Annotated in this window: 49 protein-coding genes and 1 pseudogene (2 of these 50 running past the window's edge); 26 read left to right on the top strand and 24 right to left on the bottom strand. The window is 71.1% G+C overall.

The window, feature by feature from the left end:
- From J2Z30_RS41025 to J2Z30_RS41010, 4 genes are all read right to left on the bottom strand, one after another.
- Positions 1 to 303 carry the 5' end (the start) of a GntP family permease gene (locus J2Z30_RS41025; RefSeq protein WP_044570716.1) on the bottom strand. 1,170 nt of this gene lie to the left of the window's left edge, so the window shows 303 of its 1,473 coding nt (coding positions 1-303); the start codon lies at positions 301 to 303; the stop codon falls past the left edge of the window.
- Positions 304 to 493: 190 nt separating this feature from the next.
- Positions 494 to 907, bottom strand: coding sequence for a RidA family protein (locus J2Z30_RS41020; protein ID WP_044570719.1), 414 nt, complete (start codon positions 905 to 907; stop codon positions 494 to 496).
- Complete coding sequence (locus tag J2Z30_RS41015; RefSeq protein ID WP_044570722.1) at positions 904 to 1,737, bottom strand: IclR family transcriptional regulator; 834 nt, start codon at positions 1,735 to 1,737, stop codon at positions 904 to 906. The genes J2Z30_RS41020 and J2Z30_RS41015 overlap by 4 nt, the downstream gene beginning before the upstream one ends.
- Positions 1,734 to 2,897 (bottom strand): sugar kinase, encoded by a 1,164-nt coding sequence (locus J2Z30_RS41010; protein ID WP_044570724.1) that lies wholly within the window; start codon positions 2,895 to 2,897, stop codon positions 1,734 to 1,736. Before J2Z30_RS41010 ends, J2Z30_RS41015 begins: the two co-directional genes overlap by 4 nt.
- 145 nt (positions 2,898 to 3,042) lie before the next feature.
- Here J2Z30_RS41010 and J2Z30_RS41005 point away from each other — a divergent pair, with 145 nt between their 5' ends.
- The gene (locus J2Z30_RS41005) at positions 3,043 to 4,332 is read left to right on the top strand and encodes an alanine racemase (RefSeq protein WP_044570726.1); all 1,290 of its coding nucleotides are present in this window, start codon (positions 3,043 to 3,045) and stop codon (positions 4,330 to 4,332) included.
- Between the two features lie 556 nt (positions 4,333 to 4,888).
- Positions 4,889 to 6,496: an N-acyl-D-amino-acid deacylase family protein gene (locus J2Z30_RS41000; RefSeq protein WP_044570728.1), complete on the top strand. Its 1,608-nt coding sequence runs from the start codon at positions 4,889 to 4,891 to the stop codon at positions 6,494 to 6,496.
- A gap of 73 nt (positions 6,497 to 6,569) precedes the next feature.
- Here J2Z30_RS41000 and J2Z30_RS40995 read toward each other — a convergent pair whose 3' ends face one another.
- Positions 6,570 to 7,214: a TetR family transcriptional regulator gene (locus J2Z30_RS40995; protein WP_107073303.1), complete on the bottom strand. Its 645-nt coding sequence runs from the start codon at positions 7,212 to 7,214 to the stop codon at positions 6,570 to 6,572.
- A 112-nt stretch (positions 7,215 to 7,326) separates the two neighbouring features.
- Here J2Z30_RS40995 and J2Z30_RS40990 point away from each other — a divergent pair, with 112 nt between their 5' ends.
- A complete protein-coding gene (locus J2Z30_RS40990) occupies positions 7,327 to 8,313 on the top strand; it encodes a quinone oxidoreductase family protein (protein WP_044570730.1) in 987 nt (328 codons plus the stop codon).
- Positions 8,314 to 8,753: 440 nt separating this feature from the next.
- Here J2Z30_RS40990 and J2Z30_RS40985 read toward each other — a convergent pair whose 3' ends face one another.
- Positions 8,754 to 9,644 carry an SDR family NAD(P)-dependent oxidoreductase gene (locus J2Z30_RS40985; RefSeq protein ID WP_044570732.1) on the bottom strand — a complete coding sequence of 297 codons (891 nt, stop codon included), beginning with the start codon at positions 9,642 to 9,644 and terminating at the stop codon, positions 8,754 to 8,756.
- Between the two features lie 69 nt (positions 9,645 to 9,713).
- Here J2Z30_RS40985 and J2Z30_RS40980 point away from each other — a divergent pair, with 69 nt between their 5' ends.
- The gene (locus J2Z30_RS40980; protein ID WP_044570733.1) at positions 9,714 to 10,406 is read left to right on the top strand and encodes a TetR/AcrR family transcriptional regulator; all 693 of its coding nucleotides are present in this window, start codon (positions 9,714 to 9,716) and stop codon (positions 10,404 to 10,406) included.
- Positions 10,407 to 10,435: 29 nt separating this feature from the next.
- On the opposite strand, the gene J2Z30_RS40975 is transcribed toward J2Z30_RS40980, so the two are convergent.
- From J2Z30_RS40975 to J2Z30_RS40945, 6 genes are all read right to left on the bottom strand, one after another.
- Positions 10,436 to 11,074, bottom strand: coding sequence for a TetR/AcrR family transcriptional regulator (locus J2Z30_RS40975; RefSeq protein ID WP_308280235.1), 639 nt, complete (start codon positions 11,072 to 11,074; stop codon positions 10,436 to 10,438).
- Positions 11,071 to 13,083, bottom strand: coding sequence for a CocE/NonD family hydrolase (locus tag J2Z30_RS40970; protein WP_044570736.1), 2,013 nt, complete (start codon positions 13,081 to 13,083; stop codon positions 11,071 to 11,073). The genes J2Z30_RS40975 and J2Z30_RS40970 overlap by 4 nt, the downstream gene beginning before the upstream one ends.
- A gap of 602 nt (positions 13,084 to 13,685) precedes the next feature.
- Positions 13,686 to 15,797 carry a dipeptide ABC transporter ATP-binding protein gene (locus J2Z30_RS50270; protein ID WP_052701396.1) on the bottom strand — a complete coding sequence of 704 codons (2,112 nt, stop codon included), beginning with the start codon at positions 15,795 to 15,797 and terminating at the stop codon, positions 13,686 to 13,688.
- Entirely contained in the window at positions 15,797 to 16,729 is a 933-nt protein-coding gene (locus J2Z30_RS40955) for an ABC transporter permease (RefSeq protein ID WP_044570739.1), read from the bottom strand. Before J2Z30_RS40955 ends, J2Z30_RS50270 begins: the two co-directional genes overlap by 1 nt.
- The gene (locus J2Z30_RS40950) at positions 16,726 to 17,685 is read right to left on the bottom strand and encodes an ABC transporter permease (RefSeq protein ID WP_044570740.1); all 960 of its coding nucleotides are present in this window, start codon (positions 17,683 to 17,685) and stop codon (positions 16,726 to 16,728) included. The genes J2Z30_RS40955 and J2Z30_RS40950 overlap by 4 nt, the downstream gene beginning before the upstream one ends.
- Complete coding sequence (locus tag J2Z30_RS40945) at positions 17,685 to 19,310, bottom strand: ABC transporter substrate-binding protein (RefSeq protein ID WP_044570741.1); 1,626 nt, start codon at positions 19,308 to 19,310, stop codon at positions 17,685 to 17,687. The genes J2Z30_RS40950 and J2Z30_RS40945 overlap by 1 nt, the downstream gene beginning before the upstream one ends.
- Positions 19,311 to 19,563: 253 nt before the next feature.
- Here J2Z30_RS40945 and J2Z30_RS40940 point away from each other — a divergent pair, with 253 nt between their 5' ends.
- Together J2Z30_RS40940 and J2Z30_RS40935 are read left to right on the top strand one after the other, a co-directional pair.
- The gene (locus tag J2Z30_RS40940) at positions 19,564 to 20,775 is read left to right on the top strand and encodes a pyridoxal phosphate-dependent aminotransferase (RefSeq protein ID WP_044570744.1); all 1,212 of its coding nucleotides are present in this window, start codon (positions 19,564 to 19,566) and stop codon (positions 20,773 to 20,775) included.
- Between the two features lie 70 nt (positions 20,776 to 20,845).
- A complete protein-coding gene (locus J2Z30_RS40935; RefSeq protein ID WP_044570746.1) occupies positions 20,846 to 21,256 on the top strand; it encodes an SCO4983 family protein in 411 nt (136 codons plus the stop codon).
- A 156-nt stretch (positions 21,257 to 21,412) separates the two neighbouring features.
- On the opposite strand, the gene J2Z30_RS40930 is transcribed toward J2Z30_RS40935, so the two are convergent.
- Entirely contained in the window at positions 21,413 to 23,248 is a 1,836-nt protein-coding gene (locus J2Z30_RS40930) for a phosphoenolpyruvate carboxykinase (GTP) (protein WP_044581492.1), read from the bottom strand.
- A gap of 254 nt (positions 23,249 to 23,502) precedes the next feature.
- Between J2Z30_RS40930 and trhA the strand changes: the two genes are divergently transcribed.
- The 3 genes from trhA to J2Z30_RS40915 all read left to right on the top strand — a co-directional run bounded on the left by trhA (position 23,503) and on the right by J2Z30_RS40915 (position 26,351).
- Positions 23,503 to 24,204, top strand: a complete 702-nt coding sequence (trhA, locus tag J2Z30_RS40925; RefSeq protein WP_044570749.1) for a PAQR family membrane homeostasis protein TrhA — start codon at positions 23,503 to 23,505, stop codon at positions 24,202 to 24,204.
- A gap of 168 nt (positions 24,205 to 24,372) precedes the next feature.
- Positions 24,373 to 25,716, top strand: coding sequence for an MFS transporter (locus J2Z30_RS40920; protein ID WP_078956693.1), 1,344 nt, complete (start codon positions 24,373 to 24,375; stop codon positions 25,714 to 25,716).
- Complete coding sequence (locus J2Z30_RS40915) at positions 25,713 to 26,351, top strand: TetR/AcrR family transcriptional regulator (protein ID WP_107073305.1); 639 nt, start codon at positions 25,713 to 25,715, stop codon at positions 26,349 to 26,351. The genes J2Z30_RS40920 and J2Z30_RS40915 overlap by 4 nt, the downstream gene beginning before the upstream one ends.
- A 425-nt stretch (positions 26,352 to 26,776) precedes the next feature.
- Here J2Z30_RS40915 and J2Z30_RS40910 read toward each other — a convergent pair whose 3' ends face one another.
- The gene (locus J2Z30_RS40910) at positions 26,777 to 28,810 is read right to left on the bottom strand and encodes a thioredoxin domain-containing protein (protein WP_044570757.1); all 2,034 of its coding nucleotides are present in this window, start codon (positions 28,808 to 28,810) and stop codon (positions 26,777 to 26,779) included.
- 387 nt (positions 28,811 to 29,197) lie between these two features.
- Between J2Z30_RS40910 and J2Z30_RS40905 the strand changes: the two genes are divergently transcribed.
- The 4 genes from J2Z30_RS40905 to J2Z30_RS40890 all read left to right on the top strand — a co-directional run bounded on the left by J2Z30_RS40905 (position 29,198) and on the right by J2Z30_RS40890 (position 35,577).
- The gene (locus J2Z30_RS40905) at positions 29,198 to 30,160 is read left to right on the top strand and encodes a helix-turn-helix domain-containing protein (RefSeq protein ID WP_044570759.1); all 963 of its coding nucleotides are present in this window, start codon (positions 29,198 to 29,200) and stop codon (positions 30,158 to 30,160) included.
- 256 nt (positions 30,161 to 30,416) lie between these two features.
- Positions 30,417 to 30,989: a TIGR03086 family metal-binding protein gene (locus tag J2Z30_RS40900; RefSeq protein WP_044570761.1), complete on the top strand. Its 573-nt coding sequence runs from the start codon at positions 30,417 to 30,419 to the stop codon at positions 30,987 to 30,989.
- 76 nt (positions 30,990 to 31,065) lie between these two features.
- A complete protein-coding gene (locus J2Z30_RS40895) occupies positions 31,066 to 32,139 on the top strand; it encodes a hypothetical protein (protein ID WP_044570762.1) in 1,074 nt (357 codons plus the stop codon).
- A gap of 159 nt (positions 32,140 to 32,298) precedes the next feature.
- Positions 32,299 to 35,577: a tetratricopeptide repeat protein gene (locus J2Z30_RS40890; protein ID WP_209469050.1), complete on the top strand. Its 3,279-nt coding sequence runs from the start codon at positions 32,299 to 32,301 to the stop codon at positions 35,575 to 35,577.
- 118 nt (positions 35,578 to 35,695) lie between these two features.
- Here the strand turns inward: J2Z30_RS40890 and J2Z30_RS40885 are convergent, their stop codons facing one another.
- The gene (locus J2Z30_RS40885) at positions 35,696 to 35,956 is read right to left on the bottom strand and encodes an RAMP4 family protein (RefSeq protein ID WP_037950756.1); all 261 of its coding nucleotides are present in this window, start codon (positions 35,954 to 35,956) and stop codon (positions 35,696 to 35,698) included.
- Positions 35,957 to 35,963: 7 nt separating this feature from the next.
- The gene (mca, locus tag J2Z30_RS40880) at positions 35,964 to 36,836 is read right to left on the bottom strand and encodes a mycothiol conjugate amidase Mca (RefSeq protein ID WP_044570764.1); all 873 of its coding nucleotides are present in this window, start codon (positions 36,834 to 36,836) and stop codon (positions 35,964 to 35,966) included.
- Between the two features lie 97 nt (positions 36,837 to 36,933).
- On the opposite strand from mca, the gene J2Z30_RS40875 reads away from it, so the two are divergent.
- Together J2Z30_RS40875 and greA are read left to right on the top strand one after the other, a co-directional pair.
- Positions 36,934 to 37,338, top strand: coding sequence for a DUF4307 domain-containing protein (locus tag J2Z30_RS40875; protein ID WP_044570767.1), 405 nt, complete (start codon positions 36,934 to 36,936; stop codon positions 37,336 to 37,338).
- 188 nt (positions 37,339 to 37,526) lie between these two features.
- Positions 37,527 to 38,024 carry a transcription elongation factor GreA gene (gene greA, locus J2Z30_RS40870; RefSeq protein ID WP_020868807.1) on the top strand — a complete coding sequence of 166 codons (498 nt, stop codon included), beginning with the start codon at positions 37,527 to 37,529 and terminating at the stop codon, positions 38,022 to 38,024.
- A gap of 69 nt (positions 38,025 to 38,093) precedes the next feature.
- On the opposite strand, the gene J2Z30_RS40865 is transcribed toward greA, so the two are convergent.
- From J2Z30_RS40865 to ilvA, 3 genes are all read right to left on the bottom strand, one after another.
- A complete protein-coding gene (locus J2Z30_RS40865; RefSeq protein WP_044570772.1) occupies positions 38,094 to 38,900 on the bottom strand; it encodes an ABC transporter permease in 807 nt (268 codons plus the stop codon).
- Positions 38,897 to 39,853, bottom strand: a complete 957-nt coding sequence (locus tag J2Z30_RS40860; protein WP_037950765.1) for a daunorubicin resistance protein DrrA family ABC transporter ATP-binding protein — start codon at positions 39,851 to 39,853, stop codon at positions 38,897 to 38,899. Before J2Z30_RS40860 ends, J2Z30_RS40865 begins: the two co-directional genes overlap by 4 nt.
- A 225-nt stretch (positions 39,854 to 40,078) precedes the next feature.
- Positions 40,079 to 41,434, bottom strand: coding sequence for a threonine ammonia-lyase (ilvA, locus tag J2Z30_RS40855; RefSeq protein ID WP_245389010.1), 1,356 nt, complete (start codon positions 41,432 to 41,434; stop codon positions 40,079 to 40,081).
- A gap of 241 nt (positions 41,435 to 41,675) precedes the next feature.
- Between ilvA and J2Z30_RS40850 the strand changes: the two genes are divergently transcribed.
- From J2Z30_RS40850 to J2Z30_RS40840, 3 genes are all read left to right on the top strand, one after another.
- Positions 41,676 to 42,176: a MarR family winged helix-turn-helix transcriptional regulator gene (locus J2Z30_RS40850; RefSeq protein WP_209469049.1), complete on the top strand. Its 501-nt coding sequence runs from the start codon at positions 41,676 to 41,678 to the stop codon at positions 42,174 to 42,176.
- Positions 42,177 to 42,245: 69 nt separating this feature from the next.
- Entirely contained in the window at positions 42,246 to 42,857 is a 612-nt protein-coding gene (locus J2Z30_RS40845; RefSeq protein WP_372453386.1) for a sigma factor-like helix-turn-helix DNA-binding protein, read from the top strand.
- The gene (locus J2Z30_RS40840; RefSeq protein ID WP_044570775.1) at positions 42,854 to 43,108 is read left to right on the top strand and encodes a hypothetical protein; all 255 of its coding nucleotides are present in this window, start codon (positions 42,854 to 42,856) and stop codon (positions 43,106 to 43,108) included. Before J2Z30_RS40845 ends, J2Z30_RS40840 begins: the two co-directional genes overlap by 4 nt.
- A gap of 96 nt (positions 43,109 to 43,204) precedes the next feature.
- On the opposite strand, the gene J2Z30_RS40835 is transcribed toward J2Z30_RS40840, so the two are convergent.
- Positions 43,205 to 44,368 carry a cystathionine gamma-synthase gene (locus J2Z30_RS40835; protein ID WP_044570777.1) on the bottom strand — a complete coding sequence of 388 codons (1,164 nt, stop codon included), beginning with the start codon at positions 44,366 to 44,368 and terminating at the stop codon, positions 43,205 to 43,207.
- Positions 44,369 to 44,488: 120 nt separating this feature from the next.
- Between J2Z30_RS40835 and J2Z30_RS40830 the strand changes: the two genes are divergently transcribed.
- Complete coding sequence (locus tag J2Z30_RS40830) at positions 44,489 to 45,586, top strand: hypothetical protein (protein WP_044570779.1); 1,098 nt, start codon at positions 44,489 to 44,491, stop codon at positions 45,584 to 45,586.
- A 100-nt stretch (positions 45,587 to 45,686) separates the two neighbouring features.
- Positions 45,687 to 46,373 (top strand): peptide-methionine (S)-S-oxide reductase MsrA, encoded by a 687-nt coding sequence (gene msrA, locus J2Z30_RS40825; RefSeq protein WP_107073306.1) that lies wholly within the window; start codon positions 45,687 to 45,689, stop codon positions 46,371 to 46,373.
- Here the strand turns inward: msrA and J2Z30_RS40820 are convergent.
- Positions 46,338 to 46,904 carry a flavoprotein gene (locus J2Z30_RS40820; RefSeq protein ID WP_044570781.1) on the bottom strand — a complete coding sequence of 189 codons (567 nt, stop codon included), beginning with the start codon at positions 46,902 to 46,904 and terminating at the stop codon, positions 46,338 to 46,340. The genes msrA and J2Z30_RS40820 overlap by 36 nt on opposite strands.
- 134 nt (positions 46,905 to 47,038) lie before the next feature.
- Between J2Z30_RS40820 and J2Z30_RS40815 the strand changes: the two genes are divergently transcribed.
- The 3 genes from J2Z30_RS40815 (at position 47,039) to J2Z30_RS40805 (ending at position 51,239) form a co-directional block, all read left to right on the top strand.
- Complete coding sequence (locus J2Z30_RS40815; protein ID WP_044570782.1) at positions 47,039 to 48,223, top strand: helix-turn-helix domain-containing protein; 1,185 nt, start codon at positions 47,039 to 47,041, stop codon at positions 48,221 to 48,223.
- A 1,222-nt stretch (positions 48,224 to 49,445) separates the two neighbouring features.
- Positions 49,446 to 49,736, top strand: a complete 291-nt coding sequence (locus J2Z30_RS40810) for a hypothetical protein (protein ID WP_044570786.1) — start codon at positions 49,446 to 49,448, stop codon at positions 49,734 to 49,736.
- Between the two features lie 654 nt (positions 49,737 to 50,390).
- Positions 50,391 to 51,239: a hypothetical protein gene (locus J2Z30_RS40805; protein WP_209469048.1), complete on the top strand. Its 849-nt coding sequence runs from the start codon at positions 50,391 to 50,393 to the stop codon at positions 51,237 to 51,239.
- A gap of 24 nt (positions 51,240 to 51,263) precedes the next feature.
- On the opposite strand, the pseudogene J2Z30_RS40800 reads toward J2Z30_RS40805, so the two are convergent.
- Positions 51,264 to 51,605: pseudogene (locus tag J2Z30_RS40800) on the bottom strand (UTRA domain-containing protein); the annotation flags it as partial.
- Positions 51,606 to 52,589: 984 nt separating this feature from the next.
- On the opposite strand from J2Z30_RS40800, the gene J2Z30_RS40795 reads away from it, so the two are divergent.
- A complete protein-coding gene (locus tag J2Z30_RS40795; protein WP_044570788.1) occupies positions 52,590 to 52,982 on the top strand; it encodes a hypothetical protein in 393 nt (130 codons plus the stop codon).
- A 63-nt stretch (positions 52,983 to 53,045) separates the two neighbouring features.
- Here the strand turns inward: J2Z30_RS40795 and J2Z30_RS40790 are convergent, their stop codons facing one another.
- Entirely contained in the window at positions 53,046 to 53,453 is a 408-nt protein-coding gene (locus J2Z30_RS40790) for a RidA family protein (protein ID WP_078956695.1), read from the bottom strand.
- Positions 53,454 to 53,562: 109 nt separating this feature from the next.
- Between J2Z30_RS40790 and J2Z30_RS40785 the strand changes: the two genes are divergently transcribed.
- Together J2Z30_RS40785 and J2Z30_RS40780 are read left to right on the top strand one after the other, a co-directional pair.
- On the top strand, positions 53,563 to 54,975 hold the full coding sequence (locus J2Z30_RS40785; protein WP_044570790.1) for a PP2C family protein-serine/threonine phosphatase: 1,413 nt from the start codon (positions 53,563 to 53,565) through the stop codon (positions 54,973 to 54,975).
- On the top strand, positions 54,972 to 56,132 hold the full coding sequence (locus J2Z30_RS40780; protein ID WP_044570793.1) for a cobalamin B12-binding domain-containing protein: 1,161 nt from the start codon (positions 54,972 to 54,974) through the stop codon (positions 56,130 to 56,132). Before J2Z30_RS40785 ends, J2Z30_RS40780 begins: the two co-directional genes overlap by 4 nt.
- A gap of 39 nt (positions 56,133 to 56,171) precedes the next feature.
- Here J2Z30_RS40780 and J2Z30_RS40775 read toward each other — a convergent pair whose 3' ends face one another.
- Positions 56,172 to 56,445 carry the final stretch of a LysR family transcriptional regulator gene (locus J2Z30_RS40775; protein ID WP_044570796.1) on the bottom strand. It continues 647 nt past the right edge of the window, so only the last 274 of its 921 coding nucleotides appear in the window; its start codon lies off the right edge, out of view — the gene reads right to left on this strand; its stop codon occupies positions 56,172 to 56,174.

The following is a 56,445-nucleotide window of genomic DNA, read 5'->3' as shown; positions in this document are numbered from 1 at the left end:
GCCGATGATGATGGCTATGTGGCCGAGGATGCCGCCCATACCGGATTCGATGAGCGAGACGGCGTCGGACTTCTGGACCGTGCCGAAGAGTTCGGTGACCGAGAGACCGGCGGCCAGACCGACCGCGATGGAGACGCCGAGCAGCGCCACGAAGGGCTGCAGCCGGACCTTGATGATCAGGTAGAGCAGAAGGGCGATGCCGAGGGCGGCGACGGTCAGCAGACCGGCGGTGCCGTGGATGAGGGCGAGCAGACCACCGGTGTGCGGTGGGGTCTCGGCAGCGGGAGCGGCCGCGAGCAGCATGGGGAACTCCGGGATGTGGGTAGGGGATATCGCCGCACGGCGGGGGGCCGCGCGCTGGGAAAACCTGGGGAAGAACCTGGGTGCGGGTGATCAGGGCTCGAGCTTCCGGCGACGGGGACGGTGAGGACGAGTCAGGGGTGGAACCCGCGGCGGGCGGGGAAAGCTCCCGCCCGCCGCGGGGGTTCGGGGGTCAGCCCAGAACGGCGAGGGCGTCGATCTCGACGAGCAGACCGGCCGGGAGGCCGACGTAGACCGTCGTACGGGCGGCCGCGGCCTCCTTCAGGTCGGCGAAGAACTCGTTGTAGATCTCGTTGAGTTCGGCGAAGTGGCCGGTGTCCGTGAGGTAGATCCGCACCATCACCACGTCCTCCCAGCTCGCGCCGCCCTCCTCCAGCACGGACTGCACATTGCGCAGGGTCTGGAGGGTCTGCTCGCGCAGGGTCGGCCCGACGGGGGTGGGGGCCTGGCCCGGGACGGCGGGGCCGAAGCCGACCTGACCGGCGACCTGGAGGATGTTCCCCTTCTTCACGCCGTGGGAGAACTTGGCGGGCGGGGTGGTGTGCGTGGCCGGGGTGATCGCGGTCTTCTGGAGCTTCTCGGTCATGAGGAGGTCTCCTCGGCTCTCTTCTCGGGTGTTTCGGCTGTTACTTGGGAGGGGTTCTGCGAGGCGTGGGACACCGATGCGGACACCGGGGCGCCGCCCGAGTATTCCCGGCTGATCTCCTCCGCCGTACGGCGCACCAGCGGCAGCAGGGAGAGGAGTTCTTCGGCGGTGACGACGACGTTCGGCGCCGACACCGAACAGGCGGCGACGACCCGTCCGTCCGCCCCCCGGATCGGCGCTCCGACGCAGTTGATCGACTCCTCGTGGCCGCCGAAGTCGGTGGCCCAGCCCTGTTCGCGCACGGTCGCCAGCTCCTTGAGGAACGCGGCGGCGTTGGGCGTCGAACGGGGCGTGTACGCGGGGTAGGTGAGCCGCTCGGCCAGCGTCCGCCGCTCGGGCTCGGGCAGATCGGCCAGCAGCAGCTTCGCCACGGCGGCCACGGTGATGGCCACGGGCTTGCCGATCCGCGAGTACATCCGCACCGGGTAGCGGCTCTCCACCTTGTCGATGTAGAGCACCTCGTTCTCCTCGTACACCGCGAGGTGGACGGTGTGCCCGCACCGTTCGTTGAGCGCCACCAGATGGGGGTGGGCGATCTCGCGTACGTCGAGGTTCTCGACCGCCTCCTGCGCGAGCGCGAAGAGACGGGCGCCGAGGCGGTAGCGCTGGTCCTGCTGGCGGTAGACCATGCCGTGCTCATGGAGGGTGCGCAGCAGCCGCAGCGCGGTCGACTTGTGCACGCCCAGCCGCGTGGCGACCTGCTCCAGATTGGCCGGCCCCTCCGCCAGCAGCGGCAGGATGCTCAGCGCTCGGTCGACGGTCTGGCTCATGAGTCGGGTACCTCCACCACTGCGGTCTCGGCCCACTTTTCGGCGGGACTCGGCAGATCTGTCCAGCCGGGGCCGAATCGCAGTGTGCCCCACCGCGTGGCATCGAGTGCCACCAGGTGGTCGGCGTGCTCACGGGAGGGCGGGGTGCCGAGGTCGCCGGGGACGGTGAGGGCGGCGGCGGCCATGAGGTGGCCGTGGCGCAGCCGTTCGGCGACGGGCAGTCCGCGCAGGGTGCCGGAGAGGAAACCGGCGGCGAAGGCGTCGCCCGCGCCGACGGGGGCGACGACGTCGACGCGCAGGGCGGGTTCGAAGGTGACGTCGTCGGCGTCCTCCCCCGAGCGACGGGCGTAGGCGGTGGCCCCGGCGCCGCCCTGCTTGACGACCAGCACCTCCGGCTCGGGCAGCGCGGCCCGTATGGCCTCCGGGCCGCGCACTCCCCAGACCGCCGCGGCCTCGTCCTCGCCGACGAAGACGAGGTCGCAGCGGCGTGCGAGGTCGAGCAGTACGGCAGGGCCGGTTTCGCCCTCGGCTCCTTCTTCCTCTTCCTTCTGCCAGAGCGAGACCCGGTAGTTGAGGTCGAAGGAGACGAGGGGACGGCCCGGGGCGCGGGTGGTCAGCTCGCGCATCAGCGCCCGGCAGTCGCCGGAGAGGGCGGGGGTGATCCCGGTCAGATGGAGCACCCGGCCGGACCAGGCCCGCTCCCGGGGGATGAGCGCGGGGGACATGGCCGCGGCGGCGGATCCGGCCCGGTAGTAGAGCACCTCGGCGAGCGGTTCCGAGGCGCCGCCGCCGTCGTCCCCGTCGACCGTCTCGGAGCCGACGGCACGCTCCCCCGCCGTACGGAAGTAGATCCCGGTGGGGCGGCGCGGATCGCGCTGGACGTCTGCCGTGTCCACGCCGGTGGCCGCGATCTCCCGTACGAGGTGCTCGCCGAAGCCGTCCGTGCCCACCCGGCTGATCCAGCGCGCGCTGTGCCCGGCGCGGGCCAGGCCACAGGCGACATTGGACTCGGCGCCGCCGATGCCCCGGGCGAACGAGGGGACATCCGACAGCCGGCCCGGACGGGACGGCACGAAGGTCACCATCGACTCGCCGAGGCATACGACGTCGACGACAACAGCGACGCCGTCGGCGGCCTCGGCGCTGGGGAGAGGGGACACGGTTGGTCTCGCTCCTCGTGGATGGACGGATGGGGGGCAGCCACACACCGTTGACCCGGTGCTGGGCGGGATGTTAGACAGCGCTAAGCGTTATGCGCAATGAACGTTGCAGATATTGCAACCGGAATCGTTATGGAGGCGCTCCATGGCCACCGACCACCGCGACCAGGCCGTCGCCGCCCTCGCGCGGGAGCGCGTCGACCACCGCTTCAAGGGGCTGCCGCCGAATGCCGAGGGCCTTACGGTCGGCGAGCTCGCCGCCGAGCGGCGCTCCCTGTTCACCGGTGGCTTCACCACGCCCGTACTGGCGCTGTCGGCCGAGGCACTTGAGCACAACCTGGTGGCGATGGAGCGCTACTCCGCCGCCCACGGGCTCGCCTTCGCCCCGCACGGCAAGACCTCCCTGGCGCCGCAGCTCTTCGAGCGCCAGCTCGCGCACGGGGCCTGGGGCATCACCGCGGCCGTCCCCACCCAGGTGCGGATCTACCGGGCCTTCGGCATCCAGCGGATCTTCCTCGCCAACGAGGTCGTCGACGCCGCCGCCCTGCACTGGCTCGCGGCCGAACTCGACGCCGACCCCGACTTCCGCTTCATCGCCTACGTCGACTCCGTGCGCGGCGTGGAGCTGATGGACGCGGCCCTGCGGGAAGCGGGCGCGCGGCGGCCGGTCGATGTGGTGGTCGAGCTGGGCGGCGGCGAGGGAGCGCGCACCGGGGTCCGTACGGAGGCGGAGTGCGCGGCGGTCGCCGACGCGGTCGCGGCCGCCGGGACCCTGCGGCTGGTCGGGGTGGCCGGTTACGAGGGCGAGGTGCCGAAGCCGGACGGCGAGCGGGTACGGGCGTGGCTGCGCCGCCTCACGGCACTGGCGGCGGATTTCGACGCGGCGGGCCGCTTCGAGGACGTGGACGAGGTCGTCGTCAGCGCGGGCGGAAGCGCCTGGTTCGACGCGGTGGCGGACGTCTTCGCGGAGCTGCCCGCGCTGTCGCGCCCGGTGCTGAAGCTGCTGCGCTCGGGTGCGTACGTCTCCCACGACGACGGCCACTACCGGCACATCACCCCGTTCAACCGCGTCCCGGAGGAGGGCGAGCTGCACCCGGCCTTCCGCCTGTGGGCCCAGGTCGTCTCGCGCCCCGAACCCGGCCAGGCCTTCCTGAACGCGGGCAAGCGGGACGCGGCCTACGACCTGGACATGCCCGAACCCCAACTCATCCGCTCCGCCCGGGACGCCACCACCCGCCCCGCCACGGGCCTCACCATCACGGCCCTCTCCGACCAGCACGCCTGGGTCTCGGTCGCGGACGACACGCACCTGGAAGTCGGCGACTGGGTGGCCCTGGGCCTCTCCCACCCCTGCACCAGCTTCGACAAGTGGCAACTGATCCCGGTGGCGGAGGCGGACGGCACCGTCACCGACTACATCCGCACCTTCTTCTGACCCACCCACCCGCCCTTTCCCCGGGACTCCGCCCCGGACCCCGATGGGCCTCCTGCCCGGGGGCGGGAGCCCCAGGGCCGGGGGCCGGGAGCCCCAGGGCCGGGCAAGGCCCGAAACCCCGCCGGGCGGGGCCCGCCCTGCCCGGCAACCCGCCCGGGGCCGCGTCCCAGGCCCCGGGACAGCGCCTCGGGCCCGACCCGGGATCCCAGAGCGGCGCCCCGGGGCGAGGCTCCCTCGGGCAGAGGCTCCCTCGGGCAGGGGCCGGGCGCGCGCCACGTGCCGCAGGCACCTGGTGCGCGACGCGCCCCGGGACCCGCGCCCGTTCCGGGCGGCGACGCCCCGCCGCTGCCCCCGCTGGGGCATCTGGGGGCGGGCCGGAGCCCGGAGGGCGCCGGACAGTGGGCGCCGGGCGGGGCGCGGGCAAGGCGGGGCGCGGGTCACCCGGCTTGCCGGGGGTGTGGGGGACCCGGAGGGTCCCCCACCAAGTAAGGGCGGGTGGGTGGGGAAACGGATAGCGCGCCCCAGGCGCGGTCGGTAGGAAGAGAGGGGCAACCCCATGGAGCTGGTCATTCGCGGTGCGGACGTCATCGACGGCACCGGGCAAGCCCGGTATCGGGCGGACGTGGCCGTCGACGGCGGCCGGATCGCCGCCATCGTGCCCGAGGGGAGCGGCGCGCGCCCCACCGCACACCGCATGGTGGAGGCCGACGGCCTCGCCCTCTCCCCCGGCTTCATCGACATGCACGCCCACAGCGACTTGGCCCTGCTCCGCGACCCCGACCACTCCGCGAAGGCCGCCCAGGGCGTGACCCTGGAGGTCATCGGCCAGGACGGGCTCTCGTACGCGCCCGTGGACGACCGCACGCTCGCCCAGATCCGTACCGCCATCACCGGCTGGAACGGCGACGGCTCCGACATCGACTTCACCTGGCGCACCGTCGGCGAGTTCCTGGACCGCCTCGACCACGGCTTCGACGGCCAGGGCATCGCGGTCAACGCCGCGTACCTCATCCCCCAGGGCACCGTCCGCATGCTCGCCCTCGGCTGGGAGGGCCGCGACGCGACGCCCGCCGAGGTCGAGCGGATGAAGGCGCTGGTGGCGGAGGGTCTTGAGCAGGGGGCGGTCGGCCTGTCCTCCGGGCTCACCTACACCCCCGGGATGTACGCCTCCGACGCCGAACTCACCGAGCTGTGCCGGGTCGTGGCCGCGTACGACGGCTACTACTGCCCGCACCACCGCTCGTACGGCGCCGGCGCCCTGCGCGCCTACGAGGAGATGGTGACCCTCAGCCGGGAGGCGAGCTGTGCGCTGCACCTCGCCCACGCCACCATGAACTTCGACCTCAACAAGGGCCGCGCCCCCGAGCTGCTCGCCCTCCTCGACGCCGCGATCGCCGACGGCGCCGACATCACCCTCGACACCTATCCCTATCTCCCGGGCTGCACCACGCTCGCCGCGATGCTGCCGAGCTGGGCGGCCGAGGGCGGCCCCGACGCGGCCCTCGCCCGCCTGCGCGACGACGCCGAGGCCGAGCGCATCCGGCGCGTCGTGGAGGAAGAGGGAGCCGACGGCTGCCACGGGGTGCCGATCAACTGGGACACCATCGAGATCTCCGGTGTGAACGACCCGGCCCTCACCGAATACGTGGGCAAAACGGTCGCCACGAGTGCCCGCGAGCGAGCCGAGGCCCCCTGGGTCACCGCGCGCCGCCTCCTCCTGGACGACCACCTCGGCCCGACGATCCTTCAGCACGTCGGGCACGAGGAGAACGTCCAGGCGATCATGAAACACCCCGCCCACACCGGCGGCAGCGACGGCATCCTGAACGGCGCCAAGCCGCACCCCCGCGCGTACGGCACCTTCCCCCAGTACCTGGGCCGCTACGTCCGTGAGCTGGGCGTCCTCACCCTGGAGGAGTGCGTGGCCCACCTCACCGCCCGCCCCGCGGCCCGCCTCCGCCTCCCCGACCGGGGCCGGATCCGCGAGGGCTACCGCGCGGACCTCGTCCTCTTCGACCCGGAAACGGTCGCGGCGGGCTCGACGTTGGAGGCCCCGCGCACCCTGCCGACCGGCATCCCCCACGTCTTCATCGACGGCCGTTCCGTCATCGAGGACGGACGGCGGACGGACGTCCTCGCGGGGCGCGCGATCCGCCGCGCCTGAGCCTGGGCTGGGGCCTGGGTCTGGGCCTGGGGGTTGGACCTGGGCCGGGGCCGGGCCTGGACAGCTTCCGGCATCACGTCTCGCCGAGTCCCACCGCACACGCTTCGAGCAGACTCGTCAGCCGCGGGGCGAAATCCAGCGCGACATGCCCCCACCGCGGCACCTGCTCGTACAGCGCCGCAAGGGTGGGGGTGGGATGGGAGACCTGCCAGAGACCGGCCGCCAGCATGATCGCCGCCGCCAGCAGGCCCGCGATCCGCTCGACCGACATCGTGCTCGCGTGATCCAGCGTGGCGGCGATCTCATCGTGCGCGGCAAAGGAGTTGGTCTTGTACCGGCGGGCCCGCTCGATGTCGACGTCGCCCTCGAGGTACAGCGTGACGTGCGTCAGGAGGTCGCAGAACACCGGGAGCGCGACCAGGGTCTCGCTGACCACCGCCGCCGTCTGCGCGGGCCCGAGGCCGACGCGGCCCGCCACCGCGCTCTTGATCGCGTCCCGCCACTGGCCCCAGCCCCGCTCGGCCAGCTCCAGCAGCAGTTCCTCCTTGCTCGCGTAGTACCGCCGTACGCCGGTGCGATGCAGTCCGGCCCGTTCGGTGACCGCCGCCAGCGTGACGTACCGGACGCCGCCGAGTTCGCGCGCCAGCGCCTCCGCCGCCTTCAGCAGATCGTCCGCACGGCGTGCCTTGTCCTCGGCCGATCGAGCTCGTTGATGCACCCCAGCACCTTAACGCACACAGGGATGCGTTATCCCGGCCCGGCATGGTAGCGTCGATTTAACGCATCATGGGGTGCGTTAAATGAGTGCGCCGAATTACGGAGGAACCATCATGAAGGCCGTACAGGTCACCCGGTTCGGCGAACCGGGCGTGCTCGCCCTCACCGAACTGCCCGACCCGGCACCCGGCCCCGGCCAGGTCGCGATCGACGTCACCCACGCCGCCGTCGGCCTGATCGACGCGTACATCCGGCAAGGGCTGTACAAGGGCCGCGACGGGCTGCCGCAACCGCCGTACGTCCCCGGCCTCGAGGTGGCCGGGACCGTGCGCGCGCTGGGCGAGGGCGTGACCGGATTCGCCCCCGGGGAGAAGGTGGTGGCGCTCTCCTCCGGCGACGGGCGGGGAGGGTACGCGTCGGTGTTCCTCGCCGATCAGGCCCATGTCGTCTCGACGGAGGGCCACGCCATCGACCCCGCCCTCGCCGTCGCCGTGATCCCCAACGCCCTCATGGCCCATGTCGCGCTCACCAGCGCCATCCACATATCCGCGGGCGAAAGCGTCCTCGTCCACGGGGCGCTGGGCGCGCTGGCGGCCGCGTTCCCCGGTATCGCCCGGCAACTCGGCGCCTCACGCGTGGTCGGCACGGTCCGCACCGAGCGGATGGGAGCGGCGGCCGCCACCAAGCTGCCGTACGACACCGTCGTCGACTCCGCGCGGCTGCCGGAGGCCCTCGACGGCGAGAAGTTCGACGTCATCGTCGACCCCGTCGGCGGTCTCGTGCGCACCCAGAGCCTGGACCTGCTCGCGCCCTCCGGCCGCCTTCTGCTGGTCGGCAACGCCAGCGGCGACTGGAACCACGGCGGCATCGACGGCAACCGCGTCTGGTACGGCAACTTCACCGTCACCGGGTTCAACGCGGGAGGCTACCTCCCGGCCCACCCCAGGACCTTCGCCCCGGCCGCCAGGGCCGCACTCCAGGCGGCCACCGACGGCCTCGCCGACGTCGAGATCGAGACCTTCCCCCTGGCGGACGCCGCCACCGCACACCACCGCCTGGAGCACCACTCGGCCAACGGCCGCGTCGTCCTCACGGTGTGACGACCACAACCCCGCGCGGCCCGCAACCCCGTGCGGTCCACAGCCCCCGAGAGGGCCCCAGCCCCCACAGGGCGTCCGGCGGGCCACGCGGCGGAGCCGCACATCGGTGTTTTCCCCTCCCCGCCCCTTCCCACAACCAGGGGCTCCGCCCCTGGACCCCGAACCCCGGAGCCCAAACCCCGGGGGCCCGGAGCCCGGAGCCCGAGCCCCGAACCCCGGGGCGGAATCCCACCACGCGGCGGAGCCGCACATCGACGCCGCGGGAAGGGGCGGGAGGGGAGCGACCCGCCGCAGACGTCAGGATCCGCCGGGCGCCGCCCATCCTTCCCGCAACCAGGGGCTTCGCCCTGGGCCCCGGGGTCTGGGGCGGAGCCCCGGTTGTGGGGAGGGGCGGGGAGGGGAACAGACCGCCGCAGGCGCCATGATTCGCCGGACGGGGCCTAGTCGGCCGCACCCTCGGCCGGGAGGTCCGCCGGGTACGGCTCACGGAAGTCCGCCGAGCGGCTGACCTTCTCCCAGGCGGTCACCTCGGCAAGCTGGCCCTGGGAGTAGTCCCGCGCCATGGTCGCCGCGTTCACGCCCAGCGGGAGATGGCTCGGGACCTCGCCGCGATGGACGGTCCGCACGATGATCTCGGCGGCGCGCCGAGGGTCCCCGGCCGCCCCGTCCGTGCTCTGCCGCACCCGCCGATTCATCTCCCCGACGGTCGAGTCATAGGCGTCTGGGATCGGGTGGACCGTCATGGAGGAACCGGCCCAGTCGGTGGCGAAACCGCTCGGTTCGACGACCATGACGCGCACGCCGAGCGGCGCGGTCTCCGCGGCGAGGACCCGGCTGAAGCCGTCCACCGCGAACTTGGCCGCCTGGTAGGAGGCGATGCCCGGTGATCCGCCGACCCGCCCGCCGATCGAGGAGATCTGCACGACGGTGCCGGCCCCCTGCTGCCGCAGGACCGGGAGCGCGGCCTTCGTGACGTGGTAGACGCCCCAGAAGTTCGTCTCGAACTGGGCGCGGAAGTCCTCGTCGTCCGAGGTCTCGATGGGCGACACATTGGCGTATCCCGCGTTGTTCACGAGCACGTCGATGCGCCCGAAGCGGGCGCGCGCCGCCTCGACGGCCTCGTGCGCCGCCTCGGGGCGGGTGACGTCCAGCGCGAGGGGGTGGACGCGGTCGCCGTACTCCCGATACGCCTCCGCGAGCGCCTCGGGGCGCCGGGCGGTGGCCACGACGCGGTCACCGGCCTCGAGGGCGGCGGTGACGAGGGCGCGGCCGAGACCGCGCGACGAACCGGTGATGAACCAGACCTGTGAACCCATAACCTTTGAACTCATACCGTTAGTACAACACCGTTCTCTTATTTACGCAACACCGTTCTCTTAAGGGTTCCTATGATGTCCGGCATGACTACGACGCCCGCCTTCCAACGTGCGCGCAGTGCCCAGGCCAAGCAGGCGCGGGAAGAGGCGATCCTGGACGCGGCCCGTGCCCTCGCCCGCGAGCGCGGGGTCCGGGACGTCACCCTCACCGACATCGCCGGGGCCGTGGGGATGCACAAGTCGGCCCTGCTCCGCTACTTCGAGACACGGGAGCAGATCTTCCTCAGGCTCACCGCGGAGGGCTGGCGCCAGTGGTCCGCCGAGCTGCGCGGCGAGCTGGCACGCCGGACGCACGCCACGGCCCCGGAGGTCGCCGAGGTCGTCGCCGCCACGCTGGCGGCCCGGCCGATCTTCTGCGATCTGCTGAGCCAGGCGCCCATGAACCTCGAACGCAATGTGTCGATCGACTCGGTGCGCGACTTCAAACTGGTGACGCTCGAGGAGATCGAGCTGATCGGCGACGAGCTGCGACGGCTGCTCGGACTGACCGAGCTCCAGACCGTCGATCTCATCGCCACGGCCACCAGCCTGGCCGGAGCGCTCTGGCAGATGGCCACCCCCGGCCCGCGCCTACGCGAGCTCTACGAGACCGACCCCCGCCTCGGCCACGCGATCGTCGAGGTGGCACCCCGCCTGTGCCGCGTCCTCACCGCCTTCCTGACCGGCCTCGGCCTCGACGCGGGGTCGTCCAAGACGACGGCCTCAAACGACGTCTAGCGCCACCTGGCCCGGACGGCGCGCACGCCTCAGCCCCGCAGTTCCGCGTCCACGAAGCGCCGCAGGTGGCGGCGGGCGTCGGCCACGGTCAGGGCCGGGACCTGGCGGAGGCGGCGCAGGGCGAGGCCGTCGGCCAGGGCGGAGAAGCGGAGGGCGAAGTCGGCCGGGTCGTCGCAGTGGAACTCGCCCTCGGTCCGGCCCCGTTCCACCAGGGCACGGATCTCGCCGTGCCAGTTCTCGTACCGTTCGGCCTGGCCACGGGCGAAGGCCTGGTCCCGTTCGCCCGCGTTCCAGTAGTCGAACCACATCCGCCAGTGCCGGTCGGTGTCCTCCGTGAAGAGCGCGTCGATGAGCAGCCGCAGCCCCTCCGCGCCGCTGGTGGCCTGCCCGGCGGCGTCGCTCAGCGCGGCGTAGTAGCGCTCTATGTGCAGCACCATCGCCTCGGAGAGGACTTCCTGCACGCTCTCGAAGTGGTACGTGACCGTGCCGACCGACACCCCGGCCGCGGCCGCCACCTCGCGCACCCCCACCGCCTTCGTGCCGCGCTCGGCGATGATCGGCACCGCGGCCTCCACGATCAGCCGGCGGCGCACCTCGGTGGGCTGCCGGGTGCGGGCGGAGGCGGCGACGGCGCGGCGCGGTGGGCGGCGTTCGGATCGGGACGTCACGCGGACGTCCTCGGCGTGGTGCGGTGCCATGCGCGCGTGGCCACTGTCTCTCCGTTCGCCCGTGCCTCGATGCTGCTTTCCATGATGAATTCCTCCGCCGTGGCCCGCAGTTCCATCGCGGTGACGACTTCCGCCTCCCAGTCCCCGCGCCGCAGCCGGATGGTCCACCGAGAGCTTGCCACGGCCGACAGCGGATCGCCGGAGCGGATGCGGTAGGTCTCGCGGGCGCTCTCCTCGTAGCGCAGTCCGTCCGGATAGGTGCGGGAGCCGCCGTAGTTCGGGTCCACCTCCAGCACCCACTCCCCCGTGGCGACGTCATGGGTGACGGTGCGTTCGGGGCGGGGTTCGGCGGGCGGGTCGACGGTCACCGCCAGCGGCGAGGCCTGCTCGGGCTCCTCGAAGGTGATCGGCGCCCGCGCGGCGTCCGCGCCCGGGTCCCGTACTGGCAGCAGCAGCGCGCTCCGGTCGGGCCGTACGGTCAACTGGCCCCGCTCGCCGTGCGGCCAGACCCACGGCCAGTACGCGTCGGAGACGGCGACCCTGATGCGGTGGCCGGGCGGGAAGGCGTAGCCGGTCCCGGTCAGCTCGAACTCGACGTCCTCGTATGTCCCCGGCTCCCACTCCACGGCCTGCTCCCGGCCGTGCCGGGACATCAGGTTGAGCACGCCGCGGGTGACCAGCGTCGACGAGCCGTCGGGGGCCACGTCGCAGACGCGCGCGATGACATGGGCGCGCCGAGTCGCGCTGTCGAGCCGCAGCCGTACGCGGGGGCGGCCCAGGATCTCCACCCGCTCGGTGAGCGGCGCCGAGTCGAAGCAGACCGAACGGCCGTCCTCCGCGCGCTGGTCGGGCGGCAGGTCGGTGGCGTTGCCGAAGGGGAAGTAGCGGCCCGCGTCCAGTCCGGTGTGCAGCGGCGAGCGTACGATCACCGGCTCGTCGGCCGGGCCGCCGAGGGGGCGTTCGTCCCAGCTGACGGACGGCGACGGCCAGGTGCCCTCGCCGACCCAGCGGCCCGGCATCGTCTCGTACGAGGTGGCGGGCGGCACGGGGTCGTTGATCCAGGCGCGGAGCCTTGGCTCGTCCAGCACGCCGGTCGGCTCGTCCTTGAGCCAGTGGTCCCACCAGCGCAGGGTCTCCTGGAGGAAGCCGATCGCCGGGCCCGGCGGCAGCCCCCGGTCGGGGTACTGGTGCGACCAGGGGCCGATGAGTCCGCGTACGGGCGCGTCGAGGTGCTCCAGCAGGCGCAGCACCGTGTCCCGGTACGGATCGGCCCAGCCGCCGACCGCGAGCACGGCGGCCTCGATCGCGCCGTAGTCCTCGCAGACGCTGCCGTGCCGCCAGTAGTCGTCCCGCTCCTGGTGGGCGAGCCAGGTGTGCAGATACGGCTCCAGCGCGTCGAGCCGCTCCCGCCACATGGGCAGCCAGCGGTCCTCGCCGACGGAGGTGGGGTGCGGGGGGCGGGCCGTGAACGCGAGCATGGTTCCGGCCCAGGCGAGCATGTCGATGCCGAGGACGGCGCCGCCGGTGTAGTGGACGTCGTTGTCGTAACGGTCGTCCGTGGAGCAGACGGTGACGATCGCCTTCAGCGGGGCGGGGCGCAGGGCGGCGATCTGGAGCGAGTTGAAGCCGCCCCAGGAGATCCCGAACATCCCCACCTTGCCGGTGCACCAGGGCTGCCGCGCGAGCCAGTTGACGACGTCGACGCCGTCGGCGAGCTCGGTCGCCGTGTACTCGTCGAGCATCACGCCCTCCGAGTCCCCACTGCCGCGCAGATCGACCCGTACGGAGGCGTAGCCGTGCCCGGCGTACCAGGGGTGGCGCTGCGCGTCGCGCGGGGCGGTCCAGTCGCTCTTGCGGTACGGAAGGTATTCGAGCAGGGCGGGTACGGGGGCGGTCTCGGCGTCCGCCGGCCGCCAGATGCGTGCGTGCAGCCGCGTCTGCCCGTCCCGGGTGGGGATCCACGCGTCCTCGACGCGTAGCTCGCGGTCGAACGTCTCGCGGTACCTCACGTATCTCCTCTGCCTGGTGTTGTGGTGCGGGTGGGGGTGCGAGTGCGAGTGCAGGTGCGGGTGCGGGTGCTAGTGCGAGTGGGGGTGCGGGTGCGGTGCGCCTGCGGCGGGCAACTCCCCCACCCCGCCCCTTCCCGAATCCGGAGGCGCCGCCCCCGGCCCCCGCTCCTCAATCGCCGGAGGGGCTTGGTCTGCCCCGCCCCTTCCCGAACCATGGGCTCCGCCCCTGGACCCCGCTCCTCGAACGCCGGAGGGGCTCGAGATGCGCAGCCCGCGGCTTGGCCGGGGCCCGAAGACCCCGTCCGACGAGGCTCTGGGCACGGCGCCTCCGCCGCGTGCAGGGGCTCCGCCCCCGAGCCCCGCTCCTCAAACGCCGGAGGGGCTCGAGATGCGCAGCCTGTCGGGCACAGGACCAGTCGCCCTCGGGCGCAACCGCGGTGGGCCACGTGGCGCCTGGTTGTGGGCAATCGTTCCGTCGAGGGGTGGGCACCACCCGGCCACCGGCGTGCGGGCGGTGGCGATACCTCGGGGGGCGGCTCTTGGGGCGGAGCCCCAGCGGGGGCCGGGGCCGGGCACCGGTTCGGGCAGGGGCGGGGTGGGGGTTAGCCATCTGTCGGCCGCCAGCGTCGCACCCGGTGGCCACCGCCCAAGTCGTCCCAGAGCGCCCCCGGCTCCGCCGCGTCCGCCCACTCCTCAGCCGGGGCCGCCGCCCCCTCCGCCTCCGGATCCGGCTCCAGCGCCGCCGCCAGCAGCGCCTTCGTGTACGGGTGGCCCGGAGCCGCGAAGACCGCGTCCGTCGGGCCCTCCTCCACCACCACCCCGTGCCACAGCACCACCACCCGGTCCGCGATCCCCCGCACCACCGCCAGGTCGTGGCTGATGAACAGACAGGCCAGTTCGCGCTCCCGGCGCAGGTCGTCCAGCAGGCACAACACATCGGCCTGTACGGACACATCCAGCGCCGTCGTGATCTCGTCCGCGATCAGCAGATCGGGCTCACCGGCCAGCGCCCGCGCGATACCGATGCGCTGGCGCTGGCCGCCGGACAGCTGGGCGGGGAGCCGGTCGGCGAAGTCGGGTTCGAGGCGGACGTCGGTGATCAGCTGACGGGCGCGCGACGCCGCCTCGCCCCGGGATCCGGCCGTACCGAAGAAACGCAGCGGTCGCCGTACCGCGTCGCCCACCGAGCGCCGCGGGTTGAGCGAGGTGTCGGCGTTCTGGAAGACGAGCTGGACGGTGCGCCGCAGGGCGAGCGGGCGCCGCCGCGCGGGGGCGCTCAGGTCCCCGTCACCGCCGGACGAGCTGCCGCGCGGGCCTCCGGACGCACCTTCGGACGAGCCGCCGCGCGGGCCGCCGGACGAGCCGCCGGACGAGCCTACGGACGCGCCGCCGCGCGAGCCGCCGGGCGAGCTGCCGCGCGAGCCTCCGGACGCGCCTTCGGGCGAGCCGCCGCGCGGGCTGTCGGACGCGCCGCCGCGCGGGCCTCCGGGCGAGCCGCCGGACGCGCCTCCGGACGCGCCGCCGCGCGAGCCTCCGGACGCGCCTTCGGACAAGCCCCCACGCGAGCCTCCGGACGCGCCTCCGGACGCGCCGCCGGATCGGGCATCTGACGGGCCGCCGGACCCGTCACCTGACGAATCGCCGGACGAATCGCCGGACGAGCCACCCGCCCCGCCCCCGGACGCAGCCCCCATCGTTCCGCCCGACGGTTCCCGCAACCCCGCCAGCGACCACGCGATCGTCGACTTACCGCTCCCCGACTCGCCCACCAGCGCCAGCACCTCACCGCGCCGCACGCTGAAGGAGACCCCGTCCACGGCGCGACTGGCCCCGTAGTCGATCGTCATCTCTCGTACGTCGACCACGTCCACCGCGCCCGCTGAGTCCGCCCTCGGCCGGATCTCCCGCATACCGTCCTCCCCCACCACCGCGAGCCCCGCGTCCGCGATGCGCGGGACGCTGGCCAGCAGTCGGCGGGTGTACGGATCGGCGGGGGCGGCGAAGAGGCGTCGGGTGGGGGCGGCCTCGACGACCCGCCCGGCGCTCAGCACGCACACCTCGTCGGCCATCCGCGCGACCACGCCCAGGTCATGGCTGACCAGGACGGCGGCGAGGCCGAGTTCCTCGCGGAGGGCGCCGACCAGGTCCAGCACCCCACGCTGGGTGATCACATCGAGGCCGGTCGTGGGCTCGTCCAGTACGAGCACCTTGGGCCGGGCCGCGATCGCCATGGCGATGGCGACACGCTGCTGCTGCCCGCCGGAGAGTTCATGCGGATAGCGGCGGGCGAGCTCGCGCGGGCGCTCCAGCCGCACCTGCTCCAAGAGGTCGGTGACGGGCACCTCGCCGCCCGCCTCCGCGATCTGCCGCCCGATCCGCATGGACGGCGTCAGGGCGTGGCCCGCGTTCTGCGCGACCATCGCGACCGTACCGCCGCGCAGCCGCCGCAACTCCCGCGCGGCCAGTGCGAAGACGTCCTTGCCGTCCACCGCGACGCGCCCACCCGTGATCCGGGAGCCATGCCGCAGATGCCCCAGCAGCGTCGCGGCGACCGTCGACTTGCCGCTGCCGGACTCGCCGACCAGGGCCAGCGTCCGGCCGGGGCTCACCTCCAGCGACACCTCCCGGACGACGGGCACCTCGCGCCCGCCCGAGCGGTACGCCACGGACAGCGCGTCCACCGACACGATGGGGGCCTTCGGCGACGTGGTCATCAGACGCCCTCCCTGATCCGGTCCACGCCCCACGCCTTCGACAGGCCGTCGGCCGCGAGGTTGAGCCCGACCACCATCGTGGCCAGGCCGATGATCGGCGCGAGGCTGGCCATCGGCACCACGGTGATCGCGGTGCGGTTCTCCGAGACCATCAGCCCCCAGTCGGGAGTGGGCGGATCCGCGCCGAAGCCGAGGAACGACAGCGAGGAGATCAGCAGCACCACCCACGACGCCCGCATCGCGAACTCGACGCACACCACATCGCTGATGTTGGGCAGCACCTCGCGCCGCAGAATCGCCCAGGTGCTCTCGCCCCGGGCCCGCGCCGCGGTGACGTAGTCCTGGGGCACGACGGTGAGCGCGGCACCCCGCACCACCCGCACCACCTGGGGAACGCAGACGACGGCGATGGCCAGCACGATGACCGAGGACCCGGTGCCCAGCGCGGTGACGATCACCAGCAGGACGAGGATCGCGGGGATGGACAGCACCGCGTCCAGGACGCGCATGACCACGTCGTCCAGCCAGCCGCCGCGCAGCGCGGCCGCACAGCCGAGGACGGCGCCGAGTGCGATGGTGATGAGGGTCGCGGTGACGGAGACGCCGAGCGCGTACCGCCCGCCGTAGAGCACCCGGGTCAGCACATCGCGCCCGTACTGGTCGGTGCCCGCCCAGTGGTCGGCGCTCGGCCCGAGCAGCGCGTGCGAGGCGTCGCCGGTGGTGGGGTGGTACGGCGTGAGCAGCGGGGCGAGCAGCGCGACCACCACATGAACGGCCACGATCGCGAGCCCGATGACGGCCGGGCGGGAGGAGCGCACCGTGCGCCAGGTGCGGGCGGCGAAGCCGGGCCGTACGGGCGCGGGCGGCGGCGCGGGGGTCGACGGCGCGGCGGACGACGGGGTCGCGCCCGCGGGCTCCTTCACAGAGCTCATCGGATCCTCCCTCCTCGGGTGCGGAGCTTGGGATTGAGGGCCATGGACCCGAGGTCGGCGGCGAGGTTGCAGACGACGTAGACGACGGCGCTGATGAGGGCGATGGCCTGGATGACCGGCAGATCGCGGTTCTGCACGGAGGTGAGCATCAGCTTCCCGATGCCGGGATAGTTGAAGACGTTCTCGACCACGGCGACGCCGCCCACCAGCCACGCCACATTGAGCGCGATGACGTGCAGCGTGGGCAGCAGGGCGCTGGGCAGCGCGTGCCGGGTGACCACGCGCCAGGTGGTCAGCCCCTTGAGCCGGGCCGTGGTGACGTATTCGCTCGCCATGACGTCGATCACCGAGGTACGGGCCATCCGCACGATGTACGCGGCCATGACGATCGCCAGCGAGGCGGCGGGCAGCCACACCGCCGGGAGCAGCTGCCCGACCCCGGCCCCCGGCCCGTACAGCACCACGGCGGGAAACACCGGCACGGTGACGGAGAAGGCGAGCACCAGCACCGTGGCCACGACGAATTCGGGGACGCTCATCCCGACCAGGCTGACCGTGGAGATCAGCTGGTCGGGCCAGCGGTCGCGGTAGAGCCCGGCCACGACACCGAGGACGACGGAGCCGGTGACCGCGAAGAGGACGGTGACGACGGCGATCAGGGCGGAGTTGCCGAGGTACTGGGCGACCTCGCCGCCCACCGGCTTGGTGGTGACCAGCGAGGTGCCGAAGTCGCCGTGCAGGGCGCCCTTGATCCAGTCGGCGTACCGCTCCCAGGCGGGCTGGTCGAGACCCATCTGCTTGCGCAGCGCGGCGACCGCGTCGGGGGTGGCGTCCCTGCCGAGCACCTGCGTGGCGACATCGCCGGGCAGCGCCTGGACGGCGAGGAAGACCATGACCGAGGAGAGCAGCAGGGTGCCGAGCGCGGCGACCACACGGCGGAGGAGGAAAGAGAACATCACGCCCCCTTCAGCCCGATGTGGAGATAGTCGAACTCGAAGCCGTGCTCGGCGTAGCCGCGCACCTTCCGGGAGATCCCGACGAGCCGGTCGGCGAACATCGGAGTGATCGCCCCGCCCCGCTCGACGACGAGCGTCTGCGCCTGTCCGTACAGCTCGCGCCGGTGGCCCTCGTCGGTCTCCCGGCGGGCCCGGTCGAGCAGCGCGTCGAACTCCTTGTCCGACCAGGCGGTCTCGTTGTACGAGGAGCCGCCGCGGAAGACCTGGTTGAGGAGCTGGTCGACGGGGCGCCCGGTGTACCAGTAGGTGGCCATGAGCGGCTTCTTCATCCAGATCTGGGTGTAGTACGAGTCCGCGGCCGCGGTCTTGACCCGGATCCGGATGCCCGCGCGCCCGGCCGACTCCTGGTAGGCGAGGGCCATGGGCGTGAAGATCGGGTCGTAGGAGGAGGTGTAGAGGTCCACCGCCAGCCGCTCGTGCCCGGCCCGCTTCAGCAGGTGTCGGGCCTTCTCGGGGTCGTGGCCGGGGTGGGCGGCGATATGGGCGGGGTCGTTCGACGGGACGGGGTTGTCCCAGCCGGCCGTGCCCGCGCCCTGGAGGGCGGCCTTCAGGATGTGCGCGGGGTCGTAGGCGAGCTTCATCGCCTGCCGCACCCGCGGATCGGTGAAGGGCTTCTCGGTGGTGAGCATCGGCAGCACGTACCACTGGGCGTTCTCGGCGCGGGCGATGGTGGCGCGGTCGGAGGCGGCGACGACCCGGGCGGTGGCGAAGTCGAGATTGGTCTGGGAGAGCAGATCGACCTGCCCGGCGAGCAGGGCGTTGGAGCGGGCCTGCATATCGGCCACGGTGTAGAAGTCGATCGCGTCCAGGACCGGGCGCCCGGCCCAGTGGTCGGCGTAGGCGGTGACCCGGCCGGGCCCGGCGGCGGTGAAGGCGGCGAGCCGGAAGGGGCCGGTGCCGATGCCGGTGCGGCCGATGGAGCCGGCGCTGCCCTCGGGCACGACGTAGCAGTTGTAGTGGGTGAGCAGGCTGGGGAACTCGGCGTGCGGGCTCTTCAGGGGGACGACGAGGGTGTGGGCGTCGGGGGTGCGCAGCCGCCCCGGGTCGACCAGCGGGGACAGCACGGGGGCCTGCGGGGACGCGGTCGCCTTGTCGAGGATGTGACGCAGGGTGTAGGCGGCGTCGGCGGAGGTGAAGGCGCGGCCGTCGTGGAAGGTGACGCCGCGGCGCAGCCGGAAGGTCCAGGTGGCGGCCTTGGCGTCGGGCTCCCAGGACTCGGCGAGGTCGGGGGCCACGGTGCCGTCGGGCGCGATCCGCACGAGGCGGTTGTAGAGCGCGCCGAGGTACTCGTACGCGGACAGCGCGCTCGCGGGGTCCAGGGTCTCGGCGTCGGAGGCGGGCGGCCGGGCGATGCGCAGCGTGCCGCCGCGGTCGGGCCGCCCGGCCGGGCCCCGGGTGGGCACGGCCCTCGACGGGGAGGCGGAGGCGGCTCCCGAGCAGCCGGTCAGCGCGGCGGAGCCGCCGAGCGCGGCGACGGCCGCCGCAGCGGTGGTGAGCACCGACCGCCGCGGTATCCCGGCCACGGCGGCGGCTGTGCGGTGGGAGATCTCGGACAACGGGGGCATGAACGGGGGCACCCTTCCCTTATTCGTTCAGCGGAACGATTGGGTGAAGTGCGTGAACGATAGCCACGCAACCCGTTCGGGCCAACCCTTCTTTCGCGGAAATTAACACCAGAAACAGACTCGTTATCCCGCGCGACGTGCCGCTCCGGGGCGGCGCACGGGATCGCGGCCGCACCGCCCGGCGCCCCCGTACACCGTCCACGTGGTGAAAAACACCGAGCGTCCCCGGATACACCGCCGTAAGGTTGCCGACATGCAGGTGATCCAGTCCACGAAGCTCTCCAACGTCTGCTACGAAATCCGTGGCCCGGTGCTCGAGGAGGCGATGCGGCTGGAGGCGGCAGGACACCGCATCCTCAAGCTCAACACCGGAAATCCGGCGACCTTCGGCTTCGAATGCCCCCCGGAGATCCTCGAGGACATGCTCCGGAACCTCGGCGACGCCCACGGCTACGGCGACGCCAAGGGCCTGCTGTCCGCGCGGCGCGCGGTGATGCAGCACTACCAGACCCAGGGCATCAACCTCGACGTCGAGGACATCTTCCTCGGCAACGGCGTCTCGGAGCTGATCCAGATGTCGATGCAGGGGCTGCTGGACGACGGCGACGAGGTCCTCGTCCCCGCCCCCGACTATCCGCTGTGGACCGCCTCGGTCTCGCTCGCCGGCGGTACCGCCGTCCACTACCGCTGCGATGAGCAGTCGGACTGGCTGCCGGACCTGGCCGACATCGAGCGCAAGGTCACCGACCGCACCAAGGCGCTCGTCATCATCAACCCGAACAACCCCACGGGCGCCGTCTACGGCGAGGAGATGCTGCGCGGCCTGACCGACATCGCCCGCCGCCACCAGCTGATCGTCTGCTCGGACGAGATCTACGACAAGATCCTCTACGACGGCGCCACCCACACCCCGACCACCGCCGTCGCCCCGGACCTGCTGACCCTCACCTTCAACGGGCTCTCCAAGGCGTACCGGGTGGCGGGCTACCGCAGCGGCTGGCTCGCGGTCTGCGGCCCGAAGGCCCATGCCGCCAGCTATCTGGAGGGGCTGACCATCCTGGCCAATATGCGGCTGTGCGCCAATATGCCCGCGCAGCACGCGGTGGCCACGGCGCTCGGCGGCCGTCAGTCGATCAATGACCTGGTGCTTCCCGGCGGCCGGCTGGTGGAGCAGCGGGACACGGCGTACGACCTGCTGACCCAGATCCCGGGCGTCACCTGCGTGAAGCCCAAGGGCGCGCTGTACGCGTTCCCGAAGCTGGACCCCAAGGTCTACAAGATCAAGGACGACCGGCAGATGGTCCTGGACCTGCTGCGGGCCGAGAAGATCATGATCGTGCACGGCACGGGGTTCAACTGGCCGGAGCCGGATCACTTCCGCATCGTGACGCTGCCCGCCAAGAAGGATCTGGCCGACGCGGTGACCAGGATCGGGAACTTTCTGGACGGATACGGCCAACCCTGATCTTTAGTTACTGCTCAACTTTAGACAGAGTCTAAGTTAGGATGGTCTCCTCACCCCTTGGAGGCCATCCATGTACGAACCGATCCGCACCAAGTCGGTCCACAGCATGGCCGAGCCCACGCCCGACTTCCCGCACCGCTCCCGCGAGGAAGAGCTGGACATCCGGCTGGCCGGACATCTGACCGCGCTGCTCACCGTGACGGACGAGCTGCGCACCCTCACCCCGGACACCACCCTCGACGACGCCGCCCAGCGCCTCGCCGAGCAGGCCACCCGCCTGCGCGACGGCCGCGCCCCGCTGCGCGCGGCACCCACGACGGCGGCCACGGACCCGGCGCGTATCGCCGCCCTCCACCAGCGCGCCCACACCCTGGCCGGATGGGCCCTGGTCGTGGCCACGTCCCGGGACGACACGGCGGCCACGACGCTGGCGGCCGAGCGCATGCGCTCCCACGCGACCGCCCTGGGCCTCGCGGCCTGAGCGGGCTCGGCCGAGTCCGAGGCCGGGGCCGGGGCCGAAGCCGAGGCCGGGGACCGAAGCCGAGTCCGAAGCCGAAGTGCGCTGTACGGCCGGAGAGAGGCGCACGGCCGGGGCCCGCGCCTGAAGCACGGGCCCCGGCCCACGGAGCGGGGTGGCTCAGCCCAGGCGCTTCACCAGCGCGTGGTACTCGTCCCACATCTCCTTGGGCGTGTGCTCGCCGAAGGTGTTGAGGTGGTCGGGCACCAGCCCGGCCTCGTCGCGCCAGACCTCCTTGTCGACCGTGAGCAGCAGCTCCAGCGAGGCGTCGTCGAGGTCCAGACCGTCGGTGTCCAGCGCCCCGGGCGCCGGCAGCACCCCGATCGGGGACTCCACACCCTCGGCCTTGCCGTCCAGGCGGTCGACGATCCACTTCAGCACCCGGCTGTTCTCGCCGAAGCCCGGCCAGACGAAGCGCCCGTCGGCGTCCTTGCGGAACCAGTTGACGTAGTAGATCTTCGGCAGCTTGGCAGCGTCGGCGTTCTTGCCGACCTCCACCCAATGAGCCATGTAGTCGCCCATGTTGTAGCCGCAGAACGGCAGCATGGCGAACGGGTCGCGGCGCAGCTCCCCGACCTTGCCCTCGGCCGCGGCGGTCTTCTCGCTCGCCACGTTGGCGCCGAGGAAGACGCCGTGCTGCCAGTCGAAGGACTCCGTCACCAGCGGAACGGCGCTGGCCCGGCGGCCGCCGAAGAGGATCGCCGAGATCGGCACGCCCTTGGGGTCCTCCCACTCGGGCGCGATGATCGGGCACTGCCCGGCCGGCACGGTGAAGCGGGCGTTGGGGTGGGCCGCGGGCGTCTCGCTCGCCGGGGTCCAGTCGTTGCCCTTCCAGTCGGTCAGATGGGCGGGCGGCTCCTCGGTCATGCCCTCCCACCACACATCGCCGTCCTCGGTGAGCGCGACGTTGGTGAAGACCGAGTTCCCCCACAGGGTCTTCATCGCGTTGGCGTTGGTGTGCTCACCGGTGCCGGGCGCGACACCGAAGAAGCCCGCCTCGGGGTTGATCGCGTACAGCCTGCCGTCCTCGCCGAACCGCATCCAGGCGATGTCGTCGCCGATCGTCTCGACCGTCCAGCCCCGGATGGTCGGCTCCAGCATCGCGAGGTTGGTCTTGCCACACGCGCTCGGGAACGCCGCGGCCACGTACTTGGCCTCCCCGCGCGGCGGGGTGAGTTTGAGGATCAGCATGTGCTCGGCGAGCCAGCCCTCGTCCCGCGCCATCACGGAGGCGATGCGCAGGGCGTAGCACTTCTTGCCGAGCAGGGCGTTGCCGCCGTAGCCGGAGCCGTACGACCAGATCTCCCGCGCCTCCGGGAAGTGCGAGATGTACTTGGTCGGGTTGCACGGCCAGGGCACATCGGCCTGGCCCGGCTCCAGCGGGGCACCGAGGGTGTGGACGGCCTTGACGAAGAAGCCCTCGTCCCCGAGGACGTCGAGGACCTCCTGCCCCATGCGGGTCATGGTGCGCATGGAGACCGCCACGTAGGCGGAGTCGGTGATCTCGACGCCGATCGCGGACAGCGACGAGCCGAGCGGGCCCATGCAGAAGGGCACGACGTACATGGTCCGGCCGCGCATCGAACCCCGGAAGACGCCCTGCTCCCCCGAGAAGATCTGGCGCATCTCATCGGGGTGTTTCCAGTGGTTCGTCGGGCCCGCGTCCGCCTCCTTCTCGGAGCATATGAACGTACGGTCCTCGACGCGCGCCACATCGCTCGGATCGGAGGCGGCGTAGTACGAGTTGGGGCGCTTGATCGGGTCAAGGCGCTTGAAGGTGCCCTTCTCGACGAGCTCCGCGCACAGGCGGTCGTACTCCGCCTCCGAGCCGTCGCACCACACCACCCGATCCGGCTGGGTGAGGGCGGCGATCTCGTCGACCCAGGAGACCAGCTCCTGGTGGTTCGTGGGGCTCGGGGTGGTCGTGAGGGAGGAAGCCACATTGCTGGGCGCCACGATCGCTCCATCCCGCCGGAACCGCACTCGCTCCGGCGTCTTGATTGAGGGTTTGGACGGATATGTGCACTCATATCCGTTTATGGAGACAGCTACCCCTTGGGGGCTGCGACCCGGATGCTCAGCTCATCCGGTGCCGACCGCGCTCATTTGATCATCCGACTGTACGGGCCATCTGTCCAGTGGGCGCCTTGGTGACCATCACCACTCGACATGGACCGGTAACTTACGGTGGCGTAGGTAGCATGAGCGCCATGACTGCCGCCGCGCCCGATGCCGCCGTTGAGAATCCCCCAGGGCCCGAAGCGGCCCCGCCGCTCCCCCTGAAGCCGATGCTGCGCGGCTGGCTGCACGCCGGCATGTTTCCCGCGGTCCTGGTCTCCGGGGTGGTGCTGACGGCCCTCGCCGACAGTCCGCGCGGGCGGCTGGCCTGCGCCATCTTCACGCTCACCGCCTGTGCGCTGTTCGGCACCAGCGCCCTTTACCACCGCGGCAATTGGGGACCGCGCACCGCCGCGGTGCTGCGGCGGCTGGACCACGCCAATATCTTCCTGATCATCGCGGGCACCTATACGCCCTTCACACTGCTGCTCCTGCCACACGGCAAACAGCAGTTGCTGCTGTGGCTGGTGTGGGCCGGAGCGCTCGCCGGAATCGCCTTCCGGGTCTTCTGGGTCGGCGCCCCACGCTGGCTGTACACCCCGTGCTACATCGCGCTGGGCTGGGCGGCCATCTTCTTCCTGCCCGACTTCCTGCGCACCGGCGGCATCGCCGTGATGACGCTGATCGTCGTCGGCGGGCTGCTCTACAGCGTGGGCGCGGTGATCTACGGCACCAAGCGCCCCAACCCCTCACCCCGCTGGTTCGGCTTCCACGAGGTGTTCCACAGCTTCACACTGGCCGCCTTCGTCGTGCACTACGTCGGCATCTCCCTGGTGGCCTATCAGCACGCCTGATCACCCGATGGACGATCCCGATGGACGGCCCCGACGGACGGCCCCGACGGACGGTCCCGATAGACACTCCCGATTGACAGTCCACATCTTTTGAGAGTTACTGTCGTTTGACGGTAACTCTCGGAGGTGTGCCATGTCCGCTGCCCCGGACCCACGTCCGGAACCGCGATGCTTCCGGCGGGCCTCCTCGGCGACCGATTCGGCCGCCGCCGCCTGCTCATCACCGGTCTGCTGATCTTCCTGGCCGGGGCGCTCATCGGAGCGCTGGTCTCCACCCCCGCCCCGGTCATCGCCGCGCGCCTGGTCATGGGGGCGGGCGCCGCGCTGGTCATGCCGCTGTCCATGGCCGTCCTGCCCACCTTCTTCGGCCCCGGCGAGAGGTCCAGGGCGATCGCGGCCCTGAGCGCCGCGATGGGGCTCGGCATGCCGCTCGGCCCCCTCGTCGGCGGCTGGCTCCTCGACCACTTCTGGTGGGGATCGATCTTCCTGATCAACATTCCCCTCGTCGCGATCGCCATCCTGGCCTGCCTCTTCCTGCTCCCCGAAACCCGCGACCCGGCGGCCCCCAGGATCGACCTCGTCAGCACCGCGCTGAGCGTCGGCGGGCTCATCGCGCTCGTCTGGGGCCTCATCGAGGCCCCGTCCCGGGGCTGGACCGACCCGCTGATCCTCACCGCCTTCGCCGCGTCCGTCGCCCTGCTCACCGGGCTCACCCTGCGCGAGCGGCAGTCGGTGCGGCCGATGCTGGACCTGGGGCTGCTGTTCCGGCCCGCGTTCCTGTGGAACGCCGTCGCCATCACGCTGGTGGGCTTCTCGCTGCTGGGACTGCTGTTCGTCCTGCCGCAGTACCTCCAGGCCGTCCTCGGCAATGACGCCTTCGGCACCGGGTTGCGGCTGCTGCCGATGATGGCCGGACTCCTGCTGGCGGCCCGCGCCGCCACCCCGCTCGCCGCCCGCTTCGGCCCCCGGCCCGTCATCAGCGGCGGGCTGCTGGTGAGCGCCGCCGCCGCGTTCCTCGGTTCCCGTACCGAGATGGGCGACGGCTACGGCATGACCGCGCCCTGGCTCACGATCACCGGACTCGGCTTCGGCCTCGGCGTCGTCCAAGCCATGGACGCGGCGCTCGGCGCCCTCTCCCGGGACCGCGAAGGCACCGGCTCCGGGCTGCTCATGACCCTGCGCCAAGTGGGCGGCACCATCGGCGTCGCCCTGCTCGGCAGCCTGCTCGCCGACGCGTACCGCACCCGGCTCGACACCACCGGGCTGCCGCCCGCCGCAGCCGACGCGGCGGACGGCTCGGTGGTCGCGGCCCACGCGGTGGCCGGGCGGCTCGGCGATCCGCATCTCGCCGCGTCGGCGGACGCCGCGTTCGTCCACGGCATGGACGTGGCCCTCCTGGTGACCGCGTTCACCTCCCTCGCGGCGGCGGTACTGGTCGCGGTCCTCCTGCCCCGTACGGTCCCCGCTGATCAAGGCGCCATGGTCCAGGAGACCGCCGATGCCCGACAATGAGATCCATGGCTTCCGCACGTACGACGTCCGCACGGCCCAAGCTCGGGCTGCGCGAACGCAAGAAGATCCAGACCCGGCAGGCGATCCGGCGCGCCGCCTACCGGCTGTTCACCGAGCAGGGGTACGACGCGACCCCGGTGGACCGCATCGCGGAGGCCGCCGACGTCTCCCCCAGCACCGTCTTCCGCTACTTCCCCACCAAGGAGGACATCGTTCTCTCCGACGAGTACGACGATGTCCTGCTCGCCGCGCTCCGGGACCGGCCGCTGGACGAACCGCCGGTCGCCTCGCTGCGGCGTGTCCTGCTCGACCTGTTCCGGCAGTTCGCCGCTGACGAGCGGCGGGAGATGCTGGTCCGCCTCACCCTGATCCGCCAGGTACCGGGGCTGCGCGCCCGCATGAGCGAGAGCATGTCCCGGACCGGCGCCCTGCTCGCCGAGGTCCTGGCCGAGCGCAGCGACCGGTCGCCGGAGGACTTCGAGGTGCGCGTCGTGGTCGGAGCCGTCCTCGGCGTTCTCCAGGAAGCGCTCTTCCACTGCGCCGACCAGGGCGCGGCGGAGGACTCGGCGCTGGCGGCCATGGAGGAGAGCATCGACCGCGCCTTGAACATGCTGTCCCAGGGCCTCCCGCTGTAGCCCCGGACCGGCACCCCGGCCCCGCGCCGACTCCGGCCCGGCCCCGCCCCGGACGCGACCAGCCCCGCCGCAACCCCGGACTAGCCCCGGACCGGCACCGTCGCGGCTCCGGACCGGCACCGTCGCGGCCGCAGTCCCCGCCCCGTCCCGCCCCGTCCCGTCCCGGACGCAGCCAGCCCCGCCGCGGCTCCGGACTAAGGGGTGTCCGGCGGATCTTTCCCCTACGCGCCGCAGGCGTCACGATCCGCCGGACACCCCTTAGCCCCGGACCGGCCTGGACCCCAGCCCCATCACAAGCCTGGACCCCCGCCCCATCACGGGCCCGGACCCCGGCGCCGTCGCGGCTCCGGACCGGCCCCAGGCCCGGCAGCGTCCCCGCCCCGGGCCCACGTACCGTACGTCGGCGGGTTCGGTCCCGCCCCCGGTCAGCCGCCCAGCTTGGCCGTCAGGGCCTCGACATCGGCCGTGGGCGCGTCGCAGGTGAAGCCGCGGCAGACGTAGGCCGCCGGGCGGCCCTCCAGGAGGGGGCGGTCCTGGAGGAGCGGGATCTCGCCGGAGCCGGGCTCGCCGACCGCGACGACCGCCCCGGGGGCGGTGGCGAGCAGCGCGGCGCGGTGCAGGGCGCGGGTCGCCGGGTCGCCGCCAGGGCCGACCACGGCCACCTCGCGCGGCCCGTCGAGCCGGGCCTCGGCCACGGCCAGGCCCCAGCCGATGAAGCGGGGCGCCCGGGGGCCGAGGGCCCGCACCACCGCGAGGGCGCGCTCGGCACCCTCCCGATGGCGCGCTCCGCCGGTGATGGCGGCGTAGGACAGCAGGGCCCCGGCGGCGGCCGTCCAGCCGGACGGCACCGCGTTGTCCGTCGGGTCCTGGGGGCGGCGGATGAGCGTCTCGGCGTCATCGGCGGTGTCGAACAGCGTGCCGTCCTCGTCGGTGAACCGGCTCAGCACGGTGTCCAGGAGCAGCCCGGCGAACTCCACCCACGCGCCGTCCCCGGTGACGGCGGACAGCGCGAGGAAGCCCTCGGCCACATCCCCGTAGTCCTCGAGCACGCCCGCGTGCCCGCCCGCGGTGCCGTCGAGCGAGGTGCGGGCCAGCCGCCCGCGCTGGTCCATGTGGATGCGCACCAGCAGCTCGGCGGCCTCGGTCGCGGCGTTCACCAGGTCGGGGCGGTCGAAATAGGCACCGGTCTCGGCGAGCGCGGCGATGGCCAGCCCGTTCCACGCCGCGACGACCTTGTCGTCGCGGCCGGGGCGGGCCCGTAGCTCCCGGGCGGCCAGCAGCCGCTCCCGTACGGAGGAGACGCGCGCGGCATCCGTCAGCCGCTCCCCGTCGGGCAGCTGGAGCACGGAGGCCCCGTGCTCGAAGGTGCCCTCCCGGGTGACGCCGAAATACCCGGCGGCGAGCTCCGCGTCGGCCTCCCCCAGCACTTCGCCCAGCCGCTCGGGGGTCCACACGTAGTACGCGCCCTCGACATGCCTGCCGGTTCCGTCGTCGCTGTCGGCGTCCAGCGCGGAGGCGAAACCGCCCTGTGCGGTGCGCAGCTCGCGGACCATGAAGTCCGCCGTCTCCAGGGCGACACGGCGTGCGAGGTCCGAGCCGGTGGCCCGCCAGAGGTGGGCGTAGACGCGGCACAGCAGCGCGTTGTCGTACAGCATCTTCTCGAAGTGGGGCACGGTCCAGGTGGCATCGACGGAGTAGCGGGCGAAACCGCCGCCGAGCTGGTCGTAGATACCCCCGCGGGCCATCGCCTCGCAGGTGGCCGACACCATCTGGAGCGCGCCCTCGGAGCCGGTGCGGGCATGGTGGCGCAGCAGGAACTCCAGCGCCATGGACGGCGGGAACTTCGGCGCACCGCCGAACCCGCCGCGGGCGGCGTCGAATTCGCGGGTCAGGGCCATGAGCGCGCTGTGCAGATCCTCCTCGCCGGGCGGCTGCGGCGCGTCCGAGCCCAGGGCGATACCGCCGCGCTGGGACAGGTCCTCCACGATCCGGCCGGCGACGTCCCGCACCTCGTCGCGGCGGTCCGACCAGGCGGCGCTCACCCCCTCCAGCACCTGCCGGAAGGACGGCGCCCCGGGCCGGGGGCGGGGCGGGAAGTACGTGCCGAAGTAGAACGGCTGGGCCTCGGGGGTCAGGAAGACCGTCATGGGCCAGCCGCCCTGGCCGGTGGCGGCCTGCACCGCCTCCATGTACACGGCGTCGACGTCCGGCCGCTCCTCGCGGTCGACCTTCACGGAGACGAAGTGGGCGTTGAGATAGTCCGCGGTCGCCTGGTCCTCGAACGACTCGTGCGCCATGACATGACACCAGTGACACGCGGAGTAGCCGACCGACAACAGTACGGGTACGTTGCGCTGCTCCGCCTCCGCGAACGCCTCTTCCCCCCACGGCCACCAATCCACGGGGTTGGTGGCGTGCTGCAGCAGGTACGGCGACTGGGAGCTGGCCAGGCGATTCATACCGGCATCGTCGCACGCTCCGGACCGCCCGGCCCAGCACACCAGGCCGAGAGTCAGGGCTCCCGGACAGTCTCGGGCGCACCTCCCGCCGCAACAGTCCGCGGTGGCGGCGGGATCGCTTAACGCCCAGACATACAAGCAGCGCGACCGGCCGCCTTCCAGACCGCACCTCGCCGACGGCGGGCATGGTCTCGCGGACGGCGGGCACGGTCTCGCCGACAGCGGACACGGTCTCGCGGACGGCGAGGACCGGCGCCGTCTCGTACCGGCAGCACGCGCCGCGGCGACTCCCGTGAGGCCGGAGGCGACGCCACGTGCGCCCGCGACTCCGTGTCTGCTACTCGCAGGGGCAGGCTAGATGTGGAGAGCCTCGCGATACTCGGTCGCATGGACGAGACAACGCACGGCAAGTCCCTCCTCGGCGAGTTCCTGTCCACGCGCCGGGCGGGGCTGAAACCGGCAGACGTGGGGTTGCCGGACTACGGCGACCGGCGGCGGGTGCCGGGGCTGCGGCGTGAGGAACTGGCTCAGCTGGCCGGTGTCAGCGTGGCCTACTACATCCGGCTGGAACAGGGGCTGTCGCTCAACGCCTCGCCGCAGGTCCTCGACGCGCTGGCCACGGCGCTGCGGCTGGATGGCGCGGAGCGGCACCACCTGCACACCTTGTCCGGTGATGCCCGGCAGCGCCGCCGCCGGCTCCCCGCCGAGCGTGTCACCGCGGCGGTGCGCCAACTGGTGGACGCCTTCGGGGACTCACCCGTGGTCGTCGTCGGCCGACGCTCGGACATCCTGACGTGGAACCGCGCCGGGCATGCGTTGTTCGCCGGACACCTGGCCCCGGACAGCCCGGATCAGGCGGCCACGCGGCCCAACACCGCCCGGTTGGTATTCCTGGACGCCCACACGCGGGACCTGTACGTGGACTGGCCCAGGAAGGCACGGGACGTGGTGGGCAAACTGCGACAGGCGGTCGGCGAGTACCCGGACGACCCGCATCTGGCCTCCCTCATCGGCGAGTTGACCATGCGCAGCCCGCAGTTCGCCACGCTGTGGGCCGAGCACCGGGTGCGCGCCTGGGACATGGCCGAATACCGGATGCGCCATCCGATGGTCGGGGAGCTGGACGTACTGCAGCACTCGCTCCCGGTGCCCCGGGGGCAGGGGATCCGGCTGGTGGTGACGACGGCGGCGCCCGGCTCCGCAGCCCAGGCGGCACTGCAGTTGCTCAACCAGACCCTCCAGCCCGCCGCGGACATGTCGGCAACCACCCGCTCCGCCACAGACCTGTCGGCAACCGCCCACCCGGCCGCCGACGCCCCCGCACGCGCCGTTCCTCCCGTGCGCTCCTGATGCGGCCGTCCGGCAACCGGAAGACCACAGTCTGCTCAGAGCGCCACGCCTGAACATCACTCGGCAGCCCCCGCCCGAGTTCGGCGGAGAGTGCCGCGGGGCCCGTCATACCGCCTTCCTGCCGCCTTCCTGCCGCCTTCCTGCCGCCTTCCTGCCGCCGCTGACGCTGCCACGCGACGGGCGAATGCGCGCATTCCTCTCTCATCCCATTTCATCCCACGTTCACCCTGAATTTCACCCCTCCCGGAGGTTCCCCATGTCCACCACACCCGTCGCGGCTTTCGCCGAGGTCATGGACACCGTCGCCCACCTGGTCGAGGCCGTGGATGAGGAGCGGTGGAGCGCGCCCACGCCCTGCACGGGCTGGAATGTCCAGCAACTGGTCGACCATCTGGTGGCGGGACAGCACACGTTCGCCGTCGCAATGGGGGCGGAGCCGCCCTGGCCGGCGCTCGATGCCGACCCCGCTCCGGAAGCGCTCAAGGAGACGTTCCGGACGTCGGCCGCCGCGCTGGTGGCCGCCTTCGAGGGGCCGGGAGCGCTGGAGCGCACGGTGCGGGCCCCGATCGGTGAGGTGCCCGGCGCTGTGGCGCTGCGTCTGCAGACCATCGAGCACCTGGTGCACGGCCGGGATCTGGCCCAGGCCATCGGCCAGAAGGCCCTGTTCGATGACGCCACGGTCGAGCGGGAGATCGAGTTCGCCCGCGGTCTCATCCCACAGCTGCCGTCCGGGCCGGGCGCTCCGTTCGCGCCGTCCCGGCCCGTTCCGGAGAACGCCCCCGCGCTCGACCGGCTGGCCGCCCTGCTCGGACGCGACATCACCAAGTGACCTCCATACAGCTCACCGCGGTACAGACCGACCCCAACACTCAAACCGACCCCAACACTCAAGAGGAACAGGGACAATGAAGAAGACGAAGCTGAAGATCGCCATCGCAGGTGCGGCACTCGTCGCCGCCGCGGCCACGGGGACGGCGATGGCCACGAGCGGTTCCTCTGCCGGATCCGGCGCCGAGCGGACCCAGACCCAGGCCGAGCAGAGCGAGCAGGCGACACCCAGCGTCATCAAGGCCGACGGCCCGAACGTGTTCCCGCACTCCCTGGACTACGACCCGCGGTCGAAGACGTTCTTCGCCGCCTCGCTGAAGCAAGGCAAAGTCACCGCCTTCGGTCCGGACGGAAAGGTGCGCACCCACATCGACGACCCGGCACTGGTGTCGCCGCAGGCCGTCAAGGTCGACCGCGAACGGAACCGCATCATGGTCAGCAATGCGGACTACGGCGTCGCCGACCGTTCCGACAAGGACAACCCCTTCAAGGTCGCCGGTGTGGGCAGCTACGACCTGAAGACCGGGAAGCAGGATTGGTGCGTCGATCTGACCGCGATCACCAATGACGGCAAGAAGCACCTGATCTCCGACGTGGCGGTGGCGCCCGACGGCACCACGTACGCCGTCGACGAGCTGACCCCGACGGTGTTCCGCATCGACAAGCGGGGCCGCGCCAAGGTCTTCCTGCAGAACGACCTGATCCAGGGCAAGCTCAACATTCCCGACTTCCTCGACGATGTCGGCATGACAGCGGTCGAGTGGGTGGAGGGCAACCAGCTGATCATCTCCATGGCCGACGGCTCCTTGGTACGGGTGCCCGTCGACAATCCCGAAGAGGCGCGGAAGGTGAAGCTCGACAAGCCGCTGTCGTCCCCGCCGGCCGGCATGGAGCTCCTGAAGGACGGGTCGATCACGGCGGTCAGCAGCGGTCTGCTGACCGGCAAGCCCGCCAAGGTCCAGCATGTGAGGCCCCGCGACGGCTGGAAGGAAGCCACGGTGAGCGTCACCGACACCGTCAAGGACCCCATCACCAGCGACGTCACCGTGGGACCGGGCGGGGCGAAGTACGCGCTCAGCGGTGGGCTGGCCCAGTTCCTCGCGGGCAAGCCCAATGACGGGTTCACCCTGACCCCCGTCAAGACCGGTTGAGCCGGTAGCCGCTCCCAGCGGACGGCGAGGCGCGCTCGGGCCCATCCTCCCCCACCCGGCGAGACCGGCGAAGTTATCCACAGGGGAGTTATCCACAGGACTGCCGGATAGGAGCCAGAAACGGAAGACTGAGGGCACTGCTGCAGGAGGGGGATCACCATGCCGGCGTCACTGGCGGTGCTGCGGGACAGCCACCGGACGGAAGTCGAGCGGCTGCTGTCGCGGGCCGTGGAGGAGGAGGTGCGCCGCTCGGGCGGGCGCACCGACGGCGGGGTGCTGCTCAGCCGGGCGCGCGGCGCGCTGGACGAGATGACCGCCACCGCCGCGGAGGAGTACGGGGCGTATGTGCGCGCGCTGGACGAGTCGGACGCGGGCAGCAGACCGCTCTCCGTCCGGCTGTCGCGCGGGCAGCTGGGCACCCCGGCGCTGGCCGCGGCGGTCGCCGCGGTGGCGGCCTTCGGCGCGGATCTCGGGTATGGCACCTCGGCGGGCACGGCGCTGGGCGCGGGGGTCACGGCCGCCGTGGCCGGGTCGGCCGCCGCCGTGGTCAAGCTCACCGCGAGCCACTGGCCGGCCGCCCACCGCCAGGCCGCGCTGCGCAACCAGCCCGGTGGCGCCGAGCAGTTGCGGCTTCAGTGGCTCACGGCGGTCGAGGTGCGGGGCATCCGGCCGTTCATCGACCAGCACCGGATGACCACGGCCGCCACCCGCCAGGGCGGCGGTTCGGCGAAGCGCTCCGCCTCCGCCACCGGGCAGCCGAAGCTGCGCGGCGCGGACCGCAGCCAGGCGGCCCGCAGACGCACCGTGCTGGAGCAGTCCTTCGCCCATCTCCCCGAGGCGGACGGCCCGTTCGCCGGGCGCCATGCGCAGATCACACAGATCGCGCAGTGGGTGCGGCAGGCCCGCGCGTCCACCGAGACCAAGCCCACGGTGGTGGTGCTGGAGGGACCGCCGGGCTCCGGCCGGACGATGCTGGCCGTGCGGGCCGCCCACCATCTGCGCGACGAGTTCCGCGGCGCGTGCCTGGTCGATCTGCGCGGCGACAGCCCCGAGCAGGCCCCGCTGCCCACCCGCGACGCGCTGCTCCATCTGCTGAACCGGCTCGGCGCACCCCGCGACCAGCTGCTCTTCCGCGAGCGCTCCTCGCAGGACCAGCACATCAGACGGCTCACCGAGCTGTATCACCAGTATCTGACCGGGCTGCCGGTCACCATCGTGCTCGATGACGCCCGCGACGCCGAGCAGGTGCGCACGCTGATCCCCGAGCGGTCCGACGGCCTGGTCCTGATCACCTCGCGCACTCCGCTCGGCCTGCCGGACGACCTCGCCGCCTGGGTGCACCGGATCGAGGTGGGCCCGCTGGACGAGCCGGGCGCCGAGGAGCTGCTGCGGGCCTCCGCCGAGGAGCCCACCGGCGCGGGCCCCTACGACGGGCAGTCCGTGGAGCGGATCGCCGAGCTGTGCGGGCGGCTGCCGCTGGCGCTGCGGATCGCGGGCTCCTCGCTCGGCCCCCGCTCCCCCGCCGCCCTGGTCGCCGACCTTGAGGCGTACGGCCCGGTGGGCGCGATCGAGCGCACCCTGTGGCTGCGCTACACCGACCAGCAGGAGGGCGCCCGGCGGCTGCTGCGCCGGCTGGCGCTGGCCGGGCGGGCCAGCCTGGGCGGCGCGGCGGCCGCGGCGCTGCTGGACGCCGATGAGCAGGAGGCCGGCCGCCATCTGGAGGCGCTCGGCCGGGCCGGGCTGATCCAGCATGTGCGCGGCAGCCGCTACCGCCTCCATGACCTGGTGCGCTCCTTCGCCCATGCCCGGCTGCTGGACGAGGAGCAGCCGGAGCAGCGCACCGCCGCGCAGGAGCGGCTGATCCGCAGCTATGCCGAGCTGGCGGACTCGGTGATTCGGCTGGTCGACGGCAAGACCTCCACCCGTGCCGACATCTTCGGCAAGGGCGCGGCCCATGGCTTCGCCTCGCTGGACGCGGCGCTGCGCTGGCTGGACGACGAATCGAGCTTCATCACCGCCGCGCTGCGCCATGCCGAGGGCGTGGACCAGTCCGCGGTGCTGCACCTCCTGGGCGCGCTGTGTGACTACTGCCTGCTGCGCGGCGATCTCTACCGGCTGGGCGAGATCAGCGAGCTCACCCAGGCCGTCGACCAGGGGCTGCTGATGCGGTCCGTGCAGTGGCGCACCGGTATCGCGGCCCGCCAGCTGGGCGAGCTGGACCAGGCCCGCACCACGCTCTCCTCGGTGGTGGACCTGTATTTCGAGGCGCGGCATCAGGCGGGCGCGGCCCGTGCCCTGTGCAGTCTCGGCATCACCCTGCACCACCAGGGCAATCTGGTGGAGGCCGCGGCCAAGCTGCGCGAGGCGCTGGAGCTCCAGCGGGCCGAGGAGCTGCGCGGCGACCGGGCCTGGACAATGCACGCCCTGGCGGCGGTGGAGCGGGACCGCGGCGGGCTGGCCGAGGCGCTGGAGCTGTTGGGCGAGGCCCTGGAGCTGCATATGGAGAGCGAGAGCCTGCACGGCCAGGCGTGGGCGCACTTCCAGCTCGGCCAGGCATGTCTGCGGATGGGCGATGTGCCGCGCGCCGAGGCCGAGCTGGGGGACGCCCTGGACGCCTACAGCCGCACCCATGATCAGCGCGGTGAGGCATGGGCGCTCACCCAGCTCGCCCGCGCCCGGCTGGTGGCCGGGGAGGAGTCGGCGGCCGTCGACCAGCTGCGCCAGGCCCTCACCCGCCACCGGGAGAACGAGGACGCGCGCGGCGAGGCATGGACGCTGTACTACCTGGGCCAGGCGCTGGAGGAGCGCGGCGACCACGACTCGGCGGTGCGCGAGCTGGAGCGGGCCCGCACGATGTTCAGCCGGATGCGGGATGTGTACGGGCTGGCGTGTGCCCGGCATCACTCGGCGCGGGTCACCCGTGATCTGCGGGCGGCGCAGACGGGCTCGCTGCGCAACAGCGGCTTCGCCCGGCAGCTGCTCCAGGACGCGCGGCAGGACTTCCGCCGGGTGGGCGTGGCCCATGGCGAGGCATGGTCCTGTGTCGAGCTGGCGGTGATCGACGCGGGAAACGGCAAGGCGGCGCAGGCGCTGGAGCTGGTGGACGAGGCGGCCGAGCTGTTCGCGGGGTACGGCGACCGGCGTGGCCGTTCCTGGGCCCGCTTCCTGCGCTGCACCCTGCTGCCGTTCGCCTCCGCGGGCGGCTCGGTGATCGGCACGGCGGTGGCCCAGGAGGAGCTGGCCGAGCTGCTGCGGGAGATGCGCGAGGAGGGCACGGCGGGCGATTCCCGGCTGGAGGGGTGCGCGGAGGCGTTCGCGCTGGTGCTGGAGCGCGGCGTCGAGCCGGAGACGGGGTGGCAGGCATGGCAGCTCGGCATGGTGCCGAGCCGCCACTCGCGCGAGGTCATGGCCGTGCTGCCGGACCGGCCCCGCGCCTGAGCGCTCCGCTGGAAGTGCGTCGAGATGCCGTCGATCGTCTGCGGCGCCGAGATCCGGCCGGGTCGTGACCGGGCGTGGGGTCCCGCTCGCGGGACACGCGGTCAGGCCCGGCCAGGGGTCAGGCCGTGCGCTCCTCGCCCTTGGCGCCCTTGGCACCTTCGGTGGAGGCAGCCGCCGGAGCCTTGCCGGGCTCCTCCGGCGCCTCCTCGAAGTTCACCCGCTTCATGTGCTTGTTCATGGACTTCATCAGCAGCCACACCGCCCCGCCGATCACGGCGAAGACGATGAAACCGAGGACGCCCGGGGTCACCTTGTTCTCGTCCAGGTCCTTGGCGAGCGGGACGAGATGCGTCATGGCGAGGGTGCTGGTGGCGCTCATCATGGGCTCAATTGTTGCGGATGCCCGCGAAGAGGTCGTCCTCGGGGAGGGAAGTGTCCACGAGCGACTTCGCTAGCTCGTACTCCTCGGTGGGCCAGACCTCCTTCTGGATGTCCATGGGCACCCGGAACCAGCCGCCGTCGGGGTCGATCTGCGTCCGGTGCGCGATCAGCGCCTTGTCGCGGATCTCGAAGAAGTCGGCGGAGGGCACATAGGTGGTCAGGGTGCGCTCGGGCCGCCCGAAGGTCTTCCAACGCTCCAGCCACTCCGCGTACGGCGAGTCCAGCCCGCGGGCCAGCAGCGCCTCGTGCAGCGCCACGGTGCGCGCCCGGTTGAAGCCCTGGTTGTAGTAGAGCTTCTGCGGCTGCCAGGGCTCCCCCGCCTCCGGGTACTTCTCGGGGTCACCGGCCGCCTCGAAGGCCACCACCGAGATCTTGTGGGTCATGATGTGGTCGGGGTGCGGATAGCCGCCGTTCTCGTCATAGGTGGTGATCACCTGCGGCCTGAACGTGCGGATCAGCTTCACCAGGGGCTCCGCCGCGGCCTCCACGTCCTGCAGTGCGAAGCAGCCGTCGGGCAGTGGCGGCAGCGGATCGCCCTCGGGCAGTCCGGAGTCCACGAAGCCCAGCCACTCCTGCTTGACGCCGAGGATCTGGCGCGCCTCGTCCATCTCCTTGGCGCGGACCTCGTGAATGTGCTCCTCGATGTAGGGGTCACCCTGGAGCTTGGGGTTGAGGATGGAGCCGCGCTCCCCGCCTGTGCAGGTGGCGACCAGCACGTCCACCCCCTCGGACACGTACTTGGCCATGGTGGCCGCGCCCTTGCTCGACTCGTCATCCGGGTGCGCGTGCACGGCCATCAAACGCAGCTGCTCAGTCAAGTTCGATCCTCAGTGATTCGTCGTGGGAGACGGCTTCTATAGTGACCTAAACCGGAGACGAATAATTCCGATGTCTCCCCCAGCAGGAGGAACGCCCATGGCCGCGGTGCGCGAGGGGCTGCCCGACGGGCGTTACGGCCGGTCCGCGGACGCGCGTGCCGACCGGACGCTGAAGATCGTCGGCGCGGTACTCGGTGCCGGGCTGCTGGCCCTGATCGCGTGGTTCGGGTACGACTACATCGCCGGTCAGGACGTCAGCGGCCGGTTGACCGGTTTCAAGGTGGTCGCCGACGACGCCGTCGAGGTCCGGCTGGAGATCACCAAGGACAAGGACGCGACCGGTGTCTGCACGGTGCGTACCCTGGACAAGTACCACGACGAGGTGGGCCGGAAGGACTTCACCTTCGGCCAGCCTCAGGAGGACATGGTCAAGGTCGTGACCGTGCGGACCACGGTCCGGGCGACCAGCGCCGAGTTGATCGACTGCGAGCCTGTTCGATAATCGAACTGGACGTGTCGGGCGCCTGCCCCGATCTGACCAGCGCTGACGCGTTTCCTGCGCATTGCGCCCAGTTCCCTCCTCCCCGTTTCTTGCCGGAATTGTTAGGCTCGTGGTTTCGCCCGGCTACGAAGGCGCACCCTTCTGAGTAGGGCGTTCATTTGTATTCCCAGTACCGACGAGGAGCACCTGTGACCCAGACCAGCGAGAACGTCACCTGGCTGACCCAGGAGGCGTACGACCAGCTCAAGGCAGAGCTGGAGTACCTGTCGGGTCCCGCACGTGTCGAGATCGCGAAGAAGATCGAGGCTGCCCGGGAGGAGGGTGACCTCCGGGAGAACGGGGGTTACCACGCCGCCAAGGAGGAGCAGGGCAAGCAGGAACTCCGAGTGCGTCAACTGACGCAGCTCCTGCAGCAGGCGAAGGTCGGCGAGGCACCCGCGGACACCGGCGTGGTCGCCCCCGGCATGGTGGTCACCATCGCCTTCGACGGCGACCCCGACGACACCCTGACCTTCCTGCTCGCCTCCCGTGAGTACGCGAGCGCGGACGTCGAGACCTACTCGCCGCAGTCCCCGCTGGGTTCGGGTGTGAACGGCAAGAAGGTCGGCCAGGACGCGGAGTACGAGCTGCCCAACGGCCGCACCGCCTCGGTGCGAATCCTGGAGGCCAAGCCGTACCAGGGCTGAACGCCCAGTGGGGAGCCCCGGCCGAACGGCCGGGGCTCCCCCTCGCCCCGCACTCCCGGAAGGACCGCCTCAGGCGGTCGCCGAGCGGTACTTGCGCACCGCCAGCGTCCGGAAGACCACGATGATCAGGGCCGAGTAGATCAGTGACGCCCAGACCGGATGCTGCATCGGCCAGGCACCGGACTGGGACAGACCGGGGTCGCCGAAGAGCTGACGGCACGCCTGCACGGTGGCACTGAACGGGTTCCATTCGGCGATGTGCCGCAGCCACGGGGTCATCTGGCTGGAGTCCACGAAGGCGTTCGAGATGAACGTGACCGGGAACAGCCAGATCAGACCGCCGGAGGTCGCCGCCTCCGGGGTGCGGACGGACAGCCCGATCAGCGCCCCGATCCAGGTGAAGGCGTATCCCAGAAGAAGCAGCAGACCGAAGCCGCCCAGGATCTTCCCGATGTTGGTCGAGTCCGCGAAACCGGGGCGCCAGCCCACGATCAGCGCGACGACGGCAAGCACCACCAGGGTGAGCGTCGTCTGCACCAGGTCGGCGAAGGTCCGGCCGGTGAGCACCGCGCCCCGGGCCATCGGCAGCGAGCGGAACCGGTCGATCAACCCCTTGTGCATGTCCTCCGCGATCCCCGCGCCCGCGCCCGCGGTGGCGAAGGTCACGGTCTGCGCGAAGATCCCGGCCATCAGGAAGTTCTTGTAGACGTCCGGGTCGGTACTGTTGCCGATCTTCATAGAGCCGCCGAAGACGTACGTGAAGAGAATCACGAACATCACCGGCTGAACCAGCCCAAAGAGGACCATCTCCGGAATTCTGGTCATCCGGATCAGATTCCGCCGGGCGATGACCAGGGAATCGCTCATCGTGCTCATTTCGCCTCCCCCTTCCCGGCGCCATGGCCGGTGAGCGAGATGAATACGTCGTCCAGGGTCGGGCGGCGCAGCCCGATGTCGTCGATCTCGACACCACGGGTGTCCAGTTCGCGGATGACCTCCGCGAGCAGCTTGGCGCCGCCCACGACCGGGACGGTGACCTTACGGGTGTGCTCCTGCACCGCCGTCTCGCCCTTGCCCAGGACCCGCAGGACCTCCTCGGCGGCCGCGATGTCCTCGCGCTCATGCACCACGACCTCCACGCGCTCGCCGCCCGTACGGGCCTTGAGCTGGTCGGAGGTGCCGCGGGCGATGACCCGACCGCGGTCGATCACGCAGATGTCATGCGCCAGATGGTCCGCCTCCTCCAGATACTGCGTGGTCAGCAGCAGCGTCGTACCACCGGCCACCAGCTCCTGGATGACCTCCCACAGCGCCTGTCTGTTGCGCGGGTCCAGACCGGTCGTGGGCTCGTCCATGAACATCACGGGCGGGCTGACCACCAGGGCCGCGGCGAGGTCCAGCCTCCTGCGCATTCCGCCGGAGTACGTCTTGGCGGTGCGGTCGGCCGCGTCCGCGAGGCTGAACCGCTCCAGCAACTCGCTCGCGCGGGCTTTGGCCTCCCGCGCTCCCATCTGGTAGAGCTGGCCGACCATCTGGAGATTCTCACGGCCGGTCAGATATTCGTCCACGGCGGCGAACTGGCCGGACAGCCCGATGGAGCGACGGACCTCGTTGGGGTTCTTGAGTACGTCCACCCCCGCGACCACCGCCGTCCCGCTGTCCGGGCGCAGCAGCGTGGTGAGCACGCGCACCGCGGTGGTCTTGCCGGCGCCATTGGGGCCGAGCAGTCCGAGCACGGTTCCTTCCGGTACGTCGAGATCGACGCCGTCCAGAGCCTTTACGTCACCGAAGGTCTTCACCAGACCCTCGGCGTGAATAGCGCCTGGCATGTTGGCACTCCCGGGGTTGGGTCAGTTCCACACTCAATCAAGGCATAAGTCCGCCCATATGGGCAGCGCTCGGCAGCAACTGGACGGCAATCGTAACCGAGACGCGATACATCGCGACATACGCGAGGCGAACAAAATGAAGAAATCGAGCCGCGAAGGAACGGAACCCCTACCCCCGTGAGAGCAGACCCGTTCCCGGGCGCAGGCCCAGACCCCTCCCCGGTGTCAGGCCATCACCGTGTACCCGGCGCCGCGCAGCGCCTCCCGGACGTCCTCGCAGTGCTCCGGCCCCTTCGTCTCCAGGTGCAGCTCCACCTCGGCCTCGCTCAGCCCGAGCCGCGGATTGGTGCGGACATGGCTGACGTCGAGCACATTGGCGTCCAGCGTCGACAGCACCCCCAGCAGCGTGGCCAGCGCGCCCGGCCGGTCGGTGAGCCGCAGCCGCAGCGACAGATAGCGCCCCGCCGCGGCCATGCCGTGCCGCAGGATGCGCTGCATCAGCAGCGGATCGACGTTGCCGCCCGAGAGCACCGCGACCACCGGCCCCTCGAAGGACTCCGGCGCCGACAGCAGCGCGGCCACCGGGCTCGCGCCCGCGGGCTCCACCACCAGCTTCGCCCGCTCCAGGCAGAGCAGCAGCGCACTGGACAGCTCGTCCTCGGTGACCGTACGGACCTCGTCGACGAGGTTCTCGATGATCTGGAACGGCACATCGCCCGGCCGCCCCACCTTGATGCCGTCCGCCATCGTCACGGGCGCGTCGATCGTCACCGGCCGCCCGGCCGCCAGCGACGGCGGATACGCCGCGGCGCCCTCCGCCTGCACCCCCACCACCCGCACATCCGGCCGCAGCGCCTTCACCGCCACCGCGATCCCGGCGGCCAGCCCGCCCCCGCCGATGCCCACCACCACGGTGCGCACCTCGGGGCACTGCTCCAGGATCTCCAGCCCCACCGTGCCCTGCCCGGCGATGATGTCCGGGTGGTCGAAGGGGTGGATGAAGACCGCGCCCGTGCGCTCGGCGTACTCCTTCGCCGCCCGCATCGTCTCGTCCACGATCTGGCCACACAGCTGCACCTCGGCGCCGTAGTCCCGGGTGGCCGCGATCTTCGGCAGCGGTGCGCCCTCGGGCATGAAGACCGTCGAACGCACCCCGAGCAGCGAGGCCGCGAGGGCGACGCCCTGCGCATGATTCCCGGCGCTCGCCGCGACCACCCCGGCCGCCCGCTCCTCGGGGCTGAGCCCCGCGATCCGCACATAGCCGCCGCGCAGCTTGAACGACCCGGTGCGCTGCAGGTTCTCGCACTTGAAGTGGACCGGCGCGCCGACCAGCCCGGACAGATAGCGGCTGCCCTCCAGCGCGGTGAGCCGGGAGACCCCTGAGAGCGTCTTCTGCGCGCTGCGGACGTCGTCGAGGGTGATCGTCGGCTCGGACCCCCCGGAAGCGGACCCCCCGGAGGCGGAACCTCCGGATACGGAACCCTCGGACGCGGACGCGGACGCAGGGGCGGGAGAGGTGAGGCGCGAGGCCGGGCCGGACCCGGAGCCGGGCCCGTCCTCGTCGCCGTGTCGTGCAGCCATGGTCCCCAGTCTGGCAGCTCACCCCCGACAGGCCCCGGCGGGCCGAGCCGGTGGCCGGGGGTGGTGTCATGTCGATGCCGGGCGAGGGCCCGCCGCCGGGCCACGGCGCCGGGGAACGGCCCAGAACGGCAGGTTGTGGCTCGATGGCCGTCAGGTTTCTGCAGCCCCCGTACGGGCGGGCCCCCAGCCGCGTACTCTGTGCCACATCCCACAGACCACCGCATGAAGTGAGCCCTAGGCCATGCCCACCCAATCGGACATGACGACTCAACTCGACACCGGCGTACTGGACGCGCTCCAGCATCAGGTCGCCGTCTTCGCCCGCCGTGCGGAACAGACTCGGCTCGGCGGCGTCGGACAGGCCCGCAATTCCATGGACCGAGCCGCGTATCTGCTGCTCAACCGGCTCGACCAGGAAGGCCCAATGGGGGTCAAGGCGCTTGCGGGGAGCATGGGCATCGACTCGTCCACCGTGACCCGCCAGGTCGCCCCGCTGGTCGACTCCGGCATGGTCAAGCGCACCTCGCACCCCGAGGACGGCCGCGCGGTCGTGCTGCAGCTCTCCCCGCGCGGCAAGGCCCGCCTGGAGGAAGTGCGTTCGTCACGGCGCGATCTGATGTCCCGCGTGACCGGGGACTGGACGGCGGAGGAGCGTGATCTCTTCTGCGACCTCCTGACCCGCTTCAATACCGCCCTCTCCGCCGCGCACACCACGGTGCCCCAGGCGACGCCCGCCACCTGACCCCGGCGCAGACATCTTGACCAGGTGCCTGTGCCTGCCGTGTCCTAAAAGGAACGGGAGGCGGAGGGCGTGGTGCGAGAGCGGCGGGCAGCACGGGATGGCCGCCGGGCCCGGGAATTCGAGGCATTCGTCGCGGGCGCGGGTGGCCGACTGCTGCATGCGGCCACGCTGCTCACGGGGGAGCCGACGGGGGACACCGAAGCCGCCGAGCGCCTGCTGACCGCCGCGCTCGCGCGCACGTACGCCCGCTGGGACCGGCTGCGCGGCGAGGATCCGTACGACCACACCCGCCGGACGCTGGCCGCCCTCTTCGCCCACCGGGGCCACCGCTACCGCCGCCCGCGCGGCGGCACCCTGGCCCGGCTCACCCCGCAGGAGCGGCTGGTACTGGTGCTGCGGCTCTACGAGGGGGTCGCGGAGGAGCAGACGGCGGCGGCGCTCGGGCTCCCGGTCGAGCGGGTCCGGGCGATCTGCACCCGCGCGGTCACGGCGATGCGCAGCGCGGCGGCCCGGCGCGGCACGACTGGAACGCGACCGTCCGCCGGAACGCCACGCTCCGGCGGAACATCGTCTTCCGCCGGCACCACCGAGACCACCGGCAGCCGGGCGGCCACCGACGCGACGGGGGCAGGAGCAGAGGCCGGAGCCGACGCCGGGGCAGGAGCCGGGGCCGCCCCATGAGTTTCCCCGACCGCAAGGAGACCGAGGTCCGCCGAATGCTGGAGGGCCCGCATCCGGCGCTGCCGCCGGATCTGGCGGGCCGGGCGGCCGAACGGGGGCGGCGGATGCTCCACCGCCACCAAGTAGTGTGCACCATCGGCTGGCTGCTGCTGCTCGCCGCGGTCGTCGCGTTCGGCGTCTGGGCGGCGATCGTCGAACCGTGGGCCACGCCGCCGCCCACCGACACCACCCCTCCCCTCGAGGGGTGGTGACGCTCAAGGGGTGGTGACACGCGAAGGGTTGTGACACTCGAGGGGTCGTGACACGCGAAGGGTCGTGACCGCCCCAAAAAACCGCAAGTCCAGGCGTCAGCCCAGAGCCTGGCCCAGATCCATCAGCAGATCGTCGACCGACTCGATGCCGACCGACAGCCGTACGAGATCGGCCGGCACCTCGAGCGCCGAGCCCGCCGCCGAGGCGTGCGTCATCCGCCCCGGGTGCTCGATCAGCGACTCGACACCGCCGAGGGACTCCCCCAGCGTGAACAGCCGCGCCCGGTCGCACACCCCGACCGCCGCCTCCTCGCCGCCCGCGACCCGGAACGACACCATGCCGCCGAAGGCCCGCATCTGCTTGGCCGCGATCTCGTGCCCCGCGTGCTCCGGCAGCCCCGGGTAGTAGACCTGGGTCACCTTGGGGTGCGCGGTGAGCATCTCCGCGATCCGGGTGGCGTTCGCGCTGTGCCGGTCCATCCGGACGGCGAGGGTCTTGATGCCGCGCATCACCAGCCAGGAGTCGAAGGGCCCGGCGATGGCGCCCATCGCGTTCTGGTGGAAGGCGAGTTCGTCGCCGAGGCCGGTGTCGGAGACGATCAGCGCACCGCCGACGACGTCCGAGTGCCCGCCCATGTACTTGGTGGTGGAGTGCACCACGACGTCCGCGCCGAGCGCGAGCGGCTGCTGGAGGTAGGGGCTGGCGAAGGTGTTGTCCACCACCAGCCGGGCCCCCGCGGTGCGGGCGACATCGGCGACGGCGGCGATGTCGGTGATGCCGAGCAGCGGGTTGCTGGGCGTCTCGACCCAGATCACCTTCGTACGGGGGCGGAGCGCGGCCCGTACCGCCGCCGGGTCGGAGCTGTCGGCGACCGACCACTCCACGCCCCAGCGCTCCACAACCTTCGCGAACAGGCGGAACGTACCGCCGTACGCGTCGTTCGGGATCACGACGTGGTCGCCCGGCACCAGGAGCGTGCGCAGCAGGCAGTCCTCGGCGGCGAGGCCCGAGGCGAAGGCCAGGCCGCGGCGGCCGCCCTCCAGCGCCGCCAGGTTCTCCTCGAGCGCGGTACGGGTGGGGTTGGCGGAACGGCTGTACTCATAGCCGCCCCGCAGACCCCCCACCCCGTCCTGCTTGTAGGTGGAGACCTGGTAGATCGGCGGGACGACGGCGCCGGTGAGGGAGTCCGCCTCCTGGCCCGCGTGGATGGCGAGCGTCTCGAAACTCTGAGGATGCCCCTGGGGGTGCTGGTGGCTCATGGGCCCGAGCGTAACGCCCGACGCGCCCGTGCTGGATTCAACGACCGCCGGGGCGCATAGGCTGGACCACAAGCCGTTCCGCACCACAAGCCGTTACGGGCCTTCACACGGGGACACCTCATGGAGCTTCTGATCTTCCTCATCGCCATCATCATGATCGGCGGGCTGATCGTCGTACCGGCTGTGCGGCGGATGCGCGGGGGCCGCGGGGCCGTGCGGGGCGCGGTGCGCGCCTCGGACCCGCAGGAGTACGGCTTCGTCCCGCGCGAGCGGCTGGACGTACGGCTGCCCGGACCGGACCGGCAGCTGATCGACGCGCTGGAGGAGGTCCAGGCCCGGCAGGACTGGCAGCCGGCCGCCCGGCTGCTCGCGCTCACCGACGCCACCTCGGAGCTGCGCTGGCAGCGGGTGCAGACGCTGGCCGGGGCGGCGGCCTTCGAGCTCGCCCAGGCCCCCGGCCAGGGCGGCATGTGGCTGCGCACCTGGCGGGTGGCGGCCCCCGAGGACCCGGGCGCGGCGGCGGTGCACGCGGAGTTCCTGGTCCGCCAGGCGCTGCTCGACCCGTCCTCGCAGGACTTCCGGATGATCCTGGAGGAGGCCCGGGACGTCTGCCACGAGGCGGCCCGGCTGGCCCCGGAGGACCCGGTGCCGCACATCGTCGAGCTCGGCGTGGCCCGCGGTCTGGCCTACCGGCAGGCCGACTTCGAGGAGCTGTGGACCAAGGTCACCAAGCTCGCCCCGCACCACATGGGCGCCCACCTGGCCGCCCTCCACTACTGGTGCGAGAAGTGGCACGGCTCCCAGGACCGCGCCGACACCTTCACCCACGCGGCCGCCGCCTCCGCCCCCGCGAAGAGCCTCCTCCCCGCCCTCCCCCTCTTCGGCGTCTTCGAGCACCTGCCGGAGGCCAACCTCGTGCGCACCCTCTACCGCAGCGAGGTGATCACCAAGGCGATGGAGGGCGCCCTCTACGCCGTCCGCCAGGCCCCCGCCGACCACCCGGTACTGCCGCACGTCCGCCACCTGCTGGTCTTCTTCCTGGTTCGCGCGGAGCGCTACGCGGAGGCCCTGGAGCAGCTGCGCCATGTGGACGGCCACGTGGGCGCGGTCCCGTGGTCGTACGGGGTGGACCCGGCGGCCGAGTACACGGTCTACCGGGCGCTGGCGGTGGCGGGCTGGGAGGGCAGCGGCGGCACCCCGGCGACGCTGCCACAGTGACGCTGCCGCAATGAGGGAGCCGTGAGCGGCCCGGAATTCCCGCAGCCCCGTACCCGTTGAAGTAAAGGCGCCCCGTCCCGGTCCCACGAGGAGCCCGAAGATGCTGTTCAGCCGCCACAGGAACCACCTCCCCACCGCCGAGGAGGCGCTGAAGGGCCGCCCCGAACCGGGCTTCCGCGTCCCCGACCGCCACACGGTCCTCGGCAACCCCCTGACCGGCCCGTATCCGGAGGGCCTGCTCGTCGCCGACTTCGGCCTGGGCTGCTTCTGGGGCGCAGAGCGGAAGTTCTGGCAGGCCCCGGGCGTGTGGACCACGCTCGTCGGCTACCAGGGCGGCCACACCGAGAACCCCACCTACGAGGAGGTCTGCAGCGGCCTCACCGGTCATACCGAGGCCGTCCGCGTCGTCTTCGACCCGAAGATCACCTCCTACGCCGCCCTCCTGAAGGTCTTCTGGGAGTCCCACGACCCCACCCAGGGCTTCCGCCAGGGCAACGACGTCGGCACCCAGTACCGCTCCGCGATCTACGCCCACTCCCCCGAGCAGCAGTCCGAGGCCGAGTCCTCCCGCGCCGCCTACCAGTCCGTCCTGACCGGCTCCGGCTACGGCGAGATCACCACCGAAATCCTCCCCGCGGGCCCCTTCTACCCGGCCGAGCCCTACCACCAGCAGTATCTTGACCGCAACAAAAACGGCTACTGCGGCATCGGCGGCACGGGCGTCAAGCTAAGTGACCCTTCCGAGGGCGGCTCATGCCCCACCGGGATCGCGCCCGCTGACGGCTGACGCGGCGGCTTCGAGGGCCAGGTGCCACGGATAGTTCTCTGGTCGGCCCTGGCCCGGCTTGTTGGGTACGAAACCGCCTTCCCCATACAGCACACGCACCCCAGGCATGGCGCGGAGCGTGGCAATGCTGATGTCGAACTGTGTGTGCTGGACGTAGGCCGCGTTGACGCACGGCATCGTCACGGTGGGGATGCGCTTGCCGATGGCCTCGGCCACGAATCCCACGATGAACTTCTCGGTGATCCCCAGTGCCCACTGGTTGATCGTGTTGAAGGTGGCGGGCGCCAGGACCGCGACATCCGCAGGGGGCCAGGCGTCCGGCTCCCGGGGCAGCTTGTACTGACTGCGCACCGGGTGCCCGGTCAGCTCCTCCAACGCTGGCAGCTCGTCGTCAAGCCAGCGTGCGGCCGTAGGGGTCAATCCGAGGCAGACATCCCAGTCGGCCGCCTGCGCACGTTCGATCACGCCGGCGATGTTCAGCACCGGCGGGGCGGCACTTCCGAACAGGTAGAGCACACGGTTCACGGTCATGTGGGCAGTCCACCCTGCGGCGCCCTCCCTCCGCAAACCCCGCCCCGCTCAGGGTTGAGATCGCCGTTCAACGTCTTCTGCCGTGGCCTGGCGGGTAGCGTTTCCGTTGAGTGAGTCATGAAAGGGAGGCATGCATGCCGCTCCCCGACGACGAGCACACGGGCGCTCGGATCGCACATCACCGGAAACGGGCTGGGCTGACTCAGCGGGGGTTGGCTCAGAAAGTCCCCTACTCCTACAGCCTGCTCACCCAAGTTGAGTCCGGGCACAAGCCAGCCAGCCCTGACCTGGTGGCCGCTGTCGCGAAAGCGCTGTGCATCGACGTCACGGCACTGACCGGACAGCCCTACGTGACCGAGCTACAGCAGGACCGGTTGGCCGCGTTGGTCCGCCCGATCCGTGAAGCCCTCGACCTCTACGACCTCGGGGCCGATCCGGCGATCACGCCGCGCCCCACTCCTCAGCTCGTCGCCGCTGCCCAAGCTCTGTGTCAGCAGGTCCGGGCGACGAAGCTCTATGACGCTGCTCTTGATCTCCCAGGAACGATGGCGGAGATCACTACAGCCGCGTATCGGACGCCGTCGTCCGAGTTGTGGGCTGCTCTGTCGAGTACCTACCGCACCGCGCATGACCTGGCCGTGAAGCTGGGCTACTACGACCTCTCCACGGTGGCTCTGGACCGTATGGACTGGGCTGCCTCGCGGGCATCCGATCCGCTGCTGTCCGCAGTGCGCCAGTACATGCGGGCCCTCGTCTACTTCCGAGAAGGCGAGTACACCATCGGTCAGCGGCTCGTAGCCTCCGGGCAGGGGCTGTTGGAGCAGTCTCCGCTGTCGCGAGACCGGCATGCCGTTGCCGGGCAGCTGCACCTCGGAGCAAGCATCATCGCTGCCCGCGCTCATGACGAAGACGCGGTAAAAAACCACCTAACCGAGGCCCGGTCTTACGCGGACCGGACAGGCGAAGCAACGGACGTGCACTGGCTGTCCTTCGGCCCCACCAATGTCACCGTGCATGCGGTGTCGGCTCATGTCGAGATGCGGCACTACGGCGAAGCTCTGCAAGAGGCCGCGAAGGTGCGGATACCGCAGGACTGGGCTGTCTCCCGCGCCGCGCACTTCTACGTGGACCAGGCACGCGCCCAGATGGAAGCGGGACGCTCTGAAGCGGCCTTGAAATCGATCGTGACCGCGCGGAAGCTGGCGCCGCAGCAGACCAGGTACCACGCGGGCGCTCGGGAGACCATCCGGGGCCTGATCCACTTGTCCCGTCGCACCCCGGACGGCCTGGATCACCTGGCTGCTTGGGTGGGTCTCTGACACTTTCACCGCGGTAGCCCCCGGCTTTCACTCAACTGTGAAAGTTGGGGGCTTCGCATGTCACCAGCATGAATACTCAGCCGGTTTTTCATCCGCCACAGGACCCCGGCGACGCGGGCGTGCGCCCCGGGGCGTGGCCAACCTGAGGAAGCAGGTCGACATGCGGAACTGTATCGGGAGGGTCTTCGAACCGTTGGTGAGAGTGCTACGGCCCGGCCGGGGGCGTCATCGCACGGTCGGGACACGTCAGCCGGTGGACTGTGCTGACGCCCCGACGCTGCAACTGCCTCGTGTCCACAAGATGTCGCGTAAGCCTGTGCTGCGCAGCGAGGACGTGCAACTTGTCCGGCCGTATCTGGTGGCACATGAGCGTCGGAAAGACGTGCCTCGGGTGGAGCTGCTGTGCGCGCCGCACGGGATGGCGGTGGTCAGGTGAGTGCGCAACCGCGATTGCTGCCGTGGCCCGGCCCTGCCGGAAAGCCGTGCTACTTGATGTCGGATGAGGACGGCACGGGGTATCTGTCGCAGCTGGCTGACGAGATGGAAGCGGTTCAGCTTCAGATGGGCGCTGAACTCATCGGCCACGCCCGCTTACTGCTCCGCGACCGGAAGGCGGACCCGCGAGAACTCCGCTACCTCTCGAACCGCCTCATCGAGGCACTGCAAGACGCTCTCCGGATCGCGAAGAGTCGCGGCGGGCGTCTTCCTGGGCCAGGCGAGTGCGAGAGCGACGGACCGACTCAGACGAGCAAGGGGCCGAATGAGTAGGGCGTCAGAGGGCTGGCAGGTCGGTCCCGCACCGGGGCGCGGTCTGCGTCCTGGCAAAGACCGTCTGCTCGAGTTGCCGCTTCGAGTCCTCCGGCCCGGTCGCGCATCCCTGGCATCCCTGGTGCTGACGGTGGTGGAAGCGGAGCAGTTGCACGCCGCCTTGTGTTACGCGCTCGTCGGCGAGCCCGCGCCTGAGGACGCGCCGGAGTGCCGAAAGCCAGTGCGCTACCCGGGTGGCCGACAGAAGTACTGAGGTCGCTCGGCGAAATCACGCGCAACAACCGAAGAAGCGATACCGGACCACCCCCTTTCGCCTGGACAGCTACCGGGGTGGTCCGGCTGGGGATCGATCACGAACCCCGGTGCCGATGGTACCGGGGTCATCGTCGTGCCCCCGCTCGACGCGGCCCGGTCATGGTTGTCAGATGGCTTGTAGAGAAGGGAACTTGACCAAATGGGCGGCCCTGAGGACGACAGGTTCGACGGAGAGGCGGCTGACCTGGAGGCGGGGATATGGGTACGCGGAGTGGACTACATAAGCGGCTGGCGGGACGCGAGGGAGGCCGCGACCGAGCTGGGCGAAGCGCTGAGGCTCGTCGGCGTCGAGACGGCAGGAGTGCGGCTGCGTGCCGCTTCGGGCGCGGACGGCTCCGGGGTCGTGCGGCTGGAGTTGTCGGCGGCGTCGGCGCGTGAGGTGGCGATGCTGGCGCGGGTGACGGCGGCCCGGCTGGGCAGGGCCAGCTGATCGGGGTGGCCGGTGGCGGGCGTGCGGTGCTGGATCGGCGCGCTGTGGGCACGCCGCCGGCCGTAGCGGCTTTTGGGCGGGAGCTGCCACGGGGCGAGAGAACAGGGGGCCTTACGCTGGCCCGGCGAATCGGGCGGATCTGTGATCCTGCCCGCGTTTGCGACCGATCGGCCCCCTGTTCTTAGAGGCTCGCCCCGTGGTGGCTGCCTAAAAGCCGCGTAGGCCGTCGGCCCCAACCACAACGCATCAGCCCGTACGGCGGTCGGCTCCTCGGCGAGCGATCGCGGCGCGCTGGGAGTGCGGGCGGTGGGCGCCCGACGGGACCGGCGGCCACGCCGCAGCCCGGCGGGGCGGCCAGACCGCCCGGCGCGCCGCAAGGCGCGCCCTTGAGTAAGTGAAGACAGGTTTCGACAGCCCGTCGGCAGTGCGCACCAAGGATACGACGGCAGGTCAGCGACACGATACGCGGCGACGCCTATGGGAGTGCACGCACACCCTAGGGGCGTTAGCCTGAAAGAACGCGAGGTATGAGAATTACTGCGCTGCCAACACATTTCTCCGTTCGCCTTTCGAATTCCGGCACCAAAGGCCATAACCGGTAAAGCGGATGCGTTGACACATTCCACCAACGAACTTCTCAAGGGGTGGAGGTCAGTGGCATACACTATAGATATCGCCATCGGCGGATTCTGGCTTATCGCTGGAGCCGCCCTCCAGGTCTGCATTACCTGGATTCGACTACATAACAAGAACGGACACTTGTCTAGATTCATAGGCAACAAGCAGGAAGTGCAGATCGTCCTACCGAGCGCACCGAGCTTGCACGAGAGCAGCCAGCCCCTTAAGCGCCGTAAATGGCGCGACCACAAACGCAGCCCGACATCCCTGATGCCCCGTAAAGATGAGCCCAGAGCCCTTGACCTACGCGCCCTGCTGGAGAGCCAACCCCACAATGTGCTGTGGGGTCCCACCATCGAAGGTGCGGCGGTAGCTGAACTACTCGGCGGATTTCGTGAAGCCGTGAAGAATGTTCGAGTCGAGTTTGCACACGCAGGACACTTCTCGACCATCAAGGATCGAGAGCCCTTCGTATCCGTGGGTGGGCCAAGCGTCAACGCTGTCAGCGAGACCTTGATCAATGATCATCTTCCCGATTTCGAGATCAAGTACCCGGAACACATGGTCACCATACAAGGGCGCAAGTGGGGAATTCCCTCACAGAGCAACGGTTCACTAACCGAGGATTATGGCTTCATCCTTGCGGGGCGAACACGAATGGGAACGCCTTTTGTTGTACTCTGGGGCGTCTACGCATTCGGCACACTTGCCGCCGCTCGCGCATTCATCGATCTATCAAATAGGAAGAAATTCACCGACGGTGAGAAGGAGAGCCTCGCGAGCAAGGGGGGAATGTTTTTGGTAGTGCATGCAAATGTGGATGGATACAAAGTCGCCCCTCCAATTCCAATTAAGCCCCAACCGGGCATTTACGTCCGACCATAAATCGATACCCCGCGCGAATGATGGTTACGCTGAGCTCACTTGAGTGGAGTCGGCAGAGGCAATCTTGAAGGCCAGTTGGGCGCGGTCGGCGCTGGCGCGGAGTTCTTCGAGGATTAGCGGGCGGTCGTCGGTGCCGTGGGTGACGCGGGCGGTGTGGAGGATCGGGGTCGCGTCGGGGATGTCCAGGGTGCTGCGTTCGTCGGGCAGGGGCATGCGGGCGCTGACGGTCTCGTGCCAGGTGAGTTTGTGTCCGGCGGCGGTGAGAATGGCGTAGATCTGTTCCGGCTCGGTGTCCGGCGCTTCGGCTAGCTGCTCGGCCTCGTCGGCGGTGGCGAAAGGGATCAGCGTGCGATGGAGGGGACTGGTGTTGCCTGTCCGATCGGGGTGGCCCCGACGGATGGCTAGTCCGTCCGGTAGGGGTGGCTGTGTGGCCTGTCCGCGCAAACGGCCCAAGATCTCCCGTCAGCAGTGCCTCCAGTTAACGCGTTCACAGCTGCCCGACTGGTGAACTGGCCTACTTCCGCAGCGTTCCGGCCAATGCGGGGCTCTGCGCGCATGACCGTGACGTATGCGTCACAACATGCACTGCATGGCGACTTCGGGGGCACGAAGCAAGGCGCTGGGTGGGCTGGGCCAGTGGTGGGGAGTTCTGGCAGGTCTGCTGCTCATCGCGGCGTGGATCAACTCCTCTGTCGGACCAGCCGTAGTGATCGCACTCTCGGCGGCCACAGTCGCATGGTGCCTCTTCCAGGCACCTGTGACATGCGGCGCTCCGGTGCGCGGCCGTGACGACGGTTGCCGGAACAACGCGTCCGGAATCCTTCTCGGATGTCACATCCGTCAGCACCGCTGGCAGAAGCTGAAGATGCTCATCCTCCGTCGTCAGGTCCGTCAGTTCTGCGCGGGCCTTTTCTCTGACGGAAAGGCCACCGTCGTCACTCTGGCAGGCGTCGGGAGCTTCGTGTCAGGTCTCGTCGCCCTTGTCCCAGGTGTCGTTGTGCACTGATCAATACACACGCAAGCCCATGCCGGACACCCCTGGCCGCGACCTGCGGGCGGGTTCCTTGGCGTTCCCCGGCTCACCAAGATCGCGGGAGGTGTCGGTGTGCTCCGCACGCAGGTACACCGCGCGGAACTCACCGTCCGGGGCCGTGCCGGGCGCAAAATCTGAACCCGCCTGTTACAAACCACGCGAGGCCACCGCACGACCAGCGACGATCGTCCCAGATACGACGCAACCGCGCCGTTCACACCTTCGATCTGATTATGCGTTACTTGCGCCACCCGCCGACCCATGCACTAACTTCCGCCGGAGCACTGACCATGCACGGCACCAAACGGAGGAAACCCATGGGAAACTCACGCCGGATAACGGCATCCCTGGCCGTCGCGGCCGCCGTTGGCCTCACCGGCTCGGCACTCGCGACCACTCCCGCCGCCGCCCAGGCCGCCGGCTCCGACATCTTCATCAACACCGATCGGGCCGGTTCCTACTTCTTGCACAACGGGGACAAGGTGACCGTCGTCGACCACGCAAGCGACGGGTACAGCGTCGAGGCCGTCCTGGAGTGGTACACGGGAGGCAGCGGCTGGGACGAGCTTCGCGTCCATGCCACGCACAAGGGCGACGTGGACTCCGCCCACTGGAATCTCAAGGAGGGCGAGTCCGTCAAGCTCCAGATGTGCTACGCCAAGGACGGCCTGGAAGTGAAGTGCAGCGCGTGGCACAAGGGCCACGCCTGACCGGACGCCTGCGCCTAGGGCCCGTGCCGGCGGCCGCCGGCACGGGCCCTAGGCGGCCGGAGGTCACTGGCGGTCGACGCGGCCGACGGCGTCGATCTCGACGAGGACGCCGTCGCGCACGAGTTGCGTGACCACCGTGGTCCGGGCGGGCAGCGGAGAGCAGTCCGCGAAGAACTCTGCGTACACGCGGTTGAAGGCGGCGAAGTGCCCGCGGTCGCTGAGGTAGCAGGTGCACTTGACGATCAGGTCCTTGCTGCCACCAGCCGCGACGAAGACCGCGACGAGGTTGCGCAGAACCTGCCGCGCCTGGTCATCGAAGTCGGTCGGTATCTCGTGCGTCACGGGGTCGAGCGGGCCCTGCCCGGACGTAAAGATCAGCTCACCGGTCCTGATGGCCTGGGACAGCGGGGGCGCGGTGCCGTCGGAGAAGCGTACGAACGGGGCGTTCTCGGTGTGGATGCCTTCGATCATGGAGGCATTCTCCGTCACAGACGCCGTACCGCTACGTGGCGAGACACCTGGAAGGGGAATAATAGGGCATTGCGGGCGCGGCGGTGGAGCGTGCAAGAGGCGGTGGCCGATGACGGACGACGGCGGGGGCGGGGGCGGGGGCGCGTGGGGCCGTGCCCCGGCGCGGCTGAGCGAGCTGCTGGGTCTCGTCGAGGCCGCGCTCGTCGACGAGCGCGACAGGTCCGCCTTCCTGGAGGAGACCACCCGGCGCCTGGGCGCGTCGCTCCATCACGGCCGTACCGTCCGTGCGCTCCTGGAGATGGTGATCCCGAAACTGGCGGACGCGTCCGTGGTCGTCCTGCCCGTGAGCGGACGACGTACGCAGTGGCACCGAGCGGGTCCGGGCGACGCCCGGTCCGCCGGGGAGGTGGCGGTCGAAGCACTCGAGCGGATACCCAAGGTCGCGGACGCGCTGTACGGACTCCAACCGCGCCTCGCTGTCATACGCCCCCAGGAGATGGCCGCGCTCGACGACGTCCTGCCCGATGAGCTCGTTCACGGCGAGGAGGCGCTGGTGGTGCAGCTCGCCGCGGGAGGCGTACCGGCCGGTGTGCTGATCATGCTGCGCGGCCCGGACCGGGCCAGCTTCGAGGACGCGGACATCGAACTGGCGCATCAGTTCGCCGTCAGGGCCGGACTCGCGCTGGCGACGGCGGCGCTCTACTCGCAGCAGGCCCACACCATCGCCGTCCTGCAGGCCAGCATGGCTCCGGAGCCGCTGCCGGTGGCCGACGGCCTCAGGCTCGGCGCCGCCTACCGGCCGGCCGCGGAGGCTCTGCGCATCAGCGGCGACTTCTACCACGTGGCCCCTTGCCCCGCGGGCGGGGTCAGGTTCTTCTTCGGCGATGTGTCCGGCAAGGGCGCGGAGGCCGCGGTGCTGGCAGGGCACGTACGGCAGAGCATGCGCACCCTGGCCATGGTCAAGAGGGGGCCCGATCCCCTGGGTGACCTCCAGCTGCTCAACGACCTCGTCATCAGCGCCGGCCACCGCTTCACGACTCTGGTCACGGGCTCCGCCCGGCCCTGCGACGACGGCTCGGTGAAGGTGGAGATCGCCAGCGGCGGCCACCTCCCCCCGCTCGCGCTTCGTGGCGACGGAAGGGTGGAGGAGATCGTCTGCGAGGGCATGCTCGTCGGGGCGGTGCCCGATCCCAGTTTCGGCTGTACGGAGTTCCGCCTCGAACCCGGTGAGCTGATGCTTCTCTACAGCGACGGGCTCACCGAGGCACACGGCGGGATGAGCGGACGGGAGATATACGGCGACGAGCGCCTCGTCGACTCGCTGGCCGGCTGCGTCGGCATGCAGGCGGCGTCGGTCGCCGAGCGGCTGGAGCTCCTCACGACCGAATGGCTCGCCGGCCGCCCGCACGACGACATCTCCATCCTGACGCTTCAGGCGCCTCCCCGCCGTGGCTCAGCACCGCACCGTCAGTCCGAGGGCCCCGGCGGGTCCGCGCGCACTGGGGAGGCTGGGAGCCCATGAACGCCACCGGGATCACCGACGCCGTCCGGGCGGACTTCGACGCCTGCCTGGCCGGCGCGGACGAGGGCGGAGCGCTGGAGCTGGCCGTCGGTCTGGTGACGGGCGGCGTGAGCGCGGAGGACGTACTGCTCGGACTGGTGGCACCCGCCCAGGTGCGGGTCGGTGAGAGGTGGGAGTCCGGCGAGTGGACGGTGGCGCAGGAACACGCGGCCACCCATGTCAGCAGGCTGACGGTGGACGCGGTCGCGTCCGCCGCCCCCGTGGGCGGCGGTTCACCGCGCCATGTGCTGGTGGCGTGCAGCGACGGCGAATGGCATGTGCTGCCCTCCCACATCCTCGCCGAGGTGCTGCGTCTGCGCGGCTTCCAGGTGCGCTCGCTCGGCGGCTCGGTCTCCCCGCACGAACTCCTCTCGGACGTCCACCAGAGCGGCCCTGACGTCGTCGCTCTCTCGTGCACGCTGACGTTCAACCTTCCGCTCGCACACCGGCAGATCGAGACCTGCAGATGTGCCGGTGTCCCCGTCATGGCGGGCGGCCCGGGGTTCGGCCCCGAGGGCACATGGGCGTACGCGCTGGGCGCGGACCTGTACGCGGCAGACGCCCGCGACGCGGCGGAAGCGCTGCTTCACCGCTGGCCGCCGGTGTTGTGCGGGGAGTCGTCGGTCCGGGCCGGTGCCGTGGAGGAGTACGCGGTACTCGTCAGACGACGACCCGAGCTGCTGGCGGACTTGGCCTATGTGCTGCGTGATGTGTTCCCCGGCTTGCGGGAACGCTCGGACATCCCGGATGGCTCGGGCGGCTCGGACATCCCGGGCGGCTCGGGCGGCTCGGGCGGCTCGGGCGGCTCGGGCGGCTCGGGCGGCTCAAACAGCTCAAGCAGCTCAAGCAGGGAACACGAGGAGGGCACCGACTTTCTGGGCCGGTTGCTGGATTCCCTGGCGGCGGCCGTGTTCGTCGACGACGCGCGCGTATTCACCGGGCAGCTCGCCTTCGCCGCGGCATACTTCTCCGCCCGCTCGGTGGAGCCCCGCTGCCTCCTCGCGATGACGGATGCCCTGGCCGACCGCCTGCGCGGGTCGCCCCGGACCCTCGACACACTCTCGGCCGGGCGCCGATGCCTCACCGCGCAGGAGGCGGACTCCCGCCGTCCCGAATGAACGTGTGCGGGACAAGTGGCTGTGAACCCGGCTCCCGCGTTATCGGAGCGGAAACTGTGTCGGGGCACCGTTGTGGCAGCGGCACACATTCTGGGCGGCGGTGACGAATTCATTGACCAGTGGGGTGGCGGCATCCCGCCGCCAGGCAACCGCGGCGGTGGATCCGGACAGGCCCTTGACGGCGACGAACGCGAGCCCGGGTCGGGAGTAGTAGCGTTGCGACGAGGACTGGGTGAAGGCAATCCCCTGGCCTGTCAGCACAGCTTCCAGGCATTCGTCCACGGTGGATACCTCGGCCCCGATTCTCACGGCA

Source organism: Streptomyces iranensis, from assembly GCF_017874715.1.
Lineage (GTDB): Bacteria > Actinomycetota > Actinomycetes > Streptomycetales > Streptomycetaceae > Streptomyces > Streptomyces iranensis.
The sequence above is the reverse complement of the archived record's forward strand: the minus strand, read 5'-3'. Positions and strand labels throughout refer to the sequence as shown.

Coding starts and splice junctions, on each gene's coding strand:
- J2Z30_RS41020 (WP_044570719.1), bottom strand. CDS start 907: ATGACCGAGAAGCTCCAGAAGACCGCGATCACCCCGGCCACGCACACC.
- J2Z30_RS41015 (WP_044570722.1), bottom strand. CDS start 1,737: ATGAGCCAGACCGTCGACCGAGCGCTGAGCATCCTGCCGCTGCTGGCG.
- J2Z30_RS41005 (WP_044570726.1), top strand. CDS start 3,043: ATGGCCACCGACCACCGCGACCAGGCCGTCGCCGCCCTCGCGCGGGAG.
- J2Z30_RS41000 (WP_044570728.1), top strand. CDS start 4,889: ATGGAGCTGGTCATTCGCGGTGCGGACGTCATCGACGGCACCGGGCAA.
- J2Z30_RS40990 (WP_044570730.1), top strand. CDS start 7,327: ATGAAGGCCGTACAGGTCACCCGGTTCGGCGAACCGGGCGTGCTCGCC.
- J2Z30_RS40985 (WP_044570732.1), bottom strand. CDS start 9,644: ATGAGTTCAAAGGTTATGGGTTCACAGGTCTGGTTCATCACCGGTTCG.
- J2Z30_RS40980 (WP_044570733.1), top strand. CDS start 9,714: ATGACTACGACGCCCGCCTTCCAACGTGCGCGCAGTGCCCAGGCCAAG.
- J2Z30_RS50270 (WP_052701396.1), bottom strand. CDS start 15,797: ATGACCACGTCGCCGAAGGCCCCCATCGTGTCGGTGGACGCGCTGTCC.
- J2Z30_RS40955 (WP_044570739.1), bottom strand. CDS start 16,729: ATGAGCTCTGTGAAGGAGCCCGCGGGCGCGACCCCGTCGTCCGCCGCG.
- J2Z30_RS40950 (WP_044570740.1), bottom strand. CDS start 17,685: ATGTTCTCTTTCCTCCTCCGCCGTGTGGTCGCCGCGCTCGGCACCCTG.
- J2Z30_RS40945 (WP_044570741.1), bottom strand. CDS start 19,310: ATGCCCCCGTTGTCCGAGATCTCCCACCGCACAGCCGCCGCCGTGGCC.
- J2Z30_RS40940 (WP_044570744.1), top strand. CDS start 19,564: ATGCAGGTGATCCAGTCCACGAAGCTCTCCAACGTCTGCTACGAAATC.
- J2Z30_RS40935 (WP_044570746.1), top strand. CDS start 20,846: ATGTACGAACCGATCCGCACCAAGTCGGTCCACAGCATGGCCGAGCCC.
- trhA (WP_044570749.1), top strand. CDS start 23,503: ATGACTGCCGCCGCGCCCGATGCCGCCGTTGAGAATCCCCCAGGGCCC.
- J2Z30_RS40920 (WP_078956693.1), top strand. CDS start 24,373: ATGCTTCCGGCGGGCCTCCTCGGCGACCGATTCGGCCGCCGCCGCCTG.
- J2Z30_RS40915 (WP_107073305.1), top strand. CDS start 25,713: ATGAGATCCATGGCTTCCGCACGTACGACGTCCGCACGGCCCAAGCTC.
- J2Z30_RS40910 (WP_044570757.1), bottom strand. CDS start 28,810: ATGAATCGCCTGGCCAGCTCCCAGTCGCCGTACCTGCTGCAGCACGCC.
- J2Z30_RS40905 (WP_044570759.1), top strand. CDS start 29,198: ATGGACGAGACAACGCACGGCAAGTCCCTCCTCGGCGAGTTCCTGTCC.
- J2Z30_RS40900 (WP_044570761.1), top strand. CDS start 30,417: ATGTCCACCACACCCGTCGCGGCTTTCGCCGAGGTCATGGACACCGTC.
- J2Z30_RS40895 (WP_044570762.1), top strand. CDS start 31,066: ATGAAGAAGACGAAGCTGAAGATCGCCATCGCAGGTGCGGCACTCGTC.
- J2Z30_RS40890 (WP_209469050.1), top strand. CDS start 32,299: ATGCCGGCGTCACTGGCGGTGCTGCGGGACAGCCACCGGACGGAAGTC.
- J2Z30_RS40885 (WP_037950756.1), bottom strand. CDS start 35,956: ATGAGCGCCACCAGCACCCTCGCCATGACGCATCTCGTCCCGCTCGCC.
- J2Z30_RS40875 (WP_044570767.1), top strand. CDS start 36,934: ATGGCCGCGGTGCGCGAGGGGCTGCCCGACGGGCGTTACGGCCGGTCC.
- J2Z30_RS40865 (WP_044570772.1), bottom strand. CDS start 38,900: ATGAGCACGATGAGCGATTCCCTGGTCATCGCCCGGCGGAATCTGATC.
- J2Z30_RS40860 (WP_037950765.1), bottom strand. CDS start 39,853: ATGCCAGGCGCTATTCACGCCGAGGGTCTGGTGAAGACCTTCGGTGAC.
- ilvA (WP_245389010.1), bottom strand. CDS start 41,434: ATGGCTGCACGACACGGCGACGAGGACGGGCCCGGCTCCGGGTCCGGC.
- J2Z30_RS40850 (WP_209469049.1), top strand. CDS start 41,676: ATGCCCACCCAATCGGACATGACGACTCAACTCGACACCGGCGTACTG.
- J2Z30_RS40840 (WP_044570775.1), top strand. CDS start 42,854: ATGAGTTTCCCCGACCGCAAGGAGACCGAGGTCCGCCGAATGCTGGAG.
- J2Z30_RS40835 (WP_044570777.1), bottom strand. CDS start 44,368: ATGAGCCACCAGCACCCCCAGGGGCATCCTCAGAGTTTCGAGACGCTC.
- J2Z30_RS40830 (WP_044570779.1), top strand. CDS start 44,489: ATGGAGCTTCTGATCTTCCTCATCGCCATCATCATGATCGGCGGGCTG.
- msrA (WP_107073306.1), top strand. CDS start 45,687: ATGCTGTTCAGCCGCCACAGGAACCACCTCCCCACCGCCGAGGAGGCG.
- J2Z30_RS40820 (WP_044570781.1), bottom strand. CDS start 46,904: ATGACCGTGAACCGTGTGCTCTACCTGTTCGGAAGTGCCGCCCCGCCG.
- J2Z30_RS40815 (WP_044570782.1), top strand. CDS start 47,039: ATGCCGCTCCCCGACGACGAGCACACGGGCGCTCGGATCGCACATCAC.
- J2Z30_RS40810 (WP_044570786.1), top strand. CDS start 49,446: ATGGGCGGCCCTGAGGACGACAGGTTCGACGGAGAGGCGGCTGACCTG.
- J2Z30_RS40795 (WP_044570788.1), top strand. CDS start 52,590: ATGGGAAACTCACGCCGGATAACGGCATCCCTGGCCGTCGCGGCCGCC.
- J2Z30_RS40790 (WP_078956695.1), bottom strand. CDS start 53,453: ATGATCGAAGGCATCCACACCGAGAACGCCCCGTTCGTACGCTTCTCC.
- J2Z30_RS40785 (WP_044570790.1), top strand. CDS start 53,563: ATGACGGACGACGGCGGGGGCGGGGGCGGGGGCGCGTGGGGCCGTGCC.
- J2Z30_RS40780 (WP_044570793.1), top strand. CDS start 54,972: ATGAACGCCACCGGGATCACCGACGCCGTCCGGGCGGACTTCGACGCC.